General features: G+C 27.2%; 30 protein-coding genes, 2 tRNA genes and 1 pseudogene. 28 read left to right on the forward strand and 5 right to left on the reverse strand.

What is annotated here, in order from left to right:
• Positions 1-34: 34 nt before the first annotated feature.
• From R4I97_RS11535 to R4I97_RS11555, 5 genes and pseudogenes are all read left to right on the forward strand, one after another.
• Positions 35-7,885 (forward strand): annotated as a pseudogene (locus R4I97_RS11535) (SpiroCoCo family coiled-coil protein); the annotation flags it as partial.
• A 464-nt stretch (positions 7,886-8,349) separates the two neighbouring features.
• On the forward strand, positions 8,350-9,399 hold the full coding sequence (locus tag R4I97_RS11540) for a GTP-binding protein (RefSeq protein WP_335785188.1): 1,050 nt from the start codon (positions 8,350-8,352) through the stop codon (positions 9,397-9,399).
• 88 nt (positions 9,400-9,487) lie between these two features.
• Positions 9,488-9,886, forward strand: a complete 399-nt coding sequence (locus R4I97_RS11545) for a copper homeostasis protein (protein WP_335785189.1) — start codon at positions 9,488-9,490, stop codon at positions 9,884-9,886.
• A gap of 134 nt (positions 9,887-10,020) precedes the next feature.
• Positions 10,021-11,418, forward strand: a complete 1,398-nt coding sequence (gene murD / locus R4I97_RS11550; RefSeq protein WP_335785190.1) for a UDP-N-acetylmuramoyl-L-alanine--D-glutamate ligase — start codon at positions 10,021-10,023, stop codon at positions 11,416-11,418.
• 75 nt (positions 11,419-11,493) lie between these two features.
• The gene (locus R4I97_RS11555) at positions 11,494-13,749 is read left to right on the forward strand and encodes a methyl-accepting chemotaxis protein (protein ID WP_335785191.1); all 2,256 of its coding nucleotides are present in this window, start codon (positions 11,494-11,496) and stop codon (positions 13,747-13,749) included.
• Here the strand turns inward: R4I97_RS11555 and R4I97_RS11560 are convergent.
• A complete protein-coding gene (locus R4I97_RS11560) occupies positions 13,746-14,306 on the reverse strand; it encodes a DUF4416 family protein (protein ID WP_335785192.1) in 561 nt (186 codons plus the stop codon). The two genes, R4I97_RS11555 and R4I97_RS11560, sit on opposite strands and share 4 nt — an antisense overlap.
• A 247-nt stretch (positions 14,307-14,553) precedes the next feature.
• On the opposite strand from R4I97_RS11560, the gene rpmH reads away from it, so the two are divergent.
• The 6 genes from rpmH (at position 14,554) to R4I97_RS11590 (ending at position 18,510) form a co-directional block, all read left to right on the forward strand.
• Positions 14,554-14,697 carry a 50S ribosomal protein L34 gene (gene rpmH, locus R4I97_RS11565; protein ID WP_014933193.1) on the forward strand — a complete coding sequence of 48 codons (144 nt, stop codon included), beginning with the start codon at positions 14,554-14,556 and terminating at the stop codon, positions 14,695-14,697.
• Positions 14,690-15,100 carry a ribonuclease P protein component gene (rnpA, locus tag R4I97_RS11570; RefSeq protein WP_335785193.1) on the forward strand — a complete coding sequence of 137 codons (411 nt, stop codon included), beginning with the start codon at positions 14,690-14,692 and terminating at the stop codon, positions 15,098-15,100. Before rpmH ends, rnpA begins: the two co-directional genes overlap by 8 nt.
• A 15-nt stretch (positions 15,101-15,115) precedes the next feature.
• Positions 15,116-15,328 carry a membrane protein insertion efficiency factor YidD gene (gene yidD / locus R4I97_RS11575; protein ID WP_295296323.1) on the forward strand — a complete coding sequence of 71 codons (213 nt, stop codon included), beginning with the start codon at positions 15,116-15,118 and terminating at the stop codon, positions 15,326-15,328.
• A gap of 26 nt (positions 15,329-15,354) precedes the next feature.
• Positions 15,355-17,202, forward strand: coding sequence for a membrane protein insertase YidC (gene yidC / locus R4I97_RS11580; protein WP_335785194.1), 1,848 nt, complete (start codon positions 15,355-15,357; stop codon positions 17,200-17,202).
• 27 nt (positions 17,203-17,229) lie between these two features.
• Positions 17,230-17,934, forward strand: a complete 705-nt coding sequence (jag, locus tag R4I97_RS11585) for an RNA-binding cell elongation regulator Jag/EloR (RefSeq protein WP_335785195.1) — start codon at positions 17,230-17,232, stop codon at positions 17,932-17,934.
• A 129-nt stretch (positions 17,935-18,063) separates the two neighbouring features.
• Complete coding sequence (locus R4I97_RS11590; RefSeq protein ID WP_335785196.1) at positions 18,064-18,510, forward strand: hypothetical protein; 447 nt, start codon at positions 18,064-18,066, stop codon at positions 18,508-18,510.
• 2 nt (positions 18,511-18,512) lie between these two features.
• Here R4I97_RS11590 and R4I97_RS11595 read toward each other — a convergent pair whose 3' ends face one another.
• Positions 18,513-20,369 (reverse strand): GerMN domain-containing protein, encoded by a 1,857-nt coding sequence (locus R4I97_RS11595; RefSeq protein ID WP_335785197.1) that lies wholly within the window; start codon positions 20,367-20,369, stop codon positions 18,513-18,515.
• A gap of 211 nt (positions 20,370-20,580) precedes the next feature.
• Here R4I97_RS11595 and R4I97_RS11600 point away from each other — a divergent pair, with 211 nt between their 5' ends.
• The 5 genes from R4I97_RS11600 (at position 20,581) to R4I97_RS11620 (ending at position 27,233) form a co-directional block, all read left to right on the forward strand.
• Positions 20,581-21,468 carry a polyprenyl synthetase family protein gene (locus tag R4I97_RS11600; protein WP_335785198.1) on the forward strand — a complete coding sequence of 296 codons (888 nt, stop codon included), beginning with the start codon at positions 20,581-20,583 and terminating at the stop codon, positions 21,466-21,468.
• Positions 21,465-23,324, forward strand: coding sequence for a motility associated factor glycosyltransferase family protein (locus R4I97_RS11605; protein ID WP_335785199.1), 1,860 nt, complete (start codon positions 21,465-21,467; stop codon positions 23,322-23,324). Before R4I97_RS11600 ends, R4I97_RS11605 begins: the two co-directional genes overlap by 4 nt.
• A gap of 101 nt (positions 23,325-23,425) precedes the next feature.
• Positions 23,426-24,805 carry a hypothetical protein gene (locus R4I97_RS11610; RefSeq protein ID WP_335785200.1) on the forward strand — a complete coding sequence of 460 codons (1,380 nt, stop codon included), beginning with the start codon at positions 23,426-23,428 and terminating at the stop codon, positions 24,803-24,805.
• A 186-nt stretch (positions 24,806-24,991) separates the two neighbouring features.
• The gene (locus R4I97_RS11615) at positions 24,992-26,587 is read left to right on the forward strand and encodes a hypothetical protein (protein ID WP_335785201.1); all 1,596 of its coding nucleotides are present in this window, start codon (positions 24,992-24,994) and stop codon (positions 26,585-26,587) included.
• A gap of 76 nt (positions 26,588-26,663) precedes the next feature.
• Complete coding sequence (locus tag R4I97_RS11620) at positions 26,664-27,233, forward strand: adenylate kinase (RefSeq protein ID WP_335785202.1); 570 nt, start codon at positions 26,664-26,666, stop codon at positions 27,231-27,233.
• A 76-nt stretch (positions 27,234-27,309) separates the two neighbouring features.
• On the opposite strand, the gene R4I97_RS11625 is transcribed toward R4I97_RS11620, so the two are convergent.
• Together R4I97_RS11625 and R4I97_RS11630 are read right to left on the reverse strand one after the other, a co-directional pair.
• Positions 27,310-28,434 carry an aminopeptidase gene (locus tag R4I97_RS11625; protein ID WP_335785203.1) on the reverse strand — a complete coding sequence of 375 codons (1,125 nt, stop codon included), beginning with the start codon at positions 28,432-28,434 and terminating at the stop codon, positions 27,310-27,312.
• Positions 28,435-28,484: 50 nt separating this feature from the next.
• Positions 28,485-29,672, reverse strand: a complete 1,188-nt coding sequence (locus tag R4I97_RS11630; RefSeq protein WP_335785204.1) for a PLP-dependent aminotransferase family protein — start codon at positions 29,670-29,672, stop codon at positions 28,485-28,487.
• A gap of 114 nt (positions 29,673-29,786) precedes the next feature.
• On the opposite strand from R4I97_RS11630, the gene R4I97_RS11635 reads away from it, so the two are divergent.
• The 3 genes from R4I97_RS11635 to R4I97_RS11645 all read left to right on the forward strand — a co-directional run bounded on the left by R4I97_RS11635 (position 29,787) and on the right by R4I97_RS11645 (position 30,356).
• Positions 29,787-29,860: transfer RNA gene (locus tag R4I97_RS11635), tRNA-Ile, on the forward strand.
• A 27-nt stretch (positions 29,861-29,887) separates the two neighbouring features.
• Positions 29,888-29,961, forward strand: a tRNA-Ala gene (locus tag R4I97_RS11640).
• Between the two features lie 62 nt (positions 29,962-30,023).
• On the forward strand, positions 30,024-30,356 hold the full coding sequence (locus R4I97_RS11645; RefSeq protein WP_335785205.1) for an ankyrin repeat domain-containing protein: 333 nt from the start codon (positions 30,024-30,026) through the stop codon (positions 30,354-30,356).
• A 53-nt stretch (positions 30,357-30,409) separates the two neighbouring features.
• Here the strand turns inward: R4I97_RS11645 and R4I97_RS11650 are convergent, their stop codons facing one another.
• Complete coding sequence (locus R4I97_RS11650; protein ID WP_335785206.1) at positions 30,410-31,960, reverse strand: FGGY family carbohydrate kinase; 1,551 nt, start codon at positions 31,958-31,960, stop codon at positions 30,410-30,412.
• A 164-nt stretch (positions 31,961-32,124) separates the two neighbouring features.
• On the opposite strand from R4I97_RS11650, the gene R4I97_RS11655 reads away from it, so the two are divergent.
• The 9 genes from R4I97_RS11655 to R4I97_RS11695 all read left to right on the forward strand — a co-directional run.
• Positions 32,125-33,270: an ROK family protein gene (locus R4I97_RS11655; protein ID WP_335785207.1), complete on the forward strand. Its 1,146-nt coding sequence runs from the start codon at positions 32,125-32,127 to the stop codon at positions 33,268-33,270.
• A gap of 137 nt (positions 33,271-33,407) precedes the next feature.
• The gene (gene xylA / locus R4I97_RS11660; RefSeq protein ID WP_335785208.1) at positions 33,408-34,721 is read left to right on the forward strand and encodes a xylose isomerase; all 1,314 of its coding nucleotides are present in this window, start codon (positions 33,408-33,410) and stop codon (positions 34,719-34,721) included.
• Between the two features lie 22 nt (positions 34,722-34,743).
• The gene (locus tag R4I97_RS11665) at positions 34,744-35,955 is read left to right on the forward strand and encodes an ABC transporter substrate-binding protein (protein WP_335785209.1); all 1,212 of its coding nucleotides are present in this window, start codon (positions 34,744-34,746) and stop codon (positions 35,953-35,955) included.
• A gap of 25 nt (positions 35,956-35,980) precedes the next feature.
• Complete coding sequence (locus R4I97_RS11670; protein ID WP_335785210.1) at positions 35,981-37,204, forward strand: ABC transporter substrate-binding protein; 1,224 nt, start codon at positions 35,981-35,983, stop codon at positions 37,202-37,204.
• Positions 37,205-37,288: 84 nt separating this feature from the next.
• Positions 37,289-38,179 (forward strand): sugar ABC transporter permease, encoded by an 891-nt coding sequence (locus tag R4I97_RS11675; protein ID WP_335785211.1) that lies wholly within the window; start codon positions 37,289-37,291, stop codon positions 38,177-38,179.
• Positions 38,176-39,012, forward strand: coding sequence for a carbohydrate ABC transporter permease (locus tag R4I97_RS11680; protein ID WP_335785212.1), 837 nt, complete (start codon positions 38,176-38,178; stop codon positions 39,010-39,012). The genes R4I97_RS11675 and R4I97_RS11680 overlap by 4 nt, the downstream gene beginning before the upstream one ends.
• Before the next feature lie 44 nt (positions 39,013-39,056).
• The gene (gene yicI / locus R4I97_RS11685; protein ID WP_335785213.1) at positions 39,057-41,342 is read left to right on the forward strand and encodes an alpha-xylosidase; all 2,286 of its coding nucleotides are present in this window, start codon (positions 39,057-39,059) and stop codon (positions 41,340-41,342) included.
• Between the two features lie 31 nt (positions 41,343-41,373).
• The gene (locus R4I97_RS11690) at positions 41,374-43,362 is read left to right on the forward strand and encodes a TIM-barrel domain-containing protein (RefSeq protein ID WP_335785214.1); all 1,989 of its coding nucleotides are present in this window, start codon (positions 41,374-41,376) and stop codon (positions 43,360-43,362) included.
• A gap of 178 nt (positions 43,363-43,540) precedes the next feature.
• On the forward strand, positions 43,541-43,969 hold a 429-nt coding region (locus R4I97_RS11695), incomplete at its 3' end, for an ABC transporter ATP-binding protein (protein WP_335784535.1).

Here is a 43,969-nt window from a genome sequence, read left to right on the forward strand (position 1 = left end):
TGTAGATAATTACAGAGAAGGCGATATAAATAGATTATTGTCAGAATTGGAAGAAGCTAAAAACAGCATAGAAAACTACATAAAAGATACAGACAGTAAGAAAGAAGAGTTATTGTCTTCTATGATGAATGAGTTAGAGTCAAAAGAAAAAGCTCTATATGATAGATTGGAAGAGTCAAAAGCTGCTATAGAAAGCTATATAAAAGATACAGACAGTAAGAAAGAAGAGTTATTATCTTCTATGATGAATGAGTTAGAAAGAAAAGAGAAAGCTATATACGATAGGTTAGAAGAGAGAGTTGGCAGTGTAGAGAGTAAGATATCATCATTAGATGAAAAAATAAGCAATGGTATAAGTAAAGACTTAGAAGGTTTCTATAACAGCCTAAATGAAGCTGTAAATAACTATAAATCAGAGATAAGCAGTTTAGAAGCTAATAGTGCCGAGTTAAGCACTGATACTCTAAACAAAATTAGTGAAGAAGTTAAAAATAGCTATGAGAATTATGTAAAAGATTTAGAAGAAGTTTACAATAATTCAGTATCCTTGTTAGAAGAGTATTCAAATAATTTGAAAGATGAGTTAGAGGCTCTTAGAGAAGAAAATACAGAAGCAGATAAAAATTACATTAATGAGTATTTAGAAGAGTATTCAAGTAGTTTAAAAGATGAATTGAATACTTTAAGAGAAGAGAGCAGAGAATCTGATAAGAATTATGTAAACGAATATTTAGAAGAGTATTCAAATAGCTTAAGAGAAGAGATAGAGCGTATTAGAGAGGAGAATGCAGATAAGAATTATATTGATGAATATTTACAAGAATATTTAAACAATATAGATTCAAAAATAGAAGATAAGTTTAATGTATTAAACAAAGCAAAAGAAGAATTAGACAATATAATAAAAAATAGCTTTGATGAACTAAACAGCAATTTAAATGATACTATAAGCAAAATAAATGAAAATACTCTTAATCAAAATGAAAGAATATCTTTGGTAGAGAGCAGACTAAATGATTATGCTGAACAAATGTCTAAAGTAGATGAAAAAGAAAGATTGTTGTATGAATATTTAGATTCAAAAATATCAGAACTTAAAACAGAATATGAGTCTGTAGGCAAATCTTATGAAGATAAATTCTCAAATATAGAAAGCTCTATATTAAATGATGAGCAAGTAGCTTTATTGAGAGATGAGTTTGCTAATTTCAAAAATTCTATTTTAGAATCTGAAAAAACAGATATTCCAAATATTTTTGAAGAGCTAAAAAATCAATTTGAAGAATCATTTGATTTATTTACAAAAGAAATATTAGAGAGAGTATCTGATTCAGAAACTATGATTTCTAATATGCAAGATACAATAGAAGATGAAAAAAATAACATATTAGATAAAATAGAGAATTTTAAATTTGAATTAGAAGCTTTGAAAAACAATGATGCTTTAAATGAATTGGAACAGGAGAGAATAAAATTACAAGATACATTTAATTCTCTAAAAGCAGATTTTAATAAGCTTGATGAATTAGAAAATGAAGTTTACTTATTAAAAAATAATTTAGAAGGTGTTGATGGTAATTTAAGAATTGATGTAGACAGATTATTTGAAGAGATATCTGAGTTTAAATATTCATTGGAATATAAAATAGATACATTAGAAGATAATAGTGTTTCTAAAGAATATTTTGATGAAGAGAAAGAGAAGCTTTATTCTTTATATGATGAAGTAAATTCTCTTAATGATGAGTTTAAAGAAAATATCAATAATAGAGTTTCTTATTTCGAGGATAATTTATCAGATCCAAGCAGAATATTAAAACTTTATGAAGATGCTATTACTCCAGAAGTAAATAATTTGAAAAATGAGATAATATCAAGTTTAAAAGAACAAATTGATGAAGTAGAAAATGGCATATCTATTTGGAAAGATGATAGCTTATATAATTTGCTTGAACAATTAAAAGAAGCAAAAAATAATATCGAATCATTTATAGATAGCACAAATGATAGAAAAGAATCTATTGTAGAAGATATAGTAAATGCTGTTAGAGAACAAATAGAAGATAGAGAAAATGAGTTAAACAAATCATTAGAATCTAGAATAGGCTCTATTAATGATAAAGTTAATGATTTAGAAAACAAATTAACTTCTGACATTAACAGATTTAATAATATGATAACTGATGCTATAGACAAATATGAAGATGAACTCAAAAATATAGAAAGCTATAGATTAGAAGAATCATCTTCTGTAATGAAAGATATAGATGATATAGGTAAAAATATTATATCTAACTATGAAAGCTATAGAGAGTTATTGAATAGTGCTTATGAAAATAATTATAAGTCTTTAGAAGAGCTTTGCAATAACTTGAAAATGGAAATAGAAAATGCTAAGTTAGATACTAATAAAGGCTATATTGATGTATATTTAAATGATTATACTTCTAAAATAGACTCCAAATTAAAAGAGCAGATGGATAGTATTGAAAAAAGCAAAGAGACTTTAGATAATATTATTACAGATTCATTAAATGATTTGAATGAAAATATAAATAATGCTATGTCTAAAGTAATGGAGAGTTCAGAGGATAAGATTAATGATTTTATAAATAGCAGAGAATTAGAATTAGTAAATAAAATTTCTTCTTATGAGAATAATACAATCAGTAAAGATGAATTATCTGAAGAGTTAAGAAAAATAGAGGAGAGTTTTGAACTATTTAAGTCTAATAATAATGATATATTCAATACTCTTGAAGAATACAAATCAAAGATATCTAATATAGCTCTTGGTTTATCTGATATTGAAGATAATAATTTGAATTTTACAAGCAGATTAGAGAAACGCATAGAGTTCTTTGAAGATTCTTGGGGTAATGGAGAGAAAATAAAAGAATTATATTCAGATTTTATAAATGAAAAAGCAGATAATTTTAAATCTGATTTAGAGTTTAAATTTAGAGATTCATTTAAAGAGTTTAATTCTAAGATAGATAATATTGAAAAGAGCTTTAATGAAAATATAAATTCAATAATAGAAAACTTAGATAAAGAAAATCTTACTTCAAATGAAAAGATAGAAAATATATCAAAAGCTCTAAATAATTTAAAATCTGATATAGAAGACAAGATAATTTCTTTTGAAGAGTCTAATAATAAATCAAAAGAGTTATTTAATAACAAGCTTTCTACTTTTGAAAATAAGATGGAAGCCTTTGAAGATAGAATAAAAGATGTAGAAGATAGTCAGCATTATTTGAATAATGATATATCTCAATATGTAAATAGGTTAGATAAAGTATTGAATGATTATGAAGAAGCTATTGATACTAAAATAAATAATCTAAAAAATAGTTTGTCAAATGATAGCGGACATATAGAACATAATTTAATTTCTTCTTTAGAGCTTTCTAATGAACTTGCTAAAGACAAGAAAGAATTATTAGATTCAATATATGAGCTTAAGAAAGATGTTTATGATACTATAGAGAAAAAAGATGCTCAGATGAATGAAGAGTTCTCTAAGTTTAAAACAGAAATTATTGCTTCAATACCTAGCATGCAGGAGCTTAGCGATTTATTTGTTTCAGAAAAAGAGGAGAGAGCTAATGAGTTTGAAGAGTTTAGAAAAGAGATGTTAGATTCTTATTCAGAAAACAAAAACTTTGCTGAGATGTTTGAAGAGGAGAAAAATAAATTTATAGAAGAATTAGATAATTTTAAATCTGCTGTTAGAGTAGAATATATGTCTAATGCTGATAAGATAGAAGCTTTCAAAGATGAATATTTGAAAAACTTTAACGATATGCTTGATAAGGAAAAAGCTAATTTACATTATGCTTTAACTGAAATAAGAAAAGAGATTGAGGGATTAAAAGATAATTCTGTTTCTTTAGATAAATTTGAAGAGCTTATGTCTGAATATAAAGGTAATATTGCTTCTTCTATAGATGATACAAAAGAAAAATTATCTTCAAATATTTCAGATAAAGATTATGTGTCAAAATTATTTGATGAAGAGATAGCTAATATTAATAAAACTATAGAAGAATTTAGAAAAGACTTAGAAGAAAATTATTCTCCTACAGATGTTATAGCTGAGATTTTATCAAAAGAACAAGTTAATTTTGAAAATAAATTATCTGATTTAAAAGAGTCTATGCTTAAAGATATTCCAAGTTTAGAAGATATAAGTAATATATTTGTTGAAGAGAAGATGTCTTTGAGAGAAGAGTTTGCTTCATTAAAAGATGATATAGAATCTAAACTTCAAGATAATAACTATTTTGAAGATATTGCTGAAAAGCAAAAGGCTGATATAAAAAATAATTTTGCTATGCTTCAAGAAGAAGTAGTTGGCAATATTAATAATTATAGAGATAACATGATAAATGATATTTCTAACTTTAGAGATGAGTTTGCTAATAAACTTTCTTTTATAGAGGAATTAGCTAATAGTTTATTACAAGAGAGAGAGAGAATTGCTTTAGAGGTAGAGGATATTAGATTAAAGTATGAAACAGGTACTTTATATTCTGATGATGCTATAAATAGTATGGAAAGCGATAGAAATAGACTAATTAATGAGTTTATTAATTTTAGAAAATCTATATTAGAGCTTATAAGAGAACAAGATGAGGCTATGAAAGTTTTAAATGATGAGAAAATGAGCATTATTGATAATATAGATGAGCTAAACAAAAAAGTTTCTTTAGATTTAATAAGCAAAGATGATGCTATTTCTTTAATAGATGAACAGAAAAAAGAGATATTAGATGTACTTGAAAACTTTAAAGGTGATTCTATAGAAGCTGATTTCAAATATATGACAGAAGAGTTGAGAGATGATATTATCAAAGTATTTGAAGAGTCTAATGAAGCTTTCAGAAAACGTATAGAAGCAAGAATAGAACATTTTGAAGATGCTTATTCAGAGCCAGAAAAAATCAAAGAGTTTTACAGAGATGCTATAGAGGCTGAAGTTGATAATATTAAAGAGAGTGCTTCTCATATATTATTAGATATTACTGGCAATGTTGAAAAAGTTAAGAAACATATAGATGATATAGAAAATGAAAAAGTAAAATCTATAATAGAGAGAATAGATAATGCTCAAAATGAAATAGATGCTATAGTTGATACTATTAAAGTTAATTTGAAAGAGCAGGAAAATGAGATAAGATTATTAAGTCAATCTCAAAAATTAATATCTCAAGACATAGAAAATGTACGCAAAGAGAGAGAAGCTTTAATAGAGATGGTAAAAAATAGCGATGTTAATATAAACAATAAGATTGACAGCTTAACATCTGCTGTTATTGAGGCTTCAGATAATGCTTCTCAAAGAATAGCTGAGAAAGAATTAGAATTTAATATAAAGATAAGAGAAGTTGAAGAATATATATCTTCTATGGAAGAGAAAATTATTAATGAAAATAATGAGCATTTAGATAAATCTAAAGAGGCTGTTAATAATTTACTTGCTTCATTTAATGAGAGTATATTAAAAGAAACTAATGATTTAACTCCTCATATAATGAAAATTGTAAATGAGTTTGTTAATAATGAGATGAAGAAGTTTGAGAGATTCAATGATGTTAAACAGGCTATAGATGAGGTAGAGTTAACTATTGGTGAAAAGATAGATGAAACTTTCAAATTGATGAATGCTAAGTTAGATGATACTACTAAAGAGTTAAGAGATAATATGTCTTCTTATCAAGATGAGCTTTTAAGTGAATTAAGAAACAAGTTTAATAATGAAACTAACAGAAGCATAGAAGAAGTAAAAGCTATGCATGAGGAAGAAGTTACAAAATTAAAAGATATGTATCTTGAAACAGAAAAGTATTATACTGACAGACAGGAAAGAAGCAAAGAAGATATTGTAGCTTTATTTGAAAATACTTATAAAGAATGGCAGGATAAGATTAATTCACTTTATAGTGAGTTAGAGTCAACAAAAGAGAGTATGCATTCTTCTATTGACACTCTTTTAGAAGATTTACAAAATGCTGTTAGTGCTAAAGAAGAGTTTAATAAATCTTTAGAAGATAATAAAGATAAGTTAAGAGATGTAGAAGAGAAGATGAATAACTTACAAAATGAGTTCTCTCCTTCTATAGAAAAACTTCAAACTATAGTTGAAGAGAAGGCATTGGAGTTGCAAAGTAAAATTGAGTTGTATTCTAAAGATATAGAAGAAGAGGGCAATAAGTTTAAAGACAGACTTGAAGAGCTTTCTTCTAATGCTAAAACTTCTTTAGACAATAAAGTTGAGGAATTCGATTCTATAATAGAGAATGTTACTAATAGAATAAATGAGCTTTTAGAAGACAAGAATACTCAATTTGATGAATTGAGAACTCAGTATGAAGATATTTCTATTTCATTGTTAGAATTGAGAGAGTCTATATCTGATGCTGTAAATGAGAGAATAAATGAGGCTAATAGCATTATTGAAGAGGGAGTTGCTAATATAGAACAATCTGCTAATGATAAATATGATAAATATATAGCTAGACTTAACTCTAATATGGAGCAGACTTTATCACTGCTTATGAATGATGCTAAAGAGTATGTACAGAATGCTAAAGAAGAGATATTAAAAGTTCAGTCTTCAAATTTAGATGTTTATGATGAGAGACTTGCAGGTATGAAAAATATTATGTCTGCTTTAGAGGAGGATATAGCTAAGTATTCTAGTGAGATAGATGCGAGATTGGAAGATATCAATTTGAAGTATGAAGATAAAACTAATGTTATACTCAAAGATTTAGATTCAAGAACTGATAACTTAACTGAGAAATTAAATGATGTGGTTAATTCTATAGATAAGATGCTTGATGATAAAACTTATGATATAAACAGTGAGTATGAAACATTAAAGATACAGATAGAAAATATAGCTAAAGACATAAATAAATATATGGATACTGTAAAAGTATTTGATAAAGCAGAAGAGATGGCACATTTTATTAAAGATGATGTTGCTAAATTGGACGTTTTAGTTAATGATACTAAAAATACAGTTTATGATATGAATAAAACTATGTCTGAGTTTGGCGAGCTAAAAAATATGCATGATACTATATTAGAATATGCTGATATTATTAGAAAAGAAAAAGAGAGCTTGAAGGACACAAAAGAGAAAGTAGATATGCTTGTAGAGATGTCTGAAGAGGTGCAAAATAAGTTCATGCAAATAGCAGAAAGTAACTCTATGATAGAAAATACTCAAGAGGGTATAAAAGTTGTTATTGATATAGCTTCTCAGATAGAAAATAAACTTTCTATTATTAATGATAAAGAAGAGCAGGCTAATACTATATTAGAAAAAGTTAATATAGCTGATAATGAATCTGATGATATATTACAAAAAATTGATACTATAAAATCAGCTATGCTTGATATAGAAGATACTAGAAGAGAGTTTTCTGATAAGATGTTTGCTTTAGAGAGAGATATAGCTAAGATAGATAAGAATGACGAAAAAGTTCAGAAGTTCTTTAGCAAGTTGGAAGAGCTTAATGTTATTATAGAAGAGATACAGAATCAGAGAGAGAATTTAAAATATATGAAGAAGCAGTATGAGGATTATGATAACAATATAGTAAAAAATCTTGAGAGAGCTGAATATTTTGTTCGTTATTTAGAGACTCTATTGGATAACGCTGAGAAGTATGTTAATGATGCGGGTAAGAGTTTAACTAAGAGAGCTAAAACTACTACTAAGATTAATGATAAGAAAGAAAACATTATTATTAATATGTATAAGCAGGGTTGGAAATATGATGAGATAGTAAAGAATACTTCTTATGACAGAGATGAGGTTGAGAGAGTGATAAAAAAATGGAAAGATGAATCAGCAAGGGGATATTAATTAAATAAGAGATCTGGTAAAATATAGTATATAAATAATAAGTCTATAGCTAAAGCAATTTAGTTATAGACTTATTAGTTTATTGGGTATTGTTATTAATGAGTTTTGAATTTATTTTAATACCCACCCCATTAAATTTGTTGTATCATATAAAATTTTTTATTTATATTTTTTATAATGCCTTAATTAAAAAAGCACGCCCGCCCAAGTTCTAATTAGGTTAAAAACTTATTTTCCGCACGTTAAATAAATTTTATAGTATTATTAAAAATTGTATCTAAAATTAATTTATGTTTTTTATTTTGTTCAGCGTGCGGTGAATCAGATTTTAAAATTTAAAAAAATTAGCTTTATATAAGAGATATTAAAAAACTATTTGAAATAATAGTAAATTTGTTTATAATCCAAGTATTGATTTTAATATAAAAGTTAAAAAATTAGTAAATTAAAATTAAGGAAATAAAATGAAAATACTCATAGTGTCTGGATTTTTGGGAGCTGGTAAAACTACTCTTATTAAAGAGATGGCTAAAAAGACTAAAAGAGATTTTGTGATAATGGAAAATGAATATGGTGATGTTGACATTGATTCTAATGTGCTTAAAGATGAGGGGATGAATATATGGGAACTTACCGAGGGCTGTGTATGCTGTACTATGAAAAAAGATTTTGCTTCTTCAATACTTACTATTGCTAATTCTTTGGACCCTGAATATTTAATAGTTGAGCCTACTGGTGTTGCAAAGCTTAGTAACATAATAAAAAATATAAAACAAATTGAATATGATAGGATTACATTATTAAAGCCAATCACTATAATAGACGGAAATGCTTTTGATTCTTTTATTTCTTCTTATGATGATATTTATATTGATCAGCTTATAAACACTTCAAAGATTATCGTATCAAAAATGGAGAGTAAGGATAAAGAGGACAATGAAGAGCTTGTAGAGAAAATTAAAAATATATTGAAAAAAAATGATAGGGATATTGATATAATTTCTGAGCATTATTCTAATAAGGATAAAGATTTTTGGGAGGCTATATTAAAAAACTTTTTAGATGAGAAATATGCTTTAAAAGAATCTTTAAATAAAAATACAGAAGAATATATGCCTGATTCTATAAGTATGAAAGGCTGCAGTGTGGGAAGTGAGGGTGAGTTTATGCTGCTCATTGAAGACATTATACATGGAAGGTTTGGATATGTGGCTCGTTCTAAGGGTTTTATAAAATGCGGGGAAGCTGTTTTAAGATATGATGTTGTGGGGGATAGATATGCTGTTACAGGTGCTAGCGAAGATGATGAACTTGAAATAGTGTTTATAGGAAAAGATTTAAATAGAAGTTTGCTTAGAGAAATATTTCAGCCTGTTTATAGAGATAACATAAAAAGAAAAGAAGATAATCATCATGAAGAACATCATCACCATGACGGAGAGTGCTGTCATAGTGAAGAGCGTTGTCATGACGAAAAATGCTATCATTATGATGAAGAGCACCATCATCATTAAAGCGTAAAAATAATGCTTTTTATAAATAATTTGTAATAAAAAAATATTTATGTTAGAATTAATACAATTATATAAAAAGGATAAAAAAATGAAAAGAATATTTTTGTTGTTTATAGTATTTATTGCTGCTATTTCTTGTTCTAACAAAACAGAAAATAATGAAAATGCTGCTATGCCAAATGAAACTCAATTAACTTCAAATACTACTGCTTTTGAAGGAGATTTTGTTTATTATGCTGACTCTGCTATATTTAGCAACTATGCAGAGATGAAAAATTATCCTGTAGCTATGGAAGGAGAGTATATTAATTTAGAGAGAGAATATACTGCTTTTAATTTTACTGAGCCTACTAAAGTTAATCTTAAAGTAGAAGGTTATTTGGAAGATAGACCTGGTATGGAAGAAGGTACTACTAATAAATATTTAATAGTTACAAAGATTATAGGTTTTGATACTAATAAAACAGCACCTTTATTTACTGAATGATTTTGATGCTAATTTTTTTGTTTATGTAGAAGAATTAATGCTAACTTATGAATTACACATAAGTTAGCATTTTTTATATGTATATTTAAATTTATTACTCTTTTTGTTATAATATAAAGAAAATATTTTATGGAATGAAAATGCTTAATAGAGAATATATAAACTATTTAGAAAAACAAAATATATTAATACTTGGAGCTACATTGAGAAGCGGTGTGAGTATTGCTAATGTTTTATATGATATAAATTGTAATAATGATATTAATATTGAGTATGCTTTAAGTGATAGTAAAACAAAGGAAGAATTAAAGCTAAGTATAGAGGCATTAAAAGATAAAAATGCAAAATTATACTTTGGAAAACAGGATATTAATGTTTTAAAAGATATTACATTGATAATAATTTCACCAGGAGTTCCTCAAAGTATAGATATAGTAAAAGAAGCTAAAAAAAGAAATATAAAGGTTATAGGGGAGATAGAGTTTGCTTATAATTTAATTCCAGATAGAAATTACATATCAGTAACAGGCACAGATGGTAAAACTACTACAGTTAATTTAATTTATAGTATTATAAGTTCCTATAAAAAGGCAAGATTATTAGGTAATGTTGGAAATACTTTTTCTAAAGAGGTTGAAAGTATAGAAAAAGATGAAGATATAGTATTAGAGCTTTCAAGTTTTCAGTTGGAAACAATTCATAATTTTCACTCTCATATTTCTGTTATACTTAATATAGCTGAAGACCATTTAGATAGGTATGACAGTATAGAAGATTATTTTAATGCTAAAAAAAATATTACTAAAAATCAAAATAGCAACGATTTTTTAATTTTAAATTATGATAATTATTACACTAATAGATATTATAATGAGCTTATAAAAACAAAAGATACGCATTTTAATGTATTAACTTTTTCTACTAAATTAAAAAAAGCTAATTTATATTATAATAGTGAAGATGAATGTTTATATTATAATGGTGAAAAATTATTTTCTATAGCTAAAAGAAGACTTCTTGGAATGCATAATATAGAAAATATTTTAGCTTCTGTTTTGGCATGTATAAAAGATAATATACCTATAGAATATATAGATAGAGCTGTTAATAATTTCAAAAGTATAGAGCATAGATTAGAGTTTGTAAAAGAGATTGATGGGGTAAGATATATCAATGATTCTAAGGCAACATCTATGAGTGCTGTTATGAGTGCTTTAAAAGCGTTTGATAAAAATATTATACTTATTATGGGGGGAAGAAATAAGGGTATAGATTTTAAGCCTTTAAAGTCGATTATAGAAGAGAGAGTCAAAAAGCTTATTCTTACTGGGGAGGCATCTGAGGATTTAAACAAAATGATAGAAGTCTCTAATAAAGTTATTATAAAAGATTTTACAGAAGCGTTTAATTATGCAAAGAAAATAGCTGTAAATGGAGATACTGTTCTGCTTTCTCCAGGTTGTGCAAGTTTTGATAGTTTTAAAAATTATGAAGAACGCGGAGAATATTTTAAAAGTTTGGTTAATAGATAGAATACTTTTTGATAATTTTTATTAAATTTAAAAAAACATGATTTTAAAAAAATAATTTTTTAGAGGTAATAATAGATGAATGTACATAAACTAATTTTTAAGATACCTTTTATAGTTACAGTTTCTGTTATAATTGCTACTATATCTAGTATTATCGTGGTTTCTATTATATCGTCAAAGGCGATGGATGTTATAGTTAGAAATGGGCTTGAATCAAATGTTTTGTCTTATAATAAGCTTGTTGATTTATGGTTTGAAGATAATAATAATTCTATGATGAATTTTTCTAAAAATAATGATGTTATTAATTTTCTTCAAAATACAAATGATACTGTTTTAAGATTAAATGCTGAAGAGGCTTTAAAATCTTTTGCAGACAGCAAAAATTCTTTTTTGAATTTTATTATTGTAGATACAGCAGGTAATGCAATTTTAGATTCTTCTGGCGGAAGTTTATTAGGAGTATCAATTAATAAAGGAAATGATGATTGGAAGATGTTTGAAGCTTCTGGATATAATTCAGGAGGAGAAAGCAGTATAGAAAAATCTATAATGACAGGACTTCCAACTTATAGATTATGGCATGGTATAAAAGATAATAATGGCAATTTAATAGGTGTATTAGTGGGTAATGTAAATTGGGGAGATTTTGTTGATAGATTTATTAGTAATTTTAGCATAGGTAATTCTGGTCAAATCGTTATTATAGATAAAAATAAAAAGATATTAGCTCATAAAGACAAAAACAAAATATTAACTACAGATAATTATCCTCCTTATGAAACAGTGATAAAAGATAAAAACGGAATTATTACTTATAAGGATTCTGAAGAAGTATATTATATGTCATTTCATAATATAAAAAATACTAATTGGTATATTATAGTTTCTATGTCTAAAAGTGAGTTGTATGCTCCTTCTAAAAATATGATTTGGTATGTTATAATAACTGCTATTATTGTTATAGGCGTTTTGGTTGCTTTTGCTATTTTATTTACTAAGAGACTTATTTCTTATGTTAATGAGGCATTGAGGGTTGCAAGTATTATATCTGATGGAGATTTAACTTTTAATATAGCTGATAAATATTTAAATAGAAAAGATGAGATAGGTTATTTAATAAGAAGTTTTGATAATATAAGAAATTCTATGAAAAGAATAATCCAAACTGCCAATTCAAATATAGACTTAACTAAAAAAACAGCCTACTCGCTTTCTTATGCCAACAAAGATTTATACAATAGAAATAATGAACAGATAGACTCTTTAAGCAAAACAGCAGAAGCTACAGAAGAGATATCAAGCACTATAGAAAAATCTGTAGAGAATGCTAATTTAATTAATAAGATGATGATAGAATCTAAAGATGCTATAGAGAAAGCTGGAAATATCATATCAGAAACTGCTAAAAATACGGAGGAGGCTTTTGAATATAGTAATAAGATTAGCGGCTTAGTAAAGTTTATAGAGGATATTGCCTTTCAAACTAATATACTTGCTTTGAATGCTTCTGTAGAGGCAGCACGTGCTGGAGAGCAGGGACGCGGATTTGCAGTTGTAGCTTCTGAGGTAAGGAATTTGGCACAAACTACACAAAGCTCTGTTAATAATATCACTTCTTTTATTAACGGCAGCAATGAAAAAGTAAAAAATGCAACTAATTCTGCTAATACTTCGAGAGAATTATTTTCTGATATAGAAAATAAAATAAATGAAACAACAAAAGTAATAGAAGATATGGTTAATACTACAAATGAACAGATGGTTGGTATTAATAATATAAATAATGCTGTTATGAATATAGATTCTAAGACACAAGAAAATACTAGTTTAGTGTATTCTATGCAGGAATCTTCTCAGGAACTTGAAAAACAAATGGAAGAGCTATTTAATGCCATGAGCTTTTTTAAAGTTGGTCCTCGTAAATTAGAATGGACTAATGAATATTACACATATAATAAAGTAATAGATGAGCAGCACAAACAGATTATAGATTACGCTAATAAAGTACATCATGCTTTATACAATAATGATAAAAATGAGGTTGATGAAGCATTTAGAGGTGCTATAGATTATACTAAATATCACTTCTCTGAAGAGCAAAAAATACAAATGCAAAATAAAGAGAATTATCCAAAAATAAAAGAACATTTTGAGGAACATAAAAAGTTTATTAAAGCTATTAATGAAGAATATGAAGCATTCAAAACTAGTTCTAATTGGAGAAAGATTGCAGAAAATTTTTCTGGTCTTTTAGGAAAAATTTTAATAGAGCATATTGGCGTTTGGGATAAGGAATTTGTAAAAACTGCTAATATTAAAGATTATTAATTATTCCAGTTTGAACCGAATGGAGAGCTTTCTATTAATTTATTATAGAATAGCTCTCTTATTTTTTTTAAAAAGCTTTTTGTTTCATCGCTTGAATAGTCAGCATAAGTCCAAGGAAGTTCAGTATAGCCTTTTTTCTTTTTGTATATTAGAGTTAAATCTGCAAATACGCCATCTTTTAAATATATTCTATGAGTGAAGTTTTTGTTTGTTACTAATACAAAGTTTTCTAAAGTAAGTATTGCGGGGTCTATATTTATTTTTCTGTTATTATTAATGTCTAAATATTTTTTTTCTATTTCATCAGTTGTTTTTTTTACTTCTACTATATAATCTCTCTCTATCATATTTTCAAATACTATAAATCTTTTTTTTAAATCTTCCCCCATCTCATCAGCATAATAATGAGAATGAGAAAATAAATATTCTTCTCCAATTATCTTAGTATTTCCAAAATTATTTATTAATTCAATTAAAGTATTATTATATATTTCAGATTCACTATACATTAAAGCAATAATTAGAACCGCTTTTGATTGTTTAATAGATTTACTCATTACAATATAATATATTAATTTAATTTTATATTCAATAGCTTATGAATGTAATTTAGTAAATATATAAAGTGCGTTGTTTTATATTTTAAATAAGATACAACTTAATATAATTACATATTTTATTGTATTATGATAAATATTTTTATGCTTGACAAAAAAATAATTATAAAGTATATTTAAGCATTATAATTTAAATTGCTATTAACTTAATAAATTAATATAAATATAATGTTTTGAAGGAGACAAAATGAAACGTACTTATCAGCCAAGTAAGTTGCGTCGTGCTAGGAAATTTGGTTTTTTTAAACGTATGGCAACAAAACACGGTAGAGATGTGTTAAAACGTAGAAGAAGAAAAGGTAGATATCGTTTAACTTCTGCCGATGAGTAATCAATCATTAAATGATAATTCTAATCTAATTAATGATCGGGAAAAAATTGATAGAGTATCATTTAAATTATATCGTAAAGAAAAACTTAAAAGTAAAAAAGATATAATTTGCTTTTTTAAAAAAAATGATAATTCTAATTTGCTTAAGTATAGTAATTATTTTTTTACTATACTTGCTATGCAAAATAATCGTTCTTATTCTAGGTTTGTTGTAACAATAAAAAAAAATAAAGCTAATGCTGTAAAAAGAAATAGAGCGAAAAGAATTGTTAAAGAAATCTACAGAATAGAAAAAAATAATATACCTGTAGGCTATGATTATTTTATTATTATCAATAGATATATTTCCCGTTCATTTTTGGATTATAAAAAAGAGTTAATGAAGTTGTTTTATAGGATTTAGTGGATTTAGTTTTTTATGCTTAAGAAAATATTATTGTTTTTAATTTTTATATATCAAAAAGCAATATCACCATATCTTAGGCCTTCTTGCAGGTATATCCCTTCTTGTTCTGAATATGCCAAAGAGGCTGTTATTAAATATGGTGCTTTTAAAGGCAGTTTTCTCGCTATAGCAAGAGTACTTAGATGTAATCCGCTTGCTAAAAAAATATATGATCCTGTTCCATAATTATTTTTAAGGAGCTTTTTTGTTTTATGAGTAACAACAAGAGAATGGTTTTAGCCGTTGCGCTTTCAGGAGTAATCTTGTTTGCATATATGTTCTATCAGGCTAAAACAATGAAACCTATACCAAATCAAAATATACAAACTAATGCTGCAAATCAAAATAATATTGAAAACCAAAATGTATTATTAAATACTTCAGAAATACAAAAAATTGATTATACAACTAATGTATTAGCTACTAATGATACTACTCAAACATTAGAGAATGATTATGTTATAGCTACATTCAAAAATGGTTCTTTATTTTCCTATAAGCTTAAAAATTATTATAAACAAGATTCTGAAATAACAAATGAGATAGTTGATATGGTAGAACAAGTTTATGAGGGTATATATCCTTTTACTTTAACTTTTCAAAACCTATCAAACTCTATAGCTTTACCTAATATTTTTAATTATTATTCTGTAAAAGAAAATAATACTATTAGTTATATAGCAGATGCAGCAATAGAGGGTAATCCTATAAGAATAAAAAAGACTTTTGCTTTTGGAGAAGACCCTTATCAATTAACAAATACTGTAACTATAGAAAATCTTAGTGATAAAGATTTATCTATGTATTACTCTTATTTCTTGGGTACTGGTATTGGACCTTATAGGACTGATAAAAATTCCGTGAGAGAAGATGCTACAAAGGCGCAATATTTAATAAAGGGAAATGGTAAATCTAAGGTTCTTCTTACTGGTGATATAGTTAAAGAAAATATATTCTCAAAACTATTTGGTTTTGGGGGAGGCTCTAAAACTAATAATCTCAGATATAATATTTATGAGGGACAGGATAAGTGGGTTGCTTTGAATAACAGATATTTTGCTATTATTTCTAGCCCTGCGCAGTCTAATGCTAAATTTGAGACTATGACTTTTTCTAAGCCTGTTACTAATGAATATAGAAATGATTTTCATGTTGCTAATTTAATATCTGAACATAGTATAAAGTCTGGTTCTTCTGTTATGGATTCTTATTCTGTTTATATAGGGCCAAAAGTGAGGAGAATATTCTCTAAGTATTATCTTGATGAATCTTATGAGTCTATATTTCAAGAATCTTTCTTAGGACTTAATTTAAGGCCTTTAACATATATATTAGATATTATTTTGAATGCTTTGTATGGTTTTACTAAAAGCTATGCTTGGGCAATAATCTTATTTACTTTGCTATTTAAAATTGTTACTTATCCGCTTAACCATGCTTCATATAAATCTATGAGAAAAATGCAGCTGGTTAATCCTAAAATAGAGCGTATCAGAGAACAGTATAAAGATAATCCTGAAAAGCTTAATGCTGAAATAATGAATATTTATAAAAAAGAGAAAATTAATCCTTTAGGCGGATGTTTGCCTATGCTTTTACCTTTCCCGCTTCTTATAGCATTTTTCTATTTGATGCAGTCTATGGTAGAGCTTAGAAACACTCCATTCTTATGGATTACAGATTTGTCTTCTCCAGATAAATTATTTGTATTTCCAGCAGCTATACCTATTTTAGGCGGTTTTAATTTTAATTTATTCCCTATACTTATGGCCATTACAAGTTATGTTAGTATGAAGATACAGCCTTCTTCTTCTGCGGGTGCTTCTGGTCAGGCTGCTATGCAGATGAAGATGATGACAACTATATTCCCACTTATGATGCTTCTTATGTTTTACAACTTTGCGAGTGGTTTGGCTTTATATTGGACAGCACAAAATATTTTTGGAGTTATCCAGCAGTTTATAACTTCAAAACTTTTAAATAAAAATGATTCTAATAATGAAACGGTTATTGAAGATAAATATACTAAAAAAAGAAATGCAAAAAAGAAAAGAAAATAGATTTATTCTTTTTTTAAGGAGGAAATTATGTTAGTAAAAGAGTTTAGTGGTAAATCTGAGAGGGACGCTATTAATAATGCTCTTGCTGAACTTAATCTTACAGAGGATCAAGTTAGAGTAGAAGTAATAGACAAAGGTAAAAGAAGTATTCTTGGATTGGGAGAAGATTTACCTACTATTATAAGAGTTTATTATGAAGAATTGGCTAATGATTTGAACGAGTTTCAAGAAATCATGTCTACTGTGTTAAAATATATGGGTATTAATGCAGAAGTAACTGTAAAAGAGGAAACAGAAAAAAGAATATATATAGATATTTCTACGGAAGATTCTGGAGTTTTAATTGGCAAGAAAGGAAATACTTTAGAAGCTTTGCAGTTTATAATATCATTAATAGCTTCTAAAAAATTTGGTGATGATAATGAAAGACATATTATATTAGATGTTGATGGATATAGAGACAGACGTGAAGAGACTTTAAAACACATGGCTCGTCAAGCTGCACAACAGGCTAAAAGAACTAGAAGAACAGTTGCCCTTGAACCTATGTCTCCTTATGAAAGAAGAATCATACACTTAGAATTACAAAATGATCAAGATGTGGAAACTAAAAGCGATGGAGAGCCGCCATATAGAAGTGTGAGGGTTTATTCTAAAAAGAAAGGCGGATATAATAATAAAAGATATAATGATAAAGGCGGATACAATAAACCTTATTATAGAAATAGATAATTAAGATAAGTTTTTATATAATAATAAAAATTTAGGCTGCATAAATAAAATGCGGCCTTTTTATTTATGTTGTAAAAAATATTAAAAATTGTTATATTATTAGTAAACTATTTATTAGAGTGTCATAAAATGATAAAAAAATTATTATACTTTATTTTTGTTATTTTATTGATTGGCTGCTCCAACAAAGATAAGACTGGTAATGATGTATTTAGTGTTGATTATTCAAAAGGCTTAGAGCAATTTAATAAAAGAAGTTATGTTTCTATTGATAGTTTTGATGCTTCAAGTGTTGATGCTAATTTAAAAAATGCATATTTATGGGTATCTATAAAATATAATAAATTATCAACTTCTATTAGTAGTGATAATGCATTAGAGCCAGATTACTTATTATATTCAGATGTTGAAGGAAAGGGATTAGAGTATACTTTTTCTATACCTAAATCAAATCAAAAATTTATAGAAGGTTCTTTAAGTTTTTCTGAAGACGCTTCATCTCTTACAATTAAGTTTACAAAGAATATATTATATCCCACTCTTGTTGGAAAAACTTTTGTATGTAATAAAAAGTAATATTATTCAAATCTTTTAAATGGCATATTTTCTATAGCACCTTCTGCCCCTATAGTTTCATTTAAATTACCATCTATTAAAAATATAACATTATCTATTCCTTCAAATTGTGTAGCAGTATAGACTAATTGATATATTTGAAGCATAGTGCCTTCATTGCCAAGAGGATTAAATTCAAAGCTCTCATTGAAATTTAAATATACTGTATTTCCTTCTACGAATATATCTAATAATTCTGTATCTTTAGGTATGCAGCTTATTATATTATTTTTGTTTTCATCATCAGTAGCACCATTTAATAATGTTTTTATTGTATCTTCTATTGAGTTATTATTTTCTATGTTTCTTTTTCTAAATATCAATGTAATAGAGCCTGTATTTTCATCATATTCTACTAAATATATTCCTTCGTTGTTTGTATTTTTTAAATTTCTTTCATTAGAATAATCTCTTTTTATTGTATTATTTGCTTTTGAGGTTTTATATTTTGCTATATCTTTTTGTGCTTTTTGTATAATTTCTTTTTTATTTATATTTTCTTTTGTATTTATTATTTTCTTTTCTTCTCTCACTACACTATTATTTATTGTTTTTTCTGTATTATTAATTATTCTTTTATTATCATTAATTACTCTTTCAGTATTATTAGGATTAACCAAATCATTTATTACTCTATTATAATCATTGTTGTTTTTTACTATACTATTATTATTTGGCATTATACTTGTTTGAGAGTTTATTATTAAGTCTTTTTTTGATGTTGTTTCTTCTATTGTAGCATTATTTCTTTTTGGGCTTACATTATTATTAACCAAACTATCTGCTAATCTTTCATAATCTTTTTGAGTATTATTTTTTACAGGAGGTTTTTGAGATGAATCTTTTTTATTTTCATTATTAACTGAATCATTTCTTGAAGTTATTATTCTTTCTTGAGAGTTATAATTATTGTCTTCTTTGTTGTCTTCTCTAAAATAATAGTTATAATTATTAGTATTATATTTTTCTCTATGTTCATTATTATTTCTCATATAGCTTGGAGGTGTTGAACTATATGTTGTGGTTGCTGGTTTCATTGTTTTTATATCTTCTGTAGTATTTTCTTTTGGTTTTAGAATATCATAAAATATACTTGAAGATATGTTACTATTGTTTGAATTATTTAAATTGTTGGTGGTTTTTTTTTCTTCTATAGAAGTTTTAATTGTATTTGTTACTTTTTCTAAGTAGTTATTTGCTTTTTCTATATTATTATTATTATTATTATTATTATTATTATTATTATTATTTAAACCTCTGCTTTGCTGCAGCATTTCCTCTATATAATTATTAGAGGAATTATTAAGTATATTATTTCTTTGCTCTTCTATATTATTTATATTATTTTCTTGCTCTTCTGCTACATTATTATTATTATTATTAGACTGATTGTTAAAAAATACAGATAATGACTCTCTTGTAATTGTGGAATTGTTATTAGCAGTATTAGTATTTACAGAAGTTTCAAGCATAGAATTAGTTTCATAGGCCATAATTGATAAAGTTTCATTTGTATTAGACTTGATAAAGAAATTAAATAGCGGTACATTATCTAAAAAACTTATTTTGTTTTCTTCTTCGCTTCCTGTTGTTTCTAATGTTAATGCTTCTCTATGATTTATGCTAAAAAAATCTTTTACAGCGATATCTACCATAGGAGAGTATTTTTTTATAATAGTAAATAGTATAGATACAAGTAGTATAAATGAAACTGATATAATTATAGGCTTTTTTAAATTAAACTCTTTATCTTCATTTCTTATTCTTCTCGTATATGATATACCTTTAGATTTAGCCTTTAACTGCTCATATCTTGGCACTTTTAAACTCCAATTTTTAGTATCGTTATCATTATCGAAAAAATAGAAAATTGTGTTAGAAGTTTATTATATATATTGTTTTAGTTTATTAAATTAATAATAACCATTTAACAATAAAAAACTAAAATAATATTTTTACTTAATATTGGCTTTACATTTTTAGCTCTTTTTATATAATGATTTTATTATAAAGCAATAAGGAATAAATAAAATGAATCTTAAAGAATATATGAATATAAGATTAAAAGATATTGATAGTGAGATAAACAATATTTTTAAAAGCAGCAGTATTTCATTAGAAAATAATTTTTTAGATATGCTTAAATATCCGCTTGATGCAGGCGGAAAGAGATTAAGACCAATTTTAACTTGCCTTGCCTGTGAATTATTTAACGGAGATTATAAAAAAGCAATTATACCAGCAGTATCATTAGAGCTTATTCATACATATTCTTTGGTTCATGATGATTTGCCTGCTATGGATAATGATGATTTAAGAAGAGGAAAGCCAACAACACATGTTAAATATGGAGAGGCTAATGCTATACTTGTTGGGGACGGACTTCTCACTCATTCATTTGAAATTTTATCTAATGCTAATGTTAATGATAAAACTTTGAGAAAACTTCTTTATGAGATAAGTTATGCTGCGGGAGTTTCTGGAATGGTTATGGGGCAGTTTATAGATTTGTATTATGAAGAGAGAGATATTGATTTTGAGATGCTTAAAATACTTCACTCAAAGAAAACAGGTGCTATGATTAGGGGAGCTGTGAGAGTGGGGGCTATTGCTTCAGAGAAAGAGAATATCAATTTAAACAACATTACAAAATATGGAGAAGCTATTGGTTTAGCTTTTCAGATACAAGATGATATACTTGATGTGATTTCTGATAATGAAACTCTTGGTAAAACTGTGGGTAAAGATGAAAAAGAGGGTAAACTTACTTATGTTAAGCAGTTTGGGCTTGAGGGAGCAAAAGAAAAAGCAATAGAAACTTCAAAAGAGGCTATAGATTATTTAAATGTATACGATGATAACGAAGCAAAAAATATATTAATTGAGCTTGCAAATTATATAGTAGAGAGAAAATCGTGAATGAGATTAGAGGGCATAATTTAAATGCTATTAAAAAAAATATAAAAGCATATCCTATTAATTTTTTAGATTTACTTAATAGTGCTAAAAGAGAAGATGATATTTCTTTAGAGATTATTGAAACTAAATCTAAAAATCTTTCAGCAAAAGTTCTAAAGAATGGAAAGAGCGTTTTGCTTCATAGTGCCTATGACCCTATAAAAGAGGCTAATACTTTAATTAAAGAGATAGAAGATGATATTGATATGGTATTTATATTTGGCATTGGGGGCGGTTATTTAATTAATGCTATAAAGAAACTTAATATCAATATAGTTGTAATTGAGCCTTCTATTAGCTTTTTTAATTTGCTTATTGATAATTTTAAGTTAGATAAAATATTAGAAGATAGCAATATTACATTTTTTATTGGCGGAAATGACATTGAAGATATAGAGAAGTTTATATCTTTAAAAACTACTAAAAAAGTAAAATTTTTTATTACAAGGTCTTACAGTAATTTATTTACAGATGATGCTTTATTTTATCAAACAAAAGTATTATCTATAATAGATAAAAAAACTATTAATATAAACACTATTTTAAGATTCGATAAATTATGGGCTTATAATATAGCATCAAATGCAGTAGAGATAGCAACTCATTATGGAGTAAATAAGTTTTTTGATAAATATAAAAATATTCCAGCGGTAGTTGTTTCAGCTGGTCCTTCATTAGAGAAAAATATTAGAAAATTAAAAGAGTTAAAAGATAAAGCAATAATAATCGCTGTAGATACTGCAATGAAGCCGTTATCCAGTCATAATATATCGCCTCATTTTGTTATCACTATTGACCCGCAAAAAAAGAACTCTAAATATTTTAGGAACATCAATTTTAAAGATACTGTTTTAATAGCAGAGTCTTCTGTTGATAATGAGGCAATATCATCTTTTAAAGGGGCCATATATTTTTTAGATTCTATATTTCCTCTTGCTAAATATTTTATGAAGCCTTTAGGGAAGAGGGGAGATATTACTATGGGGGGAAGTGTTTCTACTGCTGCTTATGATTTTGCAATTAGAATTGGAGCTAATCCTATAATAATGCTTGGGCTTGATTTGTCTTTTCCTAATCATCAAACTCATATAAAAGGAAGCTATCATGAAGAGAACTTTTTTACAGAGATAGGTAAGCTTGATTCTTATGACAGCAGAATATATAAAGTGCTTGTTTCTGGTAATTTGAGAGAAGAGAAAAATGTTTATGGTGAGAGCGTATTTACAGATTCTCGTTTTGATATGTATAGAAATTGGTATGAAGAGCAATGTAAATTAAACAGCAGTACAAAATTCTATAATGCCACAGAAGGCGGAGTAATAATTGATGGAATGGAAAACATTACAGTTGATGAGCTTCTTAAGAAACTTGACAATATTAACATAGAAATAGATAAAAACTCTGAAGAATTAAATAAAAAAAATGAAATATTATCAAGCATAAAAATAGGTTTAGAAAAAATAGATGCTGAAATAATAGAGCTTAAACCTTATGTATTAAATGCTATTAAATTATGCGATGAAATTAATAGTGAATTAAAAAGGCACAGGAAAGTAGATAAACTTTTAGAGAAGTTAAGTGAATCCGACATAAAAATACTTAATATAAGCAAAATTAATGAGTTTTTGGGTGTTACTATGCAGAGGGTTATAAAATCCATTACAGAGGGTTTTGAGTTTGAAGACAGCGATTATGATAAATCTATAGTAGGCTCTTTTAAGCTTTATGAGGCTATGAGAGACAGTATTGATTATAATCATTATATAATAAGCAGGGCTTTGATAAAGATAAATAAAGAACTATCAAATTTATTCTAAATAAAACTTTATAATATTTCTAATAGATATATAATTTTTCTTATGTTATTTCGGCTTTTGTCGATAAACTATTATAGTAGTATTTTTTAAGGTAATGTTGTATGAAATATATAATACTTTTTATATTTAGTTTTTCTATACTTTTTGCTCAGGATAATTTTTTAGATGAGATAGTATTAAATGAAGTTGAGAGAATATATCCTAATGATGAAATAGTAGCTCCTAATTCTTTTAATATTAGTATGAACTTTGATTTAAATAGATATAGATTAAATGAACCTATAACTATGGAAATAAGAATATATGCTCAAAAAGGAGAAATAAGTTTTACTAATTCTATTAATCCTTTTAATAATTATAAATTTACGGTTTATGATAATTATAACAACAAAGTTGTTTCATCAGATAATTATACTTTATGGAAATATCAAAATGAAAGGACTATAGATAATTCAAAAGATAGGGTGATTACATTAAGAGAAGGTGAGAGTTATTCATTTTTTATAGATTTGAATAATTGGTTTTATTTTACAAAGTCTGGAAGATATAGAATAGAAGCTACTTTCAATCCTATGCCGGATTTAACTGAAAAATATGTTATTAGGGCAGATGATGCATATTTCTTTATTGATGAACCTCTAAAAGCAGCAAGCAGTCAATCTACAAATAATATTGTTGTTGCTAGAACTTCTACTAATAGTGCTTCTACTTTGCCTGTATATTATCCCGATGAGGTTGTTACATATACTTTAGATGCTATGAAGAGAAAAGAGTGGAGTAACTATTTTAATTATATGCATATGCCTTCTATTATTAGCATAAGTCAAAGATATAGTGAGGCTTATAGAAAAAATTATAGCAATACCTATCTTGAAGATTTTACTGATACTGGTATATATCAAAAAGCTTCTAGGTTAAGTTTTCAAAACTTCTTAAAAGAACAATTTTCTGATACTGTTAGTGTTAATATGATAAGAACTAATTTTGGAAATAATTTCTTAAATGATTTAGAGAATGCTTATAAGTCAGAAAATATTAGAGAGCTTGCTATAAGATTTGATATTCTTTATAGAACTTCTTTGCCTGAAGAGAAGAAAGCTTTATTTGATGAGTTTAAAAAATATTTAGCTTCTGCTTATGATAGAAATCTTAGAAATCAGTTTATGACAGAATTAAGAAGAAATATAGTTTCAACAAAGGATACTGCATTAAAAAATCATTATACTATGGTTTTGGATATGATGACTAAAGAATATGATGCAGGCACAATATATACTTTATTAAATTATAATATAGATAAAGTTACTATCACAGAAGAGTATGGTCTTAAAAGAGCACAAGTTGAAGTTACTATGTATAATAGATTCTTTAATATAAATACTGGTGATGTTTATGATCCTACTGTAAAAAGAATATTTATATTAAGGCAGATGGGTGAATATTGGTACATAGTTAACTACTATGATACTATAATGAGATAATAAAAAATCAAAAGCTGTTCTAAATATTTAGAGCAGCTTTTTTATATATACTTTTATTGTGATTTCATTGTCTTTTTTGAACTGCAAAAATATCTATAATACTAAAGAATTATATTTCTGTATACATATTGATAAAAGAAGTTTTTTAGTATAAAATTGTATTTATAAAATCATGTTAAATGAATTATGCAGATAAACTATTATATTATAATATTAATTATTGCAATATCAAATCTACTCTATTCCTTTGGAGGCAGACCTATTACGGTTGAGGAAGTGCGCCCATATTATACTGCCTCAGATAGAGCAAAGATAGAAATATTTATATATACCAATTTAAGCGATAATACTAATTACAATTATTTAACTTTCGCAATAGCAGACGCAATAGCAAATCAATTAGAATATAATAAAACTATCAGGCTTCAATCATCAACTAATGTAAAATTAACACCAATAGATTTTGAAAGAGCATACGAGAGAAAAATATTCCAATTTACAAATATAACTTATAGCGCAATAGAGTCATCTACGAATACAGTAATTAACACAAATTATGAATATTACTACTATACTAATTGGGGCGGATTAAGAAGCAATGTTACACTTATAACTCCAGAAACAAAATATTTTCAATTGAATGAGAAAGAGGAAGTTATTATTAATTATAACGGAACTAATGTTATAGTAAAAAATACTAATGATTTTATACAAAATATAGAATTAGGCGGATATTTTTATGAATATACTGGAAATAATATAAAAGAAGATGTGTTTAAAAGAGATGCAGATATTGTTATATTTGGAAGTATTGAATATAAAAGACCAAATATTAGTGTAATCACTTCTATAGCTTATGTTAAAGAGAGGAAAATAGACAGTTATAGTATAGAAATATCTGAAGCAAAAATAGATGAACAGATTCCTATTTATGCTTTGGATATAGCAAATAAAATTAGCTACGTAGATAAGACAGGAACTATAGCAATTGATGTAGAGCCTGATGGTGCATTCGTTTATGTAGATAATGCATTGATTGGAATTAGCGGAGAAACTTTATATTTGCCTACTTTAACTACAAATGCTCATAGATTTACAATTAAAAAAGATTTGTATGAGCCAATAGATACAATGCTTGCTTTTGAGAGAACAGACGAAGATATAATGCTTAATTTTACTATGATTGAAATGACTAATACAGCAAAAGTAAAAATTAATATACCGGGAGGCGAGGATAGTTCTGTTGTTATTAATGGTATAAAAAGAAAGCCTAGTAATTTTATATACGAAGATTTTGGGTTTGGTACTTATTCTATAAAGATTACAAATACTAATTATATGGACTATTATGGTACTTTTACGGTAGAAAGTACAAATTATTTAGATTTAACTCCAAACATGAAACCTTTTTATAAACCTACTTGGGTAGATATAGTATTTAAAAACTATGAGAGAAATACAAAAATATTTTTAGGACTCACTATAGCAAGTACTATTTTTTCTGTTGGTGCTTATATATATGCTAATGAAATACTTGATTATACTATGATTAATTATTATGATAAATATCAAAATGCTCAAAACAGACCGCCTGTAGATTTAACTAAATACAATACTGCTTTTAATGTGTATATAGGCGGTTTAGTAGCTACAGGAGTTTTTGCTTTAACTGCTGGTATATATTATATGCTTTGGGTTAATGAAAGTAATTTTGCTGTAGAAGAGCTTACTTTTTCCGGAGGATATGGAGGAGCTAACATCGCATATACTTATCGGTGGTAATTTTTTATAATTTGTTTGACAATGTTTTATTATTGATTATACTATTTATAATAATATACAATTAGGAGATAAAACTATGATTAATATTATTTTTATAGGGGCACCGGGTTCTGGTAAAGGTACTCAATCTGAGTTAATAGAAAAAGAATATTCTATATCCCATATTTCTACTGGTGATATGTTTAGAGAGAATATTGCTAATGGTACTGAGCTTGGTAAGACAGCTAAAATGTATATGGATAAGGGAGAATTAGTACCTGATAGTTTGGTTATAGATATGCTTTTTGATAGGCTTAAAAAAGATGATTGTAAAAATGGCTTTATGCTTGATGGATATCCAAGAACTATGGAACAGGCTAAGGCATTGGATAAATTATTGGAGAAATTAAATTATAAGATAGATGCTATTATTAATCTTAATGTTGCTGAAGATATTATAATAAAAAGACTTTTAAATAGGGGACGTTCAGATGATAATGAAGAGACTATAAAAAATAGAATAAAAGTTTTTGAAAGTCAAAGTAAGCCCGTGTTGGAATATTATAAAGATAAAGTTTATATAATAGAAGTTGAAAGTTTTGAGAATGAAATGCCTGAAGATATCTATAAGAAGATAAAAAGAGGTCTTGATGAAATAAAAAAATAAAATTTATTTATTAAGAAGCATATTAAACAAGGGGAACTTAACTCCCCTTGTTTTTTTATTTATTATCAAAAAATAATTATATTAAATTTTCAGGATTTAAACATTTAAGTTCATCTATAACAAATATGCCGTCTTTTCTAATTAGTAGATCATCAAAGTATATCTCTCCTCCGCCATATTCTTTAGTCTGTATACAAACTAAATCCCAGTGTATAGCAGATTTATTTCCATTAGATGCTTCATCATAGCAAGCACCAGGAGTAAAATGGAAGCTTCCCATAATTTTCTCATCAAATAAAATCTTTTTCATAGGTTTGGTGATATATGGATTAACACCAATAGCAAACTCTCCAATATATCTTGCTCCTTCATCTGTATCAAATATCTTATTAATTCTTTCATTGTCATTAGAAGAAGCATTTATTATTTTTCCATTTTTAAATTCTAATTTTACGTTTTCATACGTAAATCCATCACTGTATAATGAAGGTGTATTGTATGATAAAACTCCATTAACAGAATCTTTTACAGGTGCAGTGAATACCTCGCCGTCAGGTATGTTGATTACCCCTGCACATTTTATAGCTGGTATATCTTTTATAGAAAAAGTTAAATTAGTATTTTCCCCTATAATTTTAACTTTATCTGTTTTATTCATAAGACTAACTAAATTATCCATAGCCTTATCCATCTTTGAATAATCCAAATTACAAACCTTAAAATAGAAATCTTCAAACTCATCTGTACTCATAGAAGCCTGCTGTGCCATAGAAGCGTTAGGATAGTTTAGTACAACCCATTTTGTATTTTTTATTCTTTGATCCATGTGTATAGGGTCTAAATAAAGTTTTTCATATATTTTATAATTTTCTTCTTTTACTGATGAGTTCTCAGCACTATTATTACCGCCAGAAATTCCAATATAAGCATCCATTTTTTTCATTAACATTAAATCAGATTCAGCCCAAATCTTTATCTGCTCATCATTACATTTCTTTAATAATTCTCTCATTATTTGCGGGTCATGATTCCATACAAAAGGATTTCCCCCAGCTTTATAAACCTCTTGTATTATAGCCATCACTAAATCTCTCTCTTCTCCCTCTCCATAAACCTTTATTAAAACATTTTCTCCTTTTTTTAATCTGCATGAATAATTTACCAAATTGTAAGCTAATTTTTCTATCCTTATATCTTTCATATTTTTTACTCCTATGTAATTTTATTAATTATTTTTATTAAGTTTTATTATTATATCATATTTTTTATCGTATCGCCTATTATTTTCATTCCCTTATCAATATTTTCTACAGAACAGTTTGAATAACTTAATCTAAAAGTGCTGACATTTCTTTTTTTATTATAAAAAGGGTCCCCCGGAGATATTGCTACATTTCTTTTTATAGTTTCATTTGCTAATTCTACAGATTTAATTTTTTTTGGAAGTTCCACCCATATAAACATTCCGCCTTCTGGTTTTGTATATTTAACTTCCTTTGGGAAATATTTTTCTATAGCATTTATCATAGCATTACATTGTTTATGATATAGTTTTTTTATTTTTTCTATATGTTTATCAAAGTTAGTATTGTTTATATATTGAGCAATAGCCATTTGGTCTGGCATACTTGTGTGAACATCGAGTATTTGTTTATATTCTATAGCTTTTTTCATGAACTCTTTATTTGCTGATGCCAACCAACCAACTCTTATGCCTGGTGAAATTGTTTTTGAGAAAGAACCCATTAGTATTACTTGTTCATTTAGCAGATTAAAGAATGATTCCTGATTTTCACCTTTAAATCTTAAAGCTCCATAAGGATTATCTTCTATAAGCATAGTGTTAGTTTTTTTTATCATGTCTGCTATTATTTTTCTTGTTGCATTATTGTAAGTTAGTCCGGTTGGATTTTGGAAGTTTGGAATTGTATAAAATAATTTTGATTTATATTTTTTTAGTATGTTTTTTAATTCGTCTAAATTAATTCCTTCATCATTTATTTCAACACTATGTATTTTAGCATTATATAAATTGAATGTTTGAATTGCTGCTAAGAATGTGGGTGCTTCAACTATAACATTATCATTGTCATTTAGTGTAACAGCAGATATTATATCAAAACCTTGCTGTGCTCCGTTAATTATTAATATATCATCGGCTTCTAAATTAATATTTTCTTTAGTTTTATATCTTTGTGCTATTATTTTTCTTAATTCAATATATCCTTGAGTGTTTGCATATTGCAATGCTGTTTTATAATGATTATCCATTATATTAGAGTATGCTTTTTTTAATTCTTTGTATGGGAAAGAAATAGGGTTAGGCATACCGCCTGCAAAACTAATAACATTAGGAATAGAAACAGCCTTTAACATAAAATCAGAAAACTCTTTTTGAAAATCCTTTTTAGCCATCATTTTAGAAATTTTGAAATTCATATATCTCTCCATTTAATAGAACTATATAAGTTTTTTTGTAAATATTTTAAGAAAAAAACTTGCTATTTTTTTAGTAATATGTTATATTATACAACATATTAAAGATAAAAAAAAGGGCCTGTAGCTCAGATGGCTAGAGCGTTCGACTGATAATCGAAAGGTCGGTGGTTCAATTCCTCCCAGGCCCACACGCTCAGGTTCTTTAAAATATACACGGGGGTTTAGCTCAGTTTGGGAGAGCGACTGCCTTGCACGCAGTAGGTCGTGGGTTCGATCCCCATAACCTCCACATCTTTTAAAACGATTCTTAAAGCTATTTTTTAAGAATCGTTTTTTTATATAGGACTTTTTATGAGAAAATATCTTTTTTTAATAATGCTTATATTCTTTTCTTTTAATTTGGCATATACACTCACTCAAGATGAAGAGACTCTTTTAGATGCTTCTATTTTTGGTGATGATGATATTGTTGAAAAATTAATAGCAAAAAAAGTTAATCTGAATGTTCAAGATGAGGCTGGAAATACTGCATTGATATTAGCTTCTATGGAAGGGCATACAAAAGTAGTGGCTTTACTTTTGAATGCTAATGTTGATAAATATATAGTAAATAACGATGGTAATGATGCTATGTTTTATGCTAAACAAAAAAATTATAAAAATATAATTAAACTTTTAGAGTAATATTTTTTCTGTAATTTATTTTTGTTTAGTATGGTTAAACAATTATTATAATATCACTGCTTAATTATTTCATTAAATTTTTCATTCATAGATTTTAAATAATCATCATATTTATTTGATAAATTATAATCAGGTTCTATTACAGTGTTGTCTATTAATGAGTTTCTAACATCATCTAAAGAAATATTTTCTTCTAATAATACTATAGCACTTATTGAAGAGCCAAGAGATGCTCCTCCAGAAGGAAGAATTTTTATAGGACATTGCCAAATATTAGCTATTATTTTTAATATTTCTTTATCTTTAGTAGGTCCACCTGTAACAGATAAATCTGCTGCTTTTTTTTCTGAAGCAAACTTTTTAGAATATGCTGCAACTAATCCTAAAGAGCTTAATACAATGCCTTTATAATCATTATCAAAAGAAGAATTATCATAATACCTTTTTATATCAAAAGCTTTGCTTATAGGTACAGATTCATTTTCTTTTTGATATATCATGATTGGTAAATTGTCTATATTCTTAGATAATGATTCTGTTATATCTTTATAATTTTTATGATACAAGTTCATTATTTCGTCCCAAACCATAGCCCCATTAGTACGGCAGAATATCATAAATGGATTTCCTACACCATCATACATAGCATTAGATACACCAGAAAAATCTCTTGTGTTTTCATCTATATTAAGCATATATACAAAGCTTGTTCCTAAAGATAATATATCTCCTTTATATAATACTTTAGTTTGAGGATTGTCTCCGCTTCCTATGCCTACTAAACAATCTCTGCTAAAACCATATTTTTCTATAAAATATTCAGATATATTTCCAGCCAATTTTGAAGGGTTTTCTATATTTCCCAATTTTTCCTTTAGATTATTTGATACAGTGTTAAGAAGCTTATCATTCCACTCTTTTTTTGTATAGTCCATCAAACTCATACCAGAAGCATTTCCAAAATCTGTGCTAATATCATCTTTAGCAGTAAGAATAGAAGCTATAAATGTATTAAGCAAAAATACTTTATATGTATTATTTTCTAATTCTGAATTATTATCAAAATTATATTTTATTACAGCTCCAGTAAATCTAAGAGGGGAGTCTGAGCCTGTTATTTGAATCATATTTTCTTTTCCGCCTACACTGTTTCTAAGCTCATCAGCTTCTTTTTTTGTGCAAGAAGTTCTCCAAATAGGTGCGGCATTATATGAATAGGAGTCTTTTAATATTTCTATTAAATTTTTATTTATATATTCTTTATTTTGCAATTTATTTAAATTCTTTTTGTATTTTTCTGACAAATAGACATGCCCATGCTGTTGAGCGGAAATTTGAATAGCCTTAATTTCTTTTACATTGCATTTTTCTTTAAGTTCATATAATGCTTTATCTAAAGCTGCTAAAAAAATATTAATATCCTGCTCTGCTTTACCTTCTATTTTTGAGCCTATAAGCAATGTATTTTTATTCATTGATGAAGTTTTCATTTCTTCCAAAGAATTAAAAGCTACAGAGATATTTAATTCATTTTTATATGTTTTATAATTTAAAATACTTAAAGTTAAACTTTGTGTGCTTAAATCTATTCCTAAGGTATACATATATAATCCTAAAATGGTATTAATTAATTGATTTTACTAATTCCTGTTTATATAGTATTATATAAAAATAATATTCAAAATCAAGAGATTACGCTTAATAATTTGATTTTTATTTGATTTTAATATTAAATATCATGGAGTTAATTATTTATTGAAGTTATTTTATGAAATATCAGTTATTATCAAAAGAGAAGAATTTAAAAAAGATTTTAAGAGAATGCGTAAAAAAAGAGAGATTTACAAGTATAGATATAGTTGAAAGTTTGAATCTCACTAAACCTACTGTAAATGAATCATTAGATATTTTGTTTAAGAATGATTTTATTACAAAAGAAGATTTTACTGCAGGGACAGTAGGCAGGAAAGCTCAAATTTGGAAAACAACACTTTATAAGAAGAAGTCTCTTGCAATAGATATAGATTTTAATTTAGTAAAAATTGCTATAGTTGATATGTCTGGAAATTATTCGTATTACAAAGAATATAATAAAAGCATCAACAATGATAATTTTTTTAATGTTATAAGTTTTGTAGTTAAAGATTATAGAGAAAATTTTAAAGAAGCTTGTGATATAAAAAGTTTAGGCATATCAATACCTGGTAATATTAGTTTTGATAGAAAGAATATATTATATGCTACTAATTTGGGATTAAAAAATATTAACGTAAATAATTTAGAAGAAGAACTAAATTTGGAGATAATTTTAGAAAATGAGGCTAATAGTGCAGTATTATGTGAGTTTTTTTTATCTAAGGAAACAGATAAAGATAATTACATGCTTATATCAATATCGAATTTTGGAGTAGGCGGAGGGCAGATAGTTGATGGTAAATTATTAAAGGGAGCTCATAGACTTGCAGGAGAGATTGGTCATTTTACTATCATTATGGACGGAGAACTTTGTACTTGCGGCAACAGGGGGTGTTTTGAAAGGTATGCTTCTTATGACGGACTTAAAAACATAATGAAAAAACACCAGCTTGGCTTTGATGATATTAATAAACTTTTTGAAAGTTATGATAAAAATGCAGAAAATGTTATAAGAGAATATTGTAAATTTTTAGGAAGAGGGATAAGAAGTTTGCTTGCTATATATGACTCCAATAAAATTATATTAAGCGGTAAAATAACTGATTATTGGAGTAGGATTTATCCTTATATGCAAAAAGAAATATTTGAAAATAATAACTTTTATTCAAAATTTAATATTATGATTATTAAATCGAAATTTGGCGATAAATCATCATTGGTTGGAGTTGGGCTTATAAATTTTTTTGATTTACTATATGATAAAGATATTTTTTCTTAAAAAACCTTTTTTTTCTTGACAAATTAATATTTTTGAATAAACTTATATTTAGTAAAATGATTTTATTATTGTGTTTTTTTGCTTTTTAAGTAAATTCATTTTACTAAATATTTTCTTAATTTGGAGTTAATAGCAATATGGAATATTTTAAAAGTGTTGATAAAGTATCCTATAAAGGAAAAGATAGTAAAGATGCTTTTTCATTCAAACAATATAACGCTTCAGAAGTTATAGCAGGAAAAACTATGGAAGAATGGATGCCTTTTGCAATGAGTTGGTGGCATACATTAGCAGCTGGAAGTTCAGATCCTTTTGGAGCTCCTGCAGCAACTAGACCTTGGAATGGAAAAGAGGCTTTAGAAGCTTCTAAGATGAGAGTAGAGGCTGGATTTGAGCTTATGCAAAAATTGGGAATGAATTATTTTTGTTTCCATGATAGAGATTTAGCTCCTGAATATAAAACTCTAAAAGAGACTAATGAAAAATTAGATATGATAGTAGATTTAGTACAAGAGAGTATGTCTAAAACTGGTAAAAAACTTTTATGGGCTACTTCATCTTTATTTACAAACCCTAGATATATGCATGGTGCAGCTACAAGTCCTTATGCTGATGTGTATGCATTTGCAGCTGCTCAAACTAAAAAGACTATGGATATAGCTAAAAAATTAGATGCCAAAGGCTATGTATTTTGGGGCGGCAGAGAAGGTTATGAAACTTTACTTAATACTAATATGAAAAGAGAATTAGATCATTTAGCTTATTTCTTGTCTATGGCAGTTGAATATAAAGAAAAAATAGGATTTAAAGGACAATTCTTTATTGAACCAAAACCAAAAGAGCCAACAAAACATCAATACGATTTTGATGCGGCTACTACATTAGAGTTTTTATATCATTATAATTTGGATAAATATTTTGAGCTTAATTTGGAAGTGAATCATGCCACTTTAGCAGGACATACTATGCAGCATGAGATGCAGGTTGCTAGAAATCATGGAAAATTGGGTTCAGTTGATATTAACTATGGAGATACTTTCTTAGGTTGGGATACAGATATGTTCCTTACAAATGTTTATGATGCAGTTTTAATGATGGTAGAGATTATAAAAAACGGAGGACTAAAAAACGGAGGATTCAATTTTGATGCTAAAGTTAGAAGACCATCTCATACTATGGACGATTTAATGTATGCCTATATTGCTGGAATGGACACTTTAGCTTGGGGGTTAAGAATAGCAGATAAAATAGTTAAAGATGGATGTTTCGATAAATTCATTGAAGAAAGATATAGCTCATATAATAGCGGAATAGGCGCAAAAATAGAAAGCAAAGCAACTTCATTGGAAGAATTATATGATTATGCTCTTGCTTTAGAAGAAAAAGAACTTCCTAGCGGAAATCAGGAATTACTTGAAGCTAAATTAAATCAATTTATTTATAATCTATAATTTATTTTTAGGAGACAATATTATGAAAAGAATTATTTTGTTATTTATCTCTATATTTTTATTTGCTATAAGTTGTGCTGATTCTTCTTCTGCAGATAGTAATGGTAAGCAGACAGTTACAATTTGGCATTATTTTTCAGAACCAGATATAGGAGCTTTTTTAAAGTACATAGATGAATATAATAAATTACAAGATAAATATTTTGTAAAAGCTCAATATGTACCAAGAGAAGAATTATTAAAACAATATGCAATAGGTTCTGTTGCAGGAGAACTTCCAGATATAGGTATGATAGATAATCCAGATCAGGCATCTTTTTCTAAAGCAGGTTTATTTGAAGATATTACAGATAGATTTAATGCTTGGGATGATAATAAATTTTTGGAAGGTCCTTTAAACTCAGCAATGTATGAAGGAAAAATATATGGGCTTCCTCAAGCTATAACTTGCTTAGCATTATATTATGATAAAGATGCTTTTGAAGAGAATAATTTAGAAGTTCCTACAAATTGGACACAATTAGAGGAAGCTGCTAAAGTTCTTACTACAGCTGATAGAAAAGGTATAGCTTGGAGCGGAATAAAGAATGAAGAAGGTACTTTCCAATTATTACCTTGGATAATATCAGCAGGCGGAAATATAAACAAAATAAATAGCCCTGAAGCTGTTAAGGCATTAACATATTTAACAGACTTAGTAAAAAATGGATATGCTAGTAAAGAATTGTTAATATGGGGACAAGGAGATGTGGAAAAACAATTTAATTCTGGTAAAGCAGCTATGATGATAAATGGAAACTGGATGATACCTTCTGTAACAAAAAATGCTCCAGATAAAAATTGGGGAGTTGCAAAAATTCCTATGGATAAGAAGTATGCTTCAGTATTAGGCGGAGAGAACTTTACTATAATTAAAGGTAAAAATGTTGAGGGTGCTTGGGATTTCTTAACTTGGTTTATAAGTACAGAAATATCAGAAAGATATTGTAAAGAAATAGGCAAATTCTCACCTAAAGCAGATGTAAATATAGATACTATGTATGGTGATGACCCTATAATGAAAGTATTTGCTGAACAAGTACAATATACTGTTCCTAGAGGTCCTCATACAAAATGGCCTGAAATATCATCTGCAATTATAAATGCTGAACATGAGAGTATTACATTAAATAAAACTCCTCAGCAGGCTTTAGATGAAGCTCAAGCTAAAATAGATCAAATTAATAAAGAGTAATTAATATAAAAAAAGAGGTAATAATATGAAAAAATATTTTTATCTAATAATATTAATAGTATCATTTTTGCTTAGTTGCGGTGCACAAAAAGAAGAAGGTGCAACTGAAGGAAATAAACAAGTTATAACACTTTGGCATTATTTTTTTGAACCAGATGTTACACATTTTTTAGCATATATAGATAAATATAATGAGTCTCAAGATAAATATTTTGTAAAGCCTCAATTTATTCCAAGAGAAGAATTATTAAAACAGTATGCTATGGGTTCTGTTGCAGGAGAACTTCCAGATATAGGCATGTTAGATAATCCAGATCAGGCATATTTTTCTAAAGCAGGTCTTTTTGAAGATATTACAGATAGATTTAATGCTTGGGATGATAATAAATTTTTAGATGGTGCTATAAACTCCGCTATATATGATGGAAAAATATATGGTTTGCCAATATCTATAAATTGTTTAGCTTTATTTTATGATAAAGATGCTTTTGAAGAGAATAATTTAGAAGTTCCTACAAATTGGACACAATTAGAAGAAGCTGCTAAAGTTCTTACTACAGCTGATAGAAAAGGTATAGCTTGGAGCGGAATAAAGAATGAAGAAGGTACTTTCCAGTTATTACCTTGGATAATATCAGCAGGCGGAAATATAAACAAAATAAACAGCCCAGAATGTGTAAAAGCTTTAACATTTTTAACTGATTTAGTAAAAAATGGATATGCTAGTCAAGAGTTATTAGTTTTAGGTCAAAGCGATTTAGATAAATCATTTAATGTTGGAAAAACAGCTATGATGATAAACGGACCTTGGATAATGGCTTCCATAAGAAAGAATGCCCCTGATAAAAATTGGGGAGTTGCAAAAATTCCTATGGATAAACAATATGCTTCAGTGTTAGGCGGAGAGAATTTCGCTATAATTAAAGATAAAAATATTGAGGGTGCTTGGGATTTCTTAACTTGGTTCTTAAGCACAGAAGTATCTCAAAACTATTGTAAGGATATAGAAAAATTTTCTCCAAAAGTTAATGTTGATATAGATACTATGTATGGTGATGACCCTATAATGAAGGTATTTGCAGATCAAATTAAATATGCTATGCCAAGGGGTCCGCATCCTAAATGGCCTGAAATATCATCTATTATTATAAATGCTGAACATGAAAGTATTACATTTAATAAAACCCCTCAGCAGGCTTTAGATGAAGCTCAGGCTAAAATAGATGAGATAAATGCTTCTATTAATTAAAAGCAGATTATAATATGTTTTACTCGTTAGTTATATATGTTTTTATATATAACTAATGAGTTTATAATTTAGGAAATTTTTATTATGAAAAAAAATAAAAAAGTTAATATGTATGAGATGCTATTTGTAATACCAGCACTTGTTTATATGTTGATATTTGTTGGCTACCCAATTATATATAATGTTGTGTTAAGTTTTCAAGACACTACACTTATGAATATAGGAGCTGCTTCAAAGAAATTTATAGGCTTTGAAAATTATAAGACAATATTTTCTTCTCCTGTAATCTTTATAACTATAAAAAACACATTGTTTTATACAATAATGTGCTTAATTATACAATTTTCTATTGGTTTTTTAATGGCATTATTTTTTAATTTAAAATTTAGAATAGCAGGATTTTTGAAAGGTATCATAATTATAAGCTGGATGATGCCAACAATAGCCACAGCATTAGTATTTAAATTTATGCTTTCAGAAACTGGGGTTATTAATAATTATTTGTCTATTTTAGGTATAATAAAAGAACCTGTTTTATGGCTTTCTAATCAAACTACAGCTATGTGGGGATTAATATTAGCAAATTCTTGGGTAGGTATTCCTTTTAATATGCTTTTACTATCTACAGGCCTTTCTAATATTCCGGAAAGTATTATTGAAAGTGCAAAAATAGATGGTGCTGTAGCTTGGCAAAGATTATTATTTATAGTTGTACCTATGATAAAACCTGCTATTTTATCTGTTTTAGTTCTTGGATTTGTTTATACTTTTAAAGTTTTTGACTTGGTATTTACAATGACTGCAGGCGGTCCGGTTAATTCAACTGAAGTGTTATCTACTTACTCATATTTGCTTTCTTTTAAATATTACTATTTTAGCCAAGGAGCATCTGTTGCAAATATATTGGCTTTATTTTTAATGGTTATTAGTTTTATATATGTGAGATTGACTTCAAAAGAGGAGGTAGGAGAATGAAAATAAAAAAAGAACTATTAAGAGAAATTATTTTAAGTGCTATTGGTATATTAATTACATGTGTATTTTTATTTCCACTATTAATAATACTTTTTAGCTCATTAAAAACAGAAGCTGAAATATTTTCATCAAATATGACTCTTTTACCAAAAAAAATAGATATTTCTAGTTATATAGATCAATTTAAAAATTTTAATATTTTAAGAGCGTTTTTAAATTCATTTATCATAGCTTTATTTTCTACAATGTTATCATTAATGTTGTCAATACCATGCTCTTATGGTTTGGCAAGATACAATATACCATTGAAAAAATCTATTCTTTTGGTATTTTTATTAACGCAATTATTGCCAACATCGTTAATTCTAACCCCGCTTTTTATAATGTTTACAAAATTAAAATTAATAAACTCTTATGTAGGACCTATATTGGCTACGGCTACTGTTTCAATTCCTTTTACTATACTAATAATGAGAACTATATTTATAAAAGCGCCTAAAGAACTTGAGGAGGCAGGAAAAATAGATGGATGTACTTCATTTCAAACTTTTATAAAAATATTTTTGCCAATATCAAAACCCGGATTGATAACAGCTGCATCATTTTCTTTCATAATGGCTTGGAATGATTTAATATTTTCTATGACATTTAATAACAATGCTAATTTAAGACCTATGACTGCAGGAATATATAATTTTATGTCTACTTATGGTACTCAATGGAATAGAATAATGGCTTATGCAGTTCTACTTGTATTGCCTGTGGTTGTAATTTTTGTTCTTTTACAAAAATATATAGTTGGCGGGCTTTTAGAGGGCTCTGTAAAAGGATAATATTTGTAATAATAAATTAATTTTCTAATTAAAAGGAGATAAAAATGAAATTTTTAAATGGAATGTGGGAAATAAAAAAAGGTGTAAAACTTAATAGAGTAAGACATGTATTTGAAATTCATAATAATGGTAATTCACTTACTATTATTGCTCCAACTGTATTGGTAAAACAGAATGCTGATACATTAAATATTGCATTATTAACAATTAACATATCTTCACCTTTAGAAGATGTTATTAAATTAAAAGCTACACATCATGATGGCAAATTAGATAAAGGGCCTCATTTTGAAATTTATGAAAAAACAAATGTAAAAGTTTCAATAGAAGAAACAGAAGAGTATGTAAAGTTTACTTCAGGAAAAACTAGTGTTTTAATAAAAAAAGGCGATGCATGGTCTATGACATATTCTTATGATGGAAAATATTTGACTTCAAGCGAAGAACATGGACTTGCTTATATAATAGATGAAAATGGTAATTCTCATATTAGAGAGATGTTAAATATAGCTCCTACAGAATGTATTTATGGATTAGGTGAACGATTTACTGCTTATGTAAAAAATGGACAAACTGTAAATATGTGGAATGAAGACGGAGGTACTTGTACAGAGATAGCTTATAAAAATGTACCTTTCTTTATTTCAAATAGGAAATATGGTGTTTTAGTAAATGACAGTGGCCCTGTTTCTTATGAGATTGGAACAGAAGTTGTATCAAAAACACAATTTTCTATTCAAGATGAATCATTAGAATATTATTTTATAGCTTCTAAATCAATGAAAGGAGTTATTGAAAATTATACAACTTTAACAGGAAAACCTGCACTTCCTCCTGCTTGGTCTTTTGGTTTATGGCTTAGCACATCTTTTACTACTGATTATGATGAGAAAGTAGTTAATTCTTTTATAGATGGAATGATAGATAGAAATATACCATTAAATGTATTCCATTTTGACTGTTTTTGGATGAAGCCTTTTAGATGGTGTAATATGGAGTTTGATGATAAAAATTTTAAAGATCCTGTATCTTTCCTTTCTAATATAAAATCTAAAGGAATAAAGATATGCGTATGGATAAATCCTTATGTAGGACAGCTTTCTAGTATGTTTGAAGAAGGTAAAAAAAATGGCTATTTCATAAAAAAAACAAATGGAGATGTTTGGCAATGGGATATGTGGCAAGCGGGAATGGCTGTTGTAGATTTTACTAACCCTGAAGCTTGCAAATGGTATGCTAGTAAATTGGAAAAATTAGTAGACATGGGAGTTGATACATTCAAAACAGATTTTGGTGAAAGAATACCTTGGGAGGATGTTGTTTATTATGGCGGAGAAGATCCTTTAAAAATGCATAATTATTATACTCATTTATATAATCAATGTGTATTTGGCGTTTTAGAAAAGAAATTTGGAAAAGATAAGGCTTTAGTTTTTGCTCGTTCTGGTACTGCTGGCGGACAAAAATTCCCTGTACATTGGGGTGGAGATTCTACAGCAACTTATGAATCTATGGCTGAAACTTTAAGAGGAGGGCTTTCTTTAGCTATGAGTGGTTATTCTTTTTGGAGCCATGATATAAGCGGTTTTGAAACAACTGCAACTCCTGATTTATATAAAAGATGGGTTGCTTTTGGATTATTATCTTCTCACAGCAGACTTCATGGATCTAAAAGTTATAGGGTGCCTTGGAATTTTGATGAAGAATCTGTAGATGTGCTTAGAAAATTTACTAATTTAAAATGTGAATTAATGCCTTATATTTATTCAACTTCAATTAATGCTCATATCACAGGTATACCAGTTTTGAGAAGTATGATAATGGAATTTGAAGATGATTTGTCATGCAGATACTTAGATTTACAATATATGTTCGGGGATAATATATTGGTAGCTCCAGTATTTAACGATGAAAGCATTGCTAATTATTATTTGCCTAAGGGAAAATGGACTAATATATTAAATAATAAATTATATAATTGTGAAGATACTGGAAAATGGATAGAAGAAAAACATGATTATATGAGTGTTCCTATATTAGCTAAAGAAAATTCTGTAATTGCTTTTGGAAATAATAATAAATTATGTGACTATGAATATATGGATAACATTAATTATCATATATATGAACCTTTAAATAATATTGAGACAAAAATATTTAATTCTGATACTTCATTAGCTTGTGAAGTTAATGTGAAAAGAGAAGCAAATGCAATAAAAATTACAGTTACTAATGCCCCTTATGCTTGGAAAGCTACTTTACATTTAAATGGTAAAATACAAGTTTTAGAGGCTAAAAAAGATCAAAAAGAATTAGTATTTAATATATAAATAGTATTAAATATTAAAGGAGATATTAGCTATGTTTGGTTTTCAAATTTTAGAAGATCGTGTTTATTGGCGAAATAAAGGGGAAACTATTTGTTTAGAGCCATACGGTGAAAACACAATAAGGTTTAGAGGTATTAATGCTAATAATGTTATAGAAGAAAATTGGACTCTTCTTCCTAAAAAGAATAGCGATTTTAAAATTATTGATCAAAAAGATAAAGTTGTAATTAAGAATGGAAAAATATCAGTAGAGATATTAGAAAATGGAACTATAAATTACATGAATGCTAATTCTGAATATATTCTAAAAGAGTATTGGATAGATGAAAGAGAGCTTACTATAAAATTAAGAGATGCAAGAACATATAAAATGGTTACAAGTGATGTGTTTGAAGGAAGAGTATATTTTAAGCCTAATGATAAAGAACATTTTTATGGTATGGGTTCTTATCAGCATAATATATTTGATTTAAAAGGCTCTACTATAGAATTATGTCATAAAAACACACAATCATCTATACCTTTTTTCTATTCTTCGTTGGGATATGGTTTTGTATGGAATAATCCAGCTGTTGGAAAAGCTGAATTAGTAAAAAATCATACGATGATTAAAGCAGAGCGTACAAAGCAGTTAGATTATTTAATATTTGCTGGAGATAATCCAAATGAAATAGTAACTAATTTATCAAAACTATACGGACAAACTCCAATGTTGCCGGAATGGGCAGCTGGTTTTTGGCAATGTAAATTACGCTATGAAACACAGGAAGAGGTATTAAATATTGCTAGAGAGCATAAAAAAAGAAATATACCTTTATCTGTTATAGTTATAGATTTCTTTCACTGGACAGAACAGGGTGAATGGAAATTTGACCCTAAGGCTTTTCCAAATCCTAAAGCTATGGTAGATGAATTAAATGAAATGGGAATAAAACTAATGGTTTCTATTTGGCCAACTGTTGACCCTAAAAGTGAGAATTATCAATATATGGTAAAAAATAATTATATAGTACGCTCAGAAGTAGGCGTTCCTGTATTCTTAATGTTTTTAGGACCTGAAACATATTATGATGCTACTAATAGCGAAGCTAGGGAATATGTATGGAATATTGTAAAAAAGAATTACTATGATTTTGGAATAAAAACTTTTTGGTTAGATGAAGCTGAACCAGAAATTAAACCTAGTGATTACTCTAATTTAAGATATTGTATTGGAAATGGATTGGAAGTAACTAATATATATCCATATTATTATGCTAAAACTTTTTATGATGGCATGAAGCAGCAGGGTGAAAGTGATGTGGTCAATTTAATTAGATGTAACTGGCTTGGTTCCCAAAAATATGGAACTGTTGTTTGGTCTGGTGATATACCATCTACATACGAGTCTATGCTTAAACAGATTAAAATAGTTATGAGTATGGCTATGTGTGGTATGTCATGGTGGACTATGGATATAGGTGGCTTTTTTGGAGGGGATGCTAATTCTGAAGAGTTTAGAGAGTTATTTGTTAGATGGTTTCAATTTGGAGCTTTCTGTCCAATATTTAGAAATCATGGTTTTAGATTGTCGCAAATAAATACTTCTGATTGCAATAGCGGCGGACCTAATGAATTATGGAGTTATGGTGAAGATAATTATAAAATATTATTAAAATACACTTTAATTAGAGAAAGATTAAAACCATATATAATGAAACTCATGAAAGAAACTCATGAATTTGGAACTCCTGTTGTTAGACCTCTATTTTATGAATATTATAAAGATGAAGAAACTTTTTTAATAGAAGATCAATATATGTTTGGAGATTCTATTTTAGTAGCGCCTATATATAAAGAAAAAACAGAAAGCAGAGATGTTTATTTACCTAAAAATTCTAAATGGATATATGTATGGAATAACAAAGAGTATGAGGGAGGACAATATATTAAAGTAGAAGCAGATATTAGTAAAATTCCTCTATTTGTTAAAAATACAGATGAAGGAAAAGAATTGAGAAAATTGATAGTAGAAGAATAAAATAATAGTATTTTTAGTTAATTTTATTTTTTAGCGAGCTGTTTACTAAAAATAGATAAATAAAAAATTTAATGTAATAGAGATTACTATTAATTAATGGTAATCTCTATCTTTGATAAAATGTTAATATATGGTATGTTAATATTAAATATCTAAAATTATTTCTTGGAGATATATTATGTCTAGTATAAAATTTGAGCATGTAAAAAAAGTATATGACAACAAAGTTGAGGTAGTTAAAGACTTTAGTTTGGATATAGCTGATAAAGAGTTTGTAATTCTTGTAGGTCCTTCAGGCTGCGGTAAATCTACAACTTTACGTATGATAGCTGGTCTTGAAGAGATTACAGATGGTAAACTTTATATTGGAGATAGACTCATAAATGATGTAGCTCCAAAAGACAGAGATATTGCTATGGTGTTTCAGAACTATGCCTTATATCCGCACATGTCTGTATTTAAGAACATGGCTTTTGGGTTGGAACTTAGAAAAACTCCAAAAGATGAAATTAAGAAAAGAGTTGAATGGGCAGCACAAGTACTTGATATAGCTCATTTGCTTGACAGAAAACCTAAGGCATTATCTGGCGGTCAGCGTCAAAGGGTA

Source organism: Brachyspira pilosicoli (assembly GCF_036997485.1).
In the GTDB taxonomy this organism is placed as follows: Bacteria; Spirochaetota; Brachyspiria; order Brachyspirales; family Brachyspiraceae; genus Brachyspira; species Brachyspira pilosicoli_C.

Bases quoted from the DNA above. Each gene is read 5' to 3' on its own strand.
- R4I97_RS11540 (WP_335785188.1), top strand. From the start codon at position 8,350: ATGAAAATACTCATAGTGTCTGGATTTTTGGGAGCTGGTAAAACTACT.
- R4I97_RS11545 (WP_335785189.1), top strand. From the start codon at position 9,488: ATGAAAAGAATATTTTTGTTGTTTATAGTATTTATTGCTGCTATTTCT.
- murD (WP_335785190.1), top strand. From the start codon at position 10,021: ATGAAAATGCTTAATAGAGAATATATAAACTATTTAGAAAAACAAAAT.
- R4I97_RS11555 (WP_335785191.1), top strand. From the start codon at position 11,494: ATGAATGTACATAAACTAATTTTTAAGATACCTTTTATAGTTACAGTT.
- R4I97_RS11560 (WP_335785192.1), bottom strand. From the start codon at position 14,306: ATGAGTAAATCTATTAAACAATCAAAAGCGGTTCTAATTATTGCTTTA.
- rpmH (WP_014933193.1), top strand. From the start codon at position 14,554: ATGAAACGTACTTATCAGCCAAGTAAGTTGCGTCGTGCTAGGAAATTT.
- rnpA (WP_335785193.1), top strand. From the start codon at position 14,690: ATGAGTAATCAATCATTAAATGATAATTCTAATCTAATTAATGATCGG.
- yidD (WP_295296323.1), top strand. From the start codon at position 15,116: ATGCTTAAGAAAATATTATTGTTTTTAATTTTTATATATCAAAAAGCA.
- yidC (WP_335785194.1), top strand. From the start codon at position 15,355: ATGAGTAACAACAAGAGAATGGTTTTAGCCGTTGCGCTTTCAGGAGTA.
- jag (WP_335785195.1), top strand. From the start codon at position 17,230: ATGTTAGTAAAAGAGTTTAGTGGTAAATCTGAGAGGGACGCTATTAAT.
- R4I97_RS11590 (WP_335785196.1), top strand. From the start codon at position 18,064: ATGATAAAAAAATTATTATACTTTATTTTTGTTATTTTATTGATTGGC.
- R4I97_RS11600 (WP_335785198.1), top strand. From the start codon at position 20,581: ATGAATCTTAAAGAATATATGAATATAAGATTAAAAGATATTGATAGT.
- R4I97_RS11610 (WP_335785200.1), top strand. From the start codon at position 23,426: ATGAAATATATAATACTTTTTATATTTAGTTTTTCTATACTTTTTGCT.
- R4I97_RS11615 (WP_335785201.1), top strand. From the start codon at position 24,992: ATGCAGATAAACTATTATATTATAATATTAATTATTGCAATATCAAAT.
- R4I97_RS11620 (WP_335785202.1), top strand. From the start codon at position 26,664: ATGATTAATATTATTTTTATAGGGGCACCGGGTTCTGGTAAAGGTACT.
- R4I97_RS11625 (WP_335785203.1), bottom strand. From the start codon at position 28,434: ATGAAAGATATAAGGATAGAAAAATTAGCTTACAATTTGGTAAATTAT.
- R4I97_RS11630 (WP_335785204.1), bottom strand. From the start codon at position 29,672: ATGAATTTCAAAATTTCTAAAATGATGGCTAAAAAGGATTTTCAAAAA.
- R4I97_RS11645 (WP_335785205.1), top strand. From the start codon at position 30,024: ATGAGAAAATATCTTTTTTTAATAATGCTTATATTCTTTTCTTTTAAT.
- R4I97_RS11650 (WP_335785206.1), bottom strand. From the start codon at position 31,960: ATGTATACCTTAGGAATAGATTTAAGCACACAAAGTTTAACTTTAAGT.
- R4I97_RS11655 (WP_335785207.1), top strand. From the start codon at position 32,125: ATGAAATATCAGTTATTATCAAAAGAGAAGAATTTAAAAAAGATTTTA.
- xylA (WP_335785208.1), top strand. From the start codon at position 33,408: ATGGAATATTTTAAAAGTGTTGATAAAGTATCCTATAAAGGAAAAGAT.
- R4I97_RS11665 (WP_335785209.1), top strand. From the start codon at position 34,744: ATGAAAAGAATTATTTTGTTATTTATCTCTATATTTTTATTTGCTATA.
- R4I97_RS11670 (WP_335785210.1), top strand. From the start codon at position 35,981: ATGAAAAAATATTTTTATCTAATAATATTAATAGTATCATTTTTGCTT.
- R4I97_RS11675 (WP_335785211.1), top strand. From the start codon at position 37,289: ATGAAAAAAAATAAAAAAGTTAATATGTATGAGATGCTATTTGTAATA.
- R4I97_RS11680 (WP_335785212.1), top strand. From the start codon at position 38,176: ATGAAAATAAAAAAAGAACTATTAAGAGAAATTATTTTAAGTGCTATT.
- yicI (WP_335785213.1), top strand. From the start codon at position 39,057: ATGAAATTTTTAAATGGAATGTGGGAAATAAAAAAAGGTGTAAAACTT.
- R4I97_RS11690 (WP_335785214.1), top strand. From the start codon at position 41,374: ATGTTTGGTTTTCAAATTTTAGAAGATCGTGTTTATTGGCGAAATAAA.